This window comes from Paenimyroides ummariense, from assembly GCF_900115115.1.
In the GTDB taxonomy this organism is placed as follows: domain Bacteria; phylum Bacteroidota; class Bacteroidia; order Flavobacteriales; family Flavobacteriaceae; genus Flavobacterium; species Flavobacterium ummariense.
Genome location: NZ_FOVI01000001.1, coordinates 230,687 through 288,357, shown reverse-complemented (window position 1 = coordinate 288,357; position 57,671 = coordinate 230,687). Strand labels below are relative to the sequence as shown.

Annotated in this window: 57 protein-coding genes and 1 tRNA gene (2 of these 58 running past the window's edge); 18 read left to right on the top strand and 40 right to left on the bottom strand. The window is 34.1% G+C overall.

The genetic code is table 11. The annotated features are described in order from the left end of the window. Positions 1-203: the 3' end of a carboxypeptidase-like regulatory domain-containing protein gene (locus BM253_RS01495; RefSeq protein ID WP_091517902.1), read on the top strand. Its footprint begins 1,291 nt before the window's first position; 203 of the gene's 1,494 nt are visible here — the last part of the coding sequence; the start codon falls outside the window, past its left edge; it ends in the stop codon at positions 201-203. A gap of 45 nt (positions 204-248) precedes the next feature. Continuing rightward, positions 249-335, top strand: a tRNA-Ser gene (locus BM253_RS01490). 26 nt (positions 336-361) lie between these two features. On the opposite strand, the gene BM253_RS01485 is transcribed toward BM253_RS01490, so the two are convergent. Both BM253_RS01485 and aspS read right to left on the bottom strand, forming a co-directional pair. After that, positions 362-856 (bottom strand): hypothetical protein, encoded by a 495-nt coding sequence (locus tag BM253_RS01485; RefSeq protein WP_143095561.1) that lies wholly within the window; start codon positions 854-856, stop codon positions 362-364. Between the two features lie 396 nt (positions 857-1,252). Next, a complete protein-coding gene (gene aspS, locus BM253_RS01475) occupies positions 1,253-3,007 on the bottom strand; it encodes an aspartate--tRNA ligase (RefSeq protein ID WP_091517893.1) in 1,755 nt (584 codons plus the stop codon). A gap of 422 nt (positions 3,008-3,429) precedes the next feature. Between aspS and brnQ the strand changes: the two genes are divergently transcribed. Next, the gene (gene brnQ / locus BM253_RS01470) at positions 3,430-4,725 is read left to right on the top strand and encodes a branched-chain amino acid transport system II carrier protein (protein ID WP_091517890.1); all 1,296 of its coding nucleotides are present in this window, start codon (positions 3,430-3,432) and stop codon (positions 4,723-4,725) included. A gap of 10 nt (positions 4,726-4,735) precedes the next feature. Continuing rightward, positions 4,736-5,686 carry a hypothetical protein gene (locus BM253_RS01465; protein ID WP_245758423.1) on the top strand — a complete coding sequence of 317 codons (951 nt, stop codon included), beginning with the start codon at positions 4,736-4,738 and terminating at the stop codon, positions 5,684-5,686. Positions 5,687-5,719: 33 nt separating this feature from the next. Here BM253_RS01465 and BM253_RS01460 read toward each other — a convergent pair whose 3' ends face one another. The 5 genes from BM253_RS01460 to BM253_RS01440 form a co-directional block, all read right to left on the bottom strand. Continuing rightward, positions 5,720-7,681: a DUF3857 domain-containing protein gene (locus tag BM253_RS01460; RefSeq protein ID WP_091517887.1), complete on the bottom strand. Its 1,962-nt coding sequence runs from the start codon at positions 7,679-7,681 to the stop codon at positions 5,720-5,722. Continuing rightward, positions 7,668-9,632 (bottom strand): transglutaminase domain-containing protein, encoded by a 1,965-nt coding sequence (locus BM253_RS01455; protein WP_177205682.1) that lies wholly within the window; start codon positions 9,630-9,632, stop codon positions 7,668-7,670. The genes BM253_RS01460 and BM253_RS01455 overlap by 14 nt, the downstream gene beginning before the upstream one ends. After that, entirely contained in the window at positions 9,571-12,774 is a 3,204-nt protein-coding gene (locus BM253_RS01450; protein ID WP_091517881.1) for a toxin-antitoxin system YwqK family antitoxin, read from the bottom strand. The genes BM253_RS01455 and BM253_RS01450 overlap by 62 nt, the downstream gene beginning before the upstream one ends. Before the next feature lie 110 nt (positions 12,775-12,884). Further along, positions 12,885-13,259 (bottom strand): hypothetical protein, encoded by a 375-nt coding sequence (locus BM253_RS01445; RefSeq protein WP_091517879.1) that lies wholly within the window; start codon positions 13,257-13,259, stop codon positions 12,885-12,887. 131 nt (positions 13,260-13,390) lie between these two features. Next, positions 13,391-14,539 carry an MFS transporter gene (locus BM253_RS01440; protein WP_091517875.1) on the bottom strand — a complete coding sequence of 383 codons (1,149 nt, stop codon included), beginning with the start codon at positions 14,537-14,539 and terminating at the stop codon, positions 13,391-13,393. A 220-nt stretch (positions 14,540-14,759) separates the two neighbouring features. On the opposite strand from BM253_RS01440, the gene BM253_RS01435 reads away from it, so the two are divergent. Further along, on the top strand, positions 14,760-15,413 hold the full coding sequence (locus BM253_RS01435) for a DUF6891 domain-containing protein (protein ID WP_245758422.1): 654 nt from the start codon (positions 14,760-14,762) through the stop codon (positions 15,411-15,413). Between the two features lie 56 nt (positions 15,414-15,469). Here BM253_RS01435 and BM253_RS01430 read toward each other — a convergent pair whose 3' ends face one another. Further along, on the bottom strand, positions 15,470-17,362 hold the full coding sequence (locus BM253_RS01430; protein ID WP_143095559.1) for an outer membrane beta-barrel family protein: 1,893 nt from the start codon (positions 17,360-17,362) through the stop codon (positions 15,470-15,472). A gap of 36 nt (positions 17,363-17,398) precedes the next feature. Then, positions 17,399-17,827, bottom strand: a complete 429-nt coding sequence (locus BM253_RS01425; RefSeq protein ID WP_091517868.1) for a carboxypeptidase-like regulatory domain-containing protein — start codon at positions 17,825-17,827, stop codon at positions 17,399-17,401. Positions 17,828-17,938: 111 nt separating this feature from the next. Here BM253_RS01425 and BM253_RS01420 point away from each other — a divergent pair, with 111 nt between their 5' ends. From BM253_RS01420 to BM253_RS01385, 8 genes are all read left to right on the top strand, one after another. Further along, positions 17,939-19,303 carry a sensor histidine kinase gene (locus BM253_RS01420; RefSeq protein ID WP_091517865.1) on the top strand — a complete coding sequence of 455 codons (1,365 nt, stop codon included), beginning with the start codon at positions 17,939-17,941 and terminating at the stop codon, positions 19,301-19,303. Further along, the gene (locus BM253_RS01415; RefSeq protein WP_091517862.1) at positions 19,300-19,986 is read left to right on the top strand and encodes a response regulator transcription factor; all 687 of its coding nucleotides are present in this window, start codon (positions 19,300-19,302) and stop codon (positions 19,984-19,986) included. The genes BM253_RS01420 and BM253_RS01415 overlap by 4 nt, the downstream gene beginning before the upstream one ends. A gap of 73 nt (positions 19,987-20,059) precedes the next feature. After that, on the top strand, positions 20,060-20,941 hold the full coding sequence (locus BM253_RS01410; RefSeq protein WP_091517859.1) for a DUF72 domain-containing protein: 882 nt from the start codon (positions 20,060-20,062) through the stop codon (positions 20,939-20,941). An 11-nt stretch (positions 20,942-20,952) separates the two neighbouring features. After that, positions 20,953-21,528 (top strand): DUF1572 family protein, encoded by a 576-nt coding sequence (locus BM253_RS01405; RefSeq protein ID WP_091517857.1) that lies wholly within the window; start codon positions 20,953-20,955, stop codon positions 21,526-21,528. Between the two features lies 1 nt (position 21,529). Beyond that, positions 21,530-22,255, top strand: a complete 726-nt coding sequence (locus tag BM253_RS01400; RefSeq protein WP_091517853.1) for a YqjF family protein — start codon at positions 21,530-21,532, stop codon at positions 22,253-22,255. A gap of 5 nt (positions 22,256-22,260) precedes the next feature. Then, positions 22,261-23,472 carry a hypothetical protein gene (locus BM253_RS01395; RefSeq protein WP_143095558.1) on the top strand — a complete coding sequence of 404 codons (1,212 nt, stop codon included), beginning with the start codon at positions 22,261-22,263 and terminating at the stop codon, positions 23,470-23,472. A 12-nt stretch (positions 23,473-23,484) separates the two neighbouring features. Further along, a complete protein-coding gene (locus BM253_RS01390) occupies positions 23,485-24,045 on the top strand; it encodes a LemA family protein (protein WP_091517848.1) in 561 nt (186 codons plus the stop codon). Between the two features lie 4 nt (positions 24,046-24,049). Beyond that, positions 24,050-24,418 (top strand): hypothetical protein, encoded by a 369-nt coding sequence (locus BM253_RS01385; protein ID WP_091517845.1) that lies wholly within the window; start codon positions 24,050-24,052, stop codon positions 24,416-24,418. Between the two features lie 468 nt (positions 24,419-24,886). On the opposite strand, the gene BM253_RS01375 is transcribed toward BM253_RS01385, so the two are convergent. Further along, positions 24,887-25,921, bottom strand: coding sequence for an LLM class flavin-dependent oxidoreductase (locus BM253_RS01375; protein ID WP_091517841.1), 1,035 nt, complete (start codon positions 25,919-25,921; stop codon positions 24,887-24,889). A gap of 142 nt (positions 25,922-26,063) precedes the next feature. On the opposite strand from BM253_RS01375, the gene BM253_RS01370 reads away from it, so the two are divergent. The 3 genes from BM253_RS01370 to BM253_RS01360 are packed head-to-tail and all read left to right on the top strand — an operon-like array spanning position 26,064 to position 27,856. Then, complete coding sequence (locus BM253_RS01370; protein WP_091517839.1) at positions 26,064-26,696, top strand: outer membrane beta-barrel protein; 633 nt, start codon at positions 26,064-26,066, stop codon at positions 26,694-26,696. A gap of 6 nt (positions 26,697-26,702) precedes the next feature. Then, the gene (locus BM253_RS01365) at positions 26,703-27,281 is read left to right on the top strand and encodes an outer membrane beta-barrel protein (RefSeq protein WP_091517838.1); all 579 of its coding nucleotides are present in this window, start codon (positions 26,703-26,705) and stop codon (positions 27,279-27,281) included. Positions 27,282-27,319: 38 nt separating this feature from the next. Next, on the top strand, positions 27,320-27,856 hold the full coding sequence (locus BM253_RS01360; protein ID WP_091517837.1) for a hypothetical protein: 537 nt from the start codon (positions 27,320-27,322) through the stop codon (positions 27,854-27,856). A 2-nt stretch (positions 27,857-27,858) separates the two neighbouring features. On the opposite strand, the gene BM253_RS01355 is transcribed toward BM253_RS01360, so the two are convergent. The 16 genes from BM253_RS01355 to BM253_RS01280 form a co-directional block, all read right to left on the bottom strand. Beyond that, entirely contained in the window at positions 27,859-29,043 is a 1,185-nt protein-coding gene (locus tag BM253_RS01355; protein ID WP_091517836.1) for an oxygenase MpaB family protein, read from the bottom strand. A 188-nt stretch (positions 29,044-29,231) separates the two neighbouring features. Next, complete coding sequence (locus BM253_RS01350; RefSeq protein WP_091517834.1) at positions 29,232-30,605, bottom strand: NADH-quinone oxidoreductase subunit N; 1,374 nt, start codon at positions 30,603-30,605, stop codon at positions 29,232-29,234. Between the two features lie 19 nt (positions 30,606-30,624). Then, the gene (locus BM253_RS01345) at positions 30,625-32,028 is read right to left on the bottom strand and encodes a complex I subunit 4 family protein (RefSeq protein ID WP_091518082.1); all 1,404 of its coding nucleotides are present in this window, start codon (positions 32,026-32,028) and stop codon (positions 30,625-30,627) included. Positions 32,029-32,038: 10 nt separating this feature from the next. Further along, complete coding sequence (nuoL, locus tag BM253_RS01340) at positions 32,039-33,907, bottom strand: NADH-quinone oxidoreductase subunit L (protein WP_091517832.1); 1,869 nt, start codon at positions 33,905-33,907, stop codon at positions 32,039-32,041. Between the two features lies 1 nt (position 33,908). Beyond that, the gene (gene nuoK, locus BM253_RS01335) at positions 33,909-34,229 is read right to left on the bottom strand and encodes an NADH-quinone oxidoreductase subunit NuoK (RefSeq protein WP_091517830.1); all 321 of its coding nucleotides are present in this window, start codon (positions 34,227-34,229) and stop codon (positions 33,909-33,911) included. Position 34,230: 1 nt separating this feature from the next. Beyond that, positions 34,231-34,737: an NADH-quinone oxidoreductase subunit J family protein gene (locus tag BM253_RS01330; protein ID WP_091517827.1), complete on the bottom strand. Its 507-nt coding sequence runs from the start codon at positions 34,735-34,737 to the stop codon at positions 34,231-34,233. Positions 34,738-34,739: 2 nt separating this feature from the next. Then, positions 34,740-35,279: a NuoI/complex I 23 kDa subunit family protein gene (locus BM253_RS01325; protein WP_091517825.1), complete on the bottom strand. Its 540-nt coding sequence runs from the start codon at positions 35,277-35,279 to the stop codon at positions 34,740-34,742. Between the two features lie 13 nt (positions 35,280-35,292). After that, entirely contained in the window at positions 35,293-36,324 is a 1,032-nt protein-coding gene (gene nuoH / locus BM253_RS01320) for an NADH-quinone oxidoreductase subunit NuoH (RefSeq protein ID WP_091517822.1), read from the bottom strand. A 2-nt stretch (positions 36,325-36,326) separates the two neighbouring features. Then, a complete protein-coding gene (locus BM253_RS01315; RefSeq protein WP_091517819.1) occupies positions 36,327-37,349 on the bottom strand; it encodes an NADH-quinone oxidoreductase subunit G in 1,023 nt (340 codons plus the stop codon). A 10-nt stretch (positions 37,350-37,359) separates the two neighbouring features. Continuing rightward, positions 37,360-38,724, bottom strand: coding sequence for an NADH-quinone oxidoreductase subunit NuoF (gene nuoF / locus BM253_RS01310; RefSeq protein WP_091517817.1), 1,365 nt, complete (start codon positions 38,722-38,724; stop codon positions 37,360-37,362). Between the two features lie 18 nt (positions 38,725-38,742). Next, on the bottom strand, positions 38,743-39,090 hold the full coding sequence (locus BM253_RS01305) for a VOC family protein (protein WP_091517815.1): 348 nt from the start codon (positions 39,088-39,090) through the stop codon (positions 38,743-38,745). Between the two features lie 18 nt (positions 39,091-39,108). Next, positions 39,109-39,642, bottom strand: a complete 534-nt coding sequence (locus BM253_RS01300) for a complex I 24 kDa subunit family protein (RefSeq protein ID WP_091517813.1) — start codon at positions 39,640-39,642, stop codon at positions 39,109-39,111. Between the two features lie 3 nt (positions 39,643-39,645). Continuing rightward, entirely contained in the window at positions 39,646-40,884 is a 1,239-nt protein-coding gene (locus BM253_RS01295; protein WP_091517811.1) for an NADH-quinone oxidoreductase subunit D, read from the bottom strand. Positions 40,885-40,894: 10 nt separating this feature from the next. Further along, positions 40,895-41,416, bottom strand: a complete 522-nt coding sequence (locus BM253_RS01290) for an NADH-quinone oxidoreductase subunit C (RefSeq protein ID WP_091517808.1) — start codon at positions 41,414-41,416, stop codon at positions 40,895-40,897. Position 41,417: 1 nt separating this feature from the next. After that, positions 41,418-41,969, bottom strand: coding sequence for an NADH-quinone oxidoreductase subunit B (locus BM253_RS01285; RefSeq protein ID WP_091517806.1), 552 nt, complete (start codon positions 41,967-41,969; stop codon positions 41,418-41,420). A gap of 14 nt (positions 41,970-41,983) precedes the next feature. Further along, a complete protein-coding gene (locus BM253_RS01280) occupies positions 41,984-42,349 on the bottom strand; it encodes an NADH-quinone oxidoreductase subunit A (RefSeq protein WP_091517803.1) in 366 nt (121 codons plus the stop codon). Between the two features lie 239 nt (positions 42,350-42,588). Here BM253_RS01280 and BM253_RS01275 point away from each other — a divergent pair, with 239 nt between their 5' ends. After that, positions 42,589-45,534, top strand: a complete 2,946-nt coding sequence (locus BM253_RS01275) for a sensor histidine kinase (RefSeq protein WP_091517800.1) — start codon at positions 42,589-42,591, stop codon at positions 45,532-45,534. Beyond that, complete coding sequence (locus BM253_RS01270; protein ID WP_091517798.1) at positions 45,527-46,267, top strand: LytR/AlgR family response regulator transcription factor; 741 nt, start codon at positions 45,527-45,529, stop codon at positions 46,265-46,267. The genes BM253_RS01275 and BM253_RS01270 overlap by 8 nt, the downstream gene beginning before the upstream one ends. A 65-nt stretch (positions 46,268-46,332) precedes the next feature. Here the strand turns inward: BM253_RS01270 and BM253_RS01265 are convergent, their stop codons facing one another. The 14 genes from BM253_RS01265 to BM253_RS01200 all read right to left on the bottom strand — a co-directional run. Then, entirely contained in the window at positions 46,333-46,929 is a 597-nt protein-coding gene (locus BM253_RS01265; protein ID WP_091517796.1) for a collagen-like triple helix repeat-containing protein, read from the bottom strand. Between the two features lie 12 nt (positions 46,930-46,941). After that, positions 46,942-47,658 carry a hypothetical protein gene (locus tag BM253_RS01260; RefSeq protein WP_091517793.1) on the bottom strand — a complete coding sequence of 239 codons (717 nt, stop codon included), beginning with the start codon at positions 47,656-47,658 and terminating at the stop codon, positions 46,942-46,944. A 13-nt stretch (positions 47,659-47,671) separates the two neighbouring features. Beyond that, positions 47,672-48,307 (bottom strand): collagen-like triple helix repeat-containing protein, encoded by a 636-nt coding sequence (locus BM253_RS17250; RefSeq protein WP_091517791.1) that lies wholly within the window; start codon positions 48,305-48,307, stop codon positions 47,672-47,674. Between the two features lie 219 nt (positions 48,308-48,526). After that, positions 48,527-49,693 carry a glycoside hydrolase family 26 protein gene (locus tag BM253_RS01250; RefSeq protein WP_091517788.1) on the bottom strand — a complete coding sequence of 389 codons (1,167 nt, stop codon included), beginning with the start codon at positions 49,691-49,693 and terminating at the stop codon, positions 48,527-48,529. Positions 49,694-49,961: 268 nt separating this feature from the next. Then, entirely contained in the window at positions 49,962-50,156 is a 195-nt protein-coding gene (locus BM253_RS01245) for a cold-shock protein (RefSeq protein WP_091517786.1), read from the bottom strand. Between the two features lie 117 nt (positions 50,157-50,273). Then, positions 50,274-50,906, bottom strand: a complete 633-nt coding sequence (locus BM253_RS01240) for a hypothetical protein (RefSeq protein ID WP_091517783.1) — start codon at positions 50,904-50,906, stop codon at positions 50,274-50,276. Next, positions 50,896-51,399, bottom strand: coding sequence for an RNA polymerase sigma factor (locus tag BM253_RS01235; RefSeq protein ID WP_091517781.1), 504 nt, complete (start codon positions 51,397-51,399; stop codon positions 50,896-50,898). The genes BM253_RS01240 and BM253_RS01235 overlap by 11 nt, the downstream gene beginning before the upstream one ends. Positions 51,400-51,501: 102 nt before the next feature. Beyond that, the gene (locus BM253_RS01230; RefSeq protein WP_090677933.1) at positions 51,502-52,365 is read right to left on the bottom strand and encodes a sigma-70 family RNA polymerase sigma factor; all 864 of its coding nucleotides are present in this window, start codon (positions 52,363-52,365) and stop codon (positions 51,502-51,504) included. An 85-nt stretch (positions 52,366-52,450) separates the two neighbouring features. Continuing rightward, positions 52,451-53,302 (bottom strand): carboxypeptidase-like regulatory domain-containing protein, encoded by an 852-nt coding sequence (locus tag BM253_RS01225; protein WP_091517778.1) that lies wholly within the window; start codon positions 53,300-53,302, stop codon positions 52,451-52,453. Between the two features lie 15 nt (positions 53,303-53,317). Beyond that, positions 53,318-54,178, bottom strand: a complete 861-nt coding sequence (locus BM253_RS01220; RefSeq protein ID WP_091517775.1) for a carboxypeptidase-like regulatory domain-containing protein — start codon at positions 54,176-54,178, stop codon at positions 53,318-53,320. 78 nt (positions 54,179-54,256) lie between these two features. Continuing rightward, positions 54,257-56,491: a polyribonucleotide nucleotidyltransferase gene (locus tag BM253_RS01215; RefSeq protein WP_091517773.1), complete on the bottom strand. Its 2,235-nt coding sequence runs from the start codon at positions 56,489-56,491 to the stop codon at positions 54,257-54,259. A 135-nt stretch (positions 56,492-56,626) separates the two neighbouring features. Then, positions 56,627-56,896, bottom strand: a complete 270-nt coding sequence (rpsO, locus tag BM253_RS01210; protein WP_091517771.1) for a 30S ribosomal protein S15 — start codon at positions 56,894-56,896, stop codon at positions 56,627-56,629. 88 nt (positions 56,897-56,984) lie between these two features. Next, positions 56,985-57,572 carry a hypothetical protein gene (locus tag BM253_RS01205; protein ID WP_143095557.1) on the bottom strand — a complete coding sequence of 196 codons (588 nt, stop codon included), beginning with the start codon at positions 57,570-57,572 and terminating at the stop codon, positions 56,985-56,987. Positions 57,573-57,585: 13 nt separating this feature from the next. Continuing rightward, positions 57,586-57,671 carry the 3' portion of a GAF domain-containing protein gene (locus tag BM253_RS01200; RefSeq protein WP_091517766.1) on the bottom strand. Its footprint extends 373 nt past the window's final position, so only the last 86 of its 459 coding nucleotides appear in the window; its start codon lies off the right edge, out of view — the gene reads right to left on this strand; the stop codon is at positions 57,586-57,588.

The following is a 57,671-nucleotide window of genomic DNA, read 5'->3' as shown; positions in this document are numbered from 1 at the left end:
GTAGAACTAAATTTGAAACAGCAGAACAAGCCATAACAATGTTCAAAAAGAGAAATGAACTACACGATGCTATTAAAGAACGTGAAAATGATTTCCTAACAAAAGAACAGGCATTTGCTAAAAAGTATGGCAATCAGTTTAATGATATTTTCTATAAAAATGTAGTTGCAAAAATATTAAAACGAGGTTTTCATAAGCCTTAAAACTTTTTTTTAGAATCAATTTACTATAAATTTACAAACCAAAACAGAGAGATGTCCGAGTGGTTGAAGGAGCAAGCCTGGAAAGTTTGTATGCGGGTAACTGCATCGAGGGTTCGAATCCCTTTCTCTCTGCAAGAAAAAGTCCGTTATTGATGCGGTTATTTGCTGAATAAATTTTTATAAGAATCTTCAAAGGTATAATATTGATCCATAGATTTTAAGATATTTAATTCTGGATTTTTGGACTCGTTTAAATATTTCATCATCATATCATATTTAAAAGCTTTTAATTTAAGGTCAAATAATTGTATGTTTATAGGGAGATCATAAATTGACTTTGCTTTAATTGCTTTATATATTTCATCAAACATTTTCAAAAATAAACTAGTTATGTCCACAATATCTTTAACAAGCATATCAGTGTCATCCTTTCTTCTTTCAACATGTGAATAATGTTGGTCACGGATTGTTTTAATTTCAACTAGTTTCCTATATTCTATTTTTTGATGAATTTCTCTAATTTTAGTAATACTGAATTGTTTAGCATTTAGAACTTTCTCTTTACCATTTATTCGCGTCGCTAATTTTAAGACATCATAATCTGAAATTTCTCTTTCTTTTTTTGGGGTTATTATCAAATTGTTTTGAATCAATAACGCTTAAAATATTTGTACTTAATACTCAACTAAAATTTTATCTATAAATTTTGATTCTTGATAAGAAGAATGTATCGTGTTAGAATTCGATATAATGAAATCTTTGTCTTTTTGATTAGCTTCAATATGACGAATTATTGTAATAAAATCAATAGATAATGCAGTAAGCGTTTTCATTGCATCATCTACGTAAAGTTTTAACTGAATGTTATTCATAAACAAGAGAAATCTAAATCTACTTTTAAAGTGTGAAGATAATGATTTCTAAATGTTATTGTAAGTAAATACTTTAATCCATTTTTGACTAGACTGCCTCAAAAATTTTATTTGAAAATTAGAACAAAACAAAAATCCCAACCGTTCGGCTGGGATTTTATTTTTATATAATAAAAACTATGCCTTTACATTCAGCATAATAGATAATTCATTTAACTGAGCGTTATCAATCGTTGCAGGAGCATCAATCATTACATCTCTGCCCGAATTGTTTTTAGGGAACGCTATAAAATCGCGAATGGTTTCTTGTCCGCCTAAAATCGCTGTTAAACGATCTAATCCAAAAGCCAAACCGCCGTGTGGTGGCGCGCCAAACTGGAAAGCGTTCATTAAAAAGCCAAACTGTTCTTGTGCTTGTTCTGTTGTAAAGCCTAAATGTTTAAACATTAAAGCCTGCATGTCTTTGTCGTGAATACGGATAGATCCACCTCCAATTTCGTTACCATTCAATACCAAATCGTAAGCGTTTGCACGAACTTTACCTGGATCGGTATCTAACAAGTGCATATCTTCTGGTTTTGGCGATGTAAACGGGTGGTGCATTGCATGGAAACGTTCCGATTCTTCATCCCATTCCAACAACGGAAAATCAACAACCCATAAAGGCGCAAACTCGTTTGGTTTACGCAAGCCCATACGGTTTCCTAATTCCATACGCAATGCCGATAATTGTGCACGCGTTTTGTTTGCAGGGCCCGATAAAACCAAAATTAAATCGCCTTCTTTTGCTCCAGTTGCTGCTGCCCATTTCGCTAAATCTTCCTGATCGTAAAATTTATCCACCGATGATTTGTATTGATTGTTCGCTTCGCATTTTACGTACACCATGCCTGATGCACCAACCTGCGGACGCTTTACCCAGTCAATCAACGCATCAATTTCTTTACGAGTATATGTTGCAGCTCCCGGAACGGCAATTCCAACAACTAATTCTGCCGAGTTGAATACCGAAAATTCTTTGTGTTGAGCCACAGCGTTTAATTCGCCAAACTTCATTCCAAAACGAATATCCGGTTTGTCGTTTCCGTACGTTTTCATCGCTTCATCAAACGTCATACGTGGGAATTTCTCTATTTTTATGTTGTGGATTTTCTTTAGTAAATGGCGTGTTAATCCTTCAAAAACATTTAAAATATCTTCTTGCTCAATGAACGACATCTCGCAATCGATTTGCGTAAATTCAGGCTGACGGTCGGCACGTAAATCTTCATCACGGAAACATTTCACAATTTGGAAATATTTATCCATTCCGCCCACCATCAACAATTGTTTAAATGTTTGTGGCGATTGTGGCAAAGCGTAAAACTGACCAGGATTCATACGTGAAGGCACCACAAAATCGCGTGCACCTTCCGGTGTAGATTTTATTAAATAAGGTGTTTCAACCTCGCAGAAATCTAAATTCGATAAATAATTACGAACCTCTTGTGTTACTTTGTGGCGGAACAACAAGCTGTTTTTAACCGGATTACGACGGATATCCAAATAACGGTATTTCATACGGATGTCTTCGCCACCATCGGTTTCATCTTCAATAGTGAATGGAGGCAGTTGAGATTGGTTTAAAATCGTTAATTCCTTAACCAAAACTTCAATTTCACCCGTAGGAATATTTCCGTTTTTAGATTCACGCTCAATTACAGTTCCTTTAACCTGAATAACAAACTCACGGCCCAACGATTTTGCAAGTTGCATAACGCTTGCTTCGGTACGCGATTCATCAAAAATTAATTGGGTAATTCCGTAACGGTCGCGTAAATCAACCCAAATCATAAAACCTTTATCACGAGATTTTTGAACCCATCCCGCAAGCGTAATTTCTTTATTTACATCGGCTAAACGCAGTTCGCCGCAATTGTGACTTCTGTACATTTTTCTAAAAAAAATAGTTTGTGCAAATGTACTGTTTTTGTGTGTGGTTTGTTACACAAAATTCATACAAAGTGTATTAAATGTGTAATAATTTAATTATAATGTTAAAACCAATGACGCATTGATTAATGTGTAATGTGTTGATATTAAATGGTTTGTTTTTTTTGCCACAGGTACATAGATATCTTTTTATAAATAAAAGACTTAAATTTTATGGATTTTAAATGCATGCATCAATAAGTTTCATCTGTGCATCTGTGGTAATTCTATAATTTACTACATATTGATGAACAATCTTTGATTGATTAAAATAACAAAACGTTTTATTTCTATTAAAAATTATGTTTTATGATATAATACTTAAGGTTTTGTTAAAAAAAATGTTTATGTTTGATAAAAACTGAAAATTAATTTGAAAATTCATGGATATAAGAAAACGTAAAACCATTCTTTTTTTAGGAATGGCATTATTTGCTATGTTTTTTGGTGCAGGAAATCTACTGTTACCTGCTTATTTAGGCTTGCAAACCCGCACAGATTGGACGGCAACATTTGCAGGTTTTTCACTAACCGCAATTTTGGCTCCGGTTTTGGCAATTTTTGCAGTAGCCGTGTCGGGTAATTATTTTACCGATTTAGGTTCGCGTGCAAATGTTAAGTTGGCTTATATTTTATCATTAATAAACGTTTTATGTATTGGTCCGTTAATTGCGTTGCCACGTTCGGGCGCATCTGTTTACGAAGTTGCCATTAAACCTATCATTCCAGATGCACAGCCGGTTTGGGTATGTGTATTGTTTTTTGGAGCTGTAATGGGCGCTTCGTTTTCTTTAAATAGAATTACCGGAATTTTAGGAAAAATATTTGCTCCGATTTTACTTTTCTTCCTTGCCTTATTAATAGTTCCGGGCTTGTTCATGGGATCTACTGTAAACATTGATCCGACAATTATTGAAGACCGTTTTTATGTCGGTTTTCAGGAAGGGTATCAAACAATGGATGTTTTGGCAGGATTAATTTTTGCAGTTTTATTGATTGCAGGTGCTAATCGTAAAAGTTATACGCATGTAAAAGATAAGATTGAAGTTGTTGTGAAATCGGCAATATTGGCAGCAATCTGTATGTTATTGGTTTACGGAGGTTTGTTCTATTTGGGTGCACACGCTACTGTTGATACTGCAAACACAACAAGATCTTCTTTGTTGATCTATCTTGCCACACAGTATTTTGGATCAAACGGAGTTTATTTAATATCGATCTTAATGATTTTGGCGTGTATCACAACAGCAATTGCATTAACGGCAGGTTCAGCAAACTTTTTTGAGAGATTAACTAAAGGAAAATTAGGATATATCGAAGGCGTAATATCAATCACATTGATATCTACTCTTTTAGCAATTACCGGAGTTGATGGTATTATTGAATACGCTGCTGCCTTGCTAAACTTTATTTATCCGGTAACTTTGGTGCTTATACTTTCGGTTTTATTGTTCGGTAGAACCATTCAAAACCCAAAACCTTATTTTATAACGCTAATGGTAACCATGGTTATATCGTTGATTAGATTGTTAGCGAACTGGTTTCCTAAAGAAGATTTTTTTGACCAGCTTTTAAATATGTTACCTTTAGCACGATTTAATTTAGAATGGGTGCTGCCAGCCATATTAACATTTGTAATTACGTGTTTTGCATTAGGTAGAAATTTGAATAGAAAGTAGATTTTATGCAATGATGATAAAAACAGTTTCTCAATACCTTGGGTTTATATTGGGAATAATTTACGGACTCGTATTCAGACTGATTTCTGATGTAGAATATTTAGACGGATATTATAATGTTTACAGTATAACTTTTATTTGGATTATTCCTACTTTAATAGGATTGTTTCCTATTATGTTTTCGTCAAGTAAACTTTATTTATCACCACTTAAATTAGTTTTGTATCCAATCATAACAATCTGTTTATTCTTAATTACCACCTTGGTTACAGGTCTTGAAGATTTTTTTTGCTTATTGATTATAGGAATTCCTTTTTTTATTGCAGCTGGAGTAGTTGGTATTTTATTGGGAGCTTACATGAAGGATAAAATAAATAACAAAAGGATATATTCGATCTTTTTATTACCATTGATATTAAATCCTGCTGAAAACTTAATTCCGAATAAATCAGAAGAATTTAAGGTAGAACATTCTATCATTATCAACAAAAACAGAGCAGATATTTTTCCTAATTTACTTGAAGTTCAAACCATAAACGAGAAACAATACGGCAATGGTTTCTTTCAAATCATTGGTATCCCACAACCAATCAACTCAAAAATGTATAACGATGGCGAAAATTCATATAGGATAGGATATTTCACAGACAATTTTAAATTATATGAAAGTATTGACCAATCAATAGAAAATGAATTTGTAAGTTTTCAGATACATTTAGATAAATCGCACTTAAGAAATCAACCCACAGATATTCATTTGGTTAAGAGTGATTATTTCAAGTTTGGAAAAATAAGCTATAAGTTGATTGAAGTTGATACCAATAAAACAAAAGTTATTTTATCGTGCGATTATTTATTGAATTCTAAAATGAATTTTTATGCCAATTTTTGGGCTGAAAAAATTATTTCCGACTTTGAAAAGCGATTACTAAAATCAATCAAAATTAATATTGAATCATAAAAAAAACCAACCTTTTACTGGTTGGTTTTTATGTTATTTTTTTTCTAATATCACAGACAGTTTATTAAAATCTGCGGCTGCATTTATAATTTTTTGATATTGCGGATACACGCTTGCTGGCAGTTCTACAAATTCGTAATGTTCGGTATTTTTTACAATTAACTGGTTGCCTTTAATCTCGTACGATGATATGAAATCGGCAACAACTTTTCCTTGATAAGTTAATGATTGGTTCATATTAAAAACTTCTGGATTTTTAATCTTATAATCTGCCGGAAGCGTTAATGTTATGGTTCTGTCATACGAATGTGGATTGTCTATTTCTATAGGAAAAACACGTTCTTTTTCTTCGTACATTTCCATTTGTTTGCCAATTACTTCACCCACTTTAAAAATGTAATTGTTGCCGGCTTTGGTAATTAAATCTTTTGCATTGGCTTTAACATCTATCACAAAATGTTCTTTACCTACAAATTCTAATCCTTCATTTTTAGCTTCTACCGATGCAATTTCTGATTCAAATGTATAGTTTTTTGCTATGTATGTTAACATCTCTTGATATTCTGTTGGATCAGAAAAATCTTTTGCTGGTTGAAAATTTAATGATTCGTAACCATTAAATTTAATTTTTGAAACCAATGCTGGATCGGTAACACTGTTAGAAAAATCAACATGAATATCCATAACAGACATACTTTGATTTTTAGGGAAATCAATTGTTTTTACTTCTGAAACAGGCACTTTAATACCACCAAAGGTTTTTGTTTTTACAAACAAACCATGATTTCCTGCAAATTGGTCATCAAACATTGGTGTTCTGTAGGCTGGTGCTCCTGGTTCTACATAAACATCTGCTGTTGGAAAGTAGAAAAGTACTTCTTTAAAATTAAGATACGATTCAAAATTTGGATCAAAAATATTCTGAAAACGATCTGTAGTAAAAACAATTTCGTAAGGAACATTCATCTTTTTATACGCATTGGCGTATAGTTTTAGTAAATCAAACAGATTTCCTTGTTTGTTGTTAATAATGTCTACTAAATTTTCATTTGCAGAAAAATAACGGTTATACTGTATGTTTTCTTTGATGTTTTTTTCGATATTTTGAATTTGAGCAAGTGGATCCGATGTTTTTTGGAATTTCTTTACAAAATTTTCTAACGCTTTTTCTTCTGCTTTTGAAAGTTCACGGTGATAAGCTTCGTATAAGCTTTTAGCATAATCGGAATGATTGTGAATATTTTTAGTATTGGTTGAAATATTTTCGTCTAATTTATAACTAAAGCGTTGACTGTTTTTTAGGATATTACTTTGACGCTCGTTATCTGGAACCGACGGAATATTGAAAGCTTCTACAAAAAGTGAATTTTTTTCTTTGTAGCTTTTTAACTTGCTTTGGGCACTAGGAAATCCGTTGTACGATGCTGAGGTGAATAGTAAACGTTCTGGATAGATAAGTTCCACTGTGGTTCTTAGAACAGGTTCGCTACCTTGTAATTTTAAGCTGCTACCCGAAATTTCAGGCTCTTTTTTTATAATGTAAAATTTTTCAATAATTGCTCCTTTTTCTAGACCGTTTACTGCAAAATAATTATACTTTGTTTGCCTTTGTTCGTCAATTTCTTCTTTAATATCAGATTGTTTCAACTCAATGATTTTACCATTTTTAAGTATAACACGTAGTTTATTGGCAATAAGATTATCGTTCATACCTGCCGGAATGTAAACTTTGTTGTTACGTTCAATGGCATTATCAGAATTTATTAATTTTTTTTCGTGAACGAGTCGATATTCAGACGCCGCATTATCTTCAAATACAAATTCAGATTTAATGTGGCGTTCTAAAATAATTTCTTCTTCTTTTTGAAATTTTGGATCTATTTTATATTCTGCCGATGAAAATTCGTAGTTTTTAAACTCAAACTTTTGTGCTTGCACATTCCATACGCTTACGCTAATGAAAAGGGTTAAAAGTACTTTTTTAATTTTTGTCATTTTTTTTGATTATAATGGTTTCTAAATAATTTTCTTTTAGTCTTTTTAATGATTCGTTCCATAACGCAAATTGCTGAGGTGCAATTAACATTTGTTTTATTTGAATATTGTAATTTAGTTCTACCGTGTTATTTTTTTTAGAATAGCTAAAATTAAAGGCTATTAAATCATTTGAAAAAGAAGCGTTTTCTGGTAAATGTGTTACTTTGGTTCCTTCCGGAATGTTTAGTGTAACACGGTATGACTGATTGCTTAAAAAATCGTGGCTGAATGTTTGTGAACGGGTAGGCTCAAAAACATCGTTTTGAAAAGGTTTATCTAATGTAAGGTTTACATACATTTCGTCACCAGAACTCACTATGTAATTGTCTAATTCAAAATTATAAGTAATGGTATAAGGTTGCTCATTATTGTCGAAATCTTTTTCGGTAAAATCAGAAAGCTTAAACTTGTTATTTCCTTTTTCTAACAAAGAAAAAACGTACTCTTTTCTATGGCGCGTGTTATCGCCAATTACATTGCGATATTGTGTTGCAACTAAACCGTTTGCTGCGTACGTGCCTTTGCCAATAATTTTTTGCTCTGATAATGAAATATCAGTTACGTCTGTAATGTTGTTTAATTGTGCGTCAACTTCTGGAACTGTTGCTATAATGTACGAACTGCCTTGTGCAATAAGCGCTTCTTTACCTTGAATAAAACCGGAAGGCATACCAAATGGCACATTTGCATCTGTTGCATCAAGGTATATTTTTTTTCCGTCTTTAATATATGTAGCAATCATGTGATTATCTACCGCAGGAGTTGGAAGTTGCTGATAGGTGTAAGGTAATTCGCGCGTGCCAATCCAAGTAAAATTTACATTTGGTACATTCACATATTTAGCCATTTCGGTAATTATACTCGTCATATCCTTACAATCTCCAAATTTTCGTTCAAAAATCATTGTTGCTTCTCTGGGAATAAAGCCTTCATAACCACTTTCAAACGCTACATATTTAATGTTTTTTTGAACCCACTTAAAAATGGTTTTCATTTTTTCATCATCGGTAGTACAGTTTTTTGTAAGATCTAAAGTAAATGCTTTTAAATCATGACTTTCTTTTTGGTTTATTTTTGATATAAAGTTGTGATAATACGCATATAGTTTATCTACAGATCCTAAAACAGGTATCAGTTGATCTTTGGTTTTGTATTCTGAAATCCAAAAGTGAAGGTGAGGAGTTTCATACATATTTCCGGCAGCACCTCCGTCGCTTTTCATAGCAGGTATGTTTTCCTTTTTTAATGTTATGGTAGTAATGCCTTTTTTAGATTCGGTACTAATATCCAACGCATTTTTATCAATATTAAACAACCTATAATCTATTTTTACAGTTTCCGGGTGACTTATTTTTAAGGTTCTTTTTTCGTTTACATAACCTGTTGCAAACATGAATCTATGCAATAAAAACGGATCAGCAAATTCAATTTTATATTTTAAAACTTTCTTGCTGCCATTTGTTAGATTGGCATAATTAAAGGTTTTAAGCTTTACATCGCTATCAAAAACACTTTGGCGGTCTAGTTTTTTATCTGCAATATGCGCAACGTCGGTTTTTTTCTGTTTGCCGTTTATAGTGTTTATCGTGTAAGCTTCGTATGATTTTATTGGTGAAAGATCAGAAAAAACAATGCTTTCTACGGCACTAAATCCACCTTTGTCACTAATAATCATAGACTCTTCATGATTGTCTTGTGAGATAACCAACTGATTGTTTTTGTTGACATCTATATGATAATGTTCTACATAATCTGTTACAATTTCTGATTGTCCCGGATATTTTTGTTGCAAGTTGGAAACAGGCTGTGCATTACAAAAAAATCCTGATAACAGTAAAACAGTTAAGCTAAAGCGCCACCAAAATATCTGAATCAAGGGTATAGTTATGTTTAATTTTATTGTTTTCATAAATTTTATAGTTTCCGTGAAGTTCATCTTCAGAATAATTGGCTTCAATCAGTTTGTCTCCGTTTTTATCAAAGTAGATGGTATTTCCTTCTTGTCTACCATTTATAAACGATGTTTGCATATAACGCTGACCATTTTCGTAATTAATAAGTTGACTGCCATTTAATCTGCCGAAATTATATTGAACATGGTATGCTAAAGATCCGTCTTCAAAATTTAACTTGTAATCACCATTGTATAAAAAGTTTTTCAAATTAATTTCTAATGCCTTATTTCCGTTTTTATAATGTGATTCAATTTTATTAATTTCTTTTGTAAATGGTATTTTGTCTGATAATTTGCCCTTTTTATCTACCGTTTGATACCCTGTTGGTGTATCATAATAATAATGAATAACGGCAAGTGTTTCGCCATTTGTTCCAAAAATGGTATTTGTTCCGTGGCGTTGGTCGTTAATAAAATTTATTTCGTTAGATTTTTTATTTATTCCAGGAATAAAAACTGTTCTTACCGCGTTTTCTTTACCCCATTCAAACTGCGAGTTTATAATAGGATTGCCAAAATGATCGTATTGCTTAGATATACCGTGGCGTTTACCTGTAAAATAATCTGTTTCAATAATAGGTTTGCCGGTAGGGGCATTATAAATTTGTTTTCCGTGCAATACGTTATTTACATAGTTTTCTTTGTTTAACACTAAACTACCTGCTTGCTTTGTTGAAGGTCCGTGTAATTGTCCGTTCTTTAGTTCAAACGTTTTAGAAATTGCTGAAGTTTCTTTAATAGTAAACTTTCCGTTTTTATCGGCATATTCAAAAGTTATTGGGGTATCTAACAAATAAAATGTAGAAGCCATTGTTAAGTTAGTACTTAATATATCTTTACGATAAAGCTTTTGATTTTGAGTGTAAATATATTTTTCGTTTTCTAAATTATTGTTGACGTAAAATGAGTTTGTATAAACTTTACCATTATCGTAATACAAAATTTCCGGACCGTTTAAGCCATTTTCATCATAGTATTGTGTGTATTTTATTTTGTTGTTCCAAAAATCTTCAAACAAACCATTGTAAAGATTTTCTTTGTAAGAAATTTTATAATCTTTTTGACCGTTGTTTAAAAATGCTTCAACTTTAAGATAATTTCCATCGTTGTCAAAAGTTGTTTTACTTTTTAAATATCCTAACTCGTCATAATAGTTCCATTCGCCAACAGGTTTACTTTTTTCGAACGATCCTTCTGCAATAAGGTTTCCTAATGCATTGTAATTTTGATACTGCGTTTTATCTTTGTTTTTTAAGACAGGTGCGTTTGTAAATTGAAACTCTGAATTGCTGTATTTTCCATTCTTGAAAAAGTGTGTTTGATATTTATGTCCGCTTTCATCAAAGCTTTCTGCAGAAATTAAATTCTCTTTTGCATCATAATTTTCTTTTTCAAGTAATTTTCCATCAACAGAAAAAAGCTCGCTGGAAACAATTTTATGATCTTGATAAGTAATTTGGTTTTCTACTTTTTTGTTGGGATGATAGGTTGTATAAGTTAAAGGTTTGCCTTTAATATATTTAGATTCTACTTTTAAATTGCCGTTGTCGTAATATTCAAGAAAATCACCATCAATCTCATTCTCTGTGTAGTTTGTGTGTAATACTAAAGTTCCGGTTTCGTTAAAACGTTTGTACTCGCCGTTGAAATTACCATTTTTATAATTAGCAATAATTCTTTTAGTACCGTCTGGGAAAAAGCATTCTGACAGCCCATCATAAAAATCGTCTACATAAGTACCTTCACAGTTTTTGCCCGATGTTGGGTAATAAGTAGTGTATTTGCCGTTTGCTTTACCGTTTTTAGATTCTATATCTAAAATAAGCTTATTGTCTAAAATATAATCTTTTACTGCGCCTGTTATTTCTCCATCTAAATAATTTTCTGAAAGACTAAGGTTTCCGTTCGGATCGTAATAATTTTTTATACCGTTAAGGTTGTTGTTTTTGTAGGTAATATCTGCTTTTTTTGTTCCTAAAAGATTTTCTACAATACCAATTCCTTCTAATTCGTTTTTCTGATTAAGTGGTAGTATAACTTTTTCACTGTTTTCTCTAAAGATTTTATATTTCTTACCTTCCCGATAACTTATAAAGTATTGCTCTGAAATTTTAGTAGTTAGAAAATTATCAATATAATTTTTTAACTCTTTTTCATTTTTATTATACTCTTTTTCAAAATTAGCACTTACAGACGCCAATGAGAAATAAAGATAATTTTTAGTTTGACCGGCAGTTGCAATTTCTTTAAAATTTTTACCAAATTGATTCTCAAAGTAGCCGTCTTTTATTTCGTGTGTTTCAAAATAATCAACTATTGCCTGCATATTTCTTGTTGCAACATCATCAATTCCTATTTTCAAGGAAAAGTTTTGGTGATACTGCACTTGGGCATTTAACAATTCTTCTAGCTCTTTAAAATTATCTCCCGATTCGGAATATTTTAATTTTGGTTTGTTTGAATAGTTTTGGTGGTATTTTTTATTTAAGGCAACCAAGGCATTTGCAGATGTTCCGGTAAGGGGTTCAAACATAAGGTAGGTCATTAACGCCATACTTCCTTCTACAATTTTACCGTCTTCAAGAGCCATAATTCCTAAATTGTAAACAGCACTTGTATGTGTGGGATCAACAGAAATAATTTTTTTATAAATATCTAAGGCTTCCTGATTCTTGTTTTGTTTGCGAAGCACAACTGCCTTATTTGCTAATAAATGTGCTGATAGAGGCTGAAGTTCCAATCCAAAATCAAAAGTTTTTAAAGCTTCTTCCAATTTATTGTTTTCACTTAATACAATTCCATGTAATGCAAGTAATTCAGGAAGTTCAGTAAATTTTTTGTCATTATAAAGTTTGGAAGAAAGTACTAGCGCTTCCTCGAAATTTTTCTGTGCAACAAGTGAATTGATGATTTCATATTGCGCAGTTAAATATTTAGGATCACTTAAGTTTACTTTTTTAAAAGTTTCTATTGCTTTATCATAAGACTCCTCTTGATGTTGTTGGATTCCAGTAGAGATAAACTCTTCAGCCGAATAGTTCTGACCAAATGAAGGTAGAGAGATTATAGCCAAAAAAGCTAAATATCTGTTTTTCATAAATGTAGTGTTTAGTAGAAAATATGTTAAAAATAACTTAATAAATTGAGTAAATATAAAAAAAAGAGCCATATTAAAAAATATGACTCTTAAAAAAAATACTATTTATTTTATCTATTGGCATCTGCTGTCCAAGTTGCACCATCTTTTAAATACAGCATGGTTAATTTGCTTGCTGTAATTCTTATGTAATGTGTTTCGTTAGAACCGATCATTACAGCCGTGTTATCATTTTTCTCAATTTCAATTCCGGTAATATCTGGGATACTGTCCGAAAATAAAAAGTTGTATTTATCACCAACTTTTACAACCTGTACATGTCCGTTATGGTTCGATTTACTTTCGTCGCCGTTGGCAAATGTTACTTTACCGTTGTATCTGCCAACAAAAAAATCGTTGTTTGCTGGGTCGTCATCATCACTACATGCTGTAAAAACAAAGATTGATAAACATAAAATTCCGAAAATCTTTAAAATACTTTTCATAGCTCTTAAAATATTATTGTTACACTTAACTTAAAACAAGCATTGTGCCACTGCTGATATATCGCTAATTAAACCGTGTTTAAATTACAGAAAACGCAAAATATGTTTATTTTTTCTACAAAAAGTGTATTTTATCGTTCCAGATATTTCTTCAAATAAACAGTAGCAAGCATCGCACCAATACCAGCCATACCCACACCAACCAGCACCGGCGAATTATAGGCATAACCAAGTGTGATTGGGATTCCGCCTAAATAAGCTCCTAAAGTATTACCAATGTTAAAACTTGCCTGACCGGCTGCAGCTGCAATATTTTCGGATCCTTTTGCCGATGTAATCAGCATCATTTGCAACGGAGATCCAATGGTAAAAGCAACCATTCCCGTAACAAATGCCATTACATAAGCTAACGATGTAATGTGTGCCGTGAAGTAAACCGTAACCAGCGTAAGTGCCATCGTGGTAAAACAAGCAATCGCTGCTTTTGTCGGAGAAATGGTATCTGCCAGTTTTCCGCCTAAAATGTTCCCGAAGAACATTCCCAGTCCAACCAAAATCATAATAAACGGAACTCGATCTTCATTTAAACCGCCCACTTTTGTAACCATTGGCGAAATGTAGGTAATCCACGAAAACAAACCACCTGTTCCAATAGAAATAACAGCAACAATTAACCACGCTTTTGCCTGTTTAAAGTACGAAAGCTGCTGTTTTAAATCGCCATTTGTTTTGTTGTTCATATTTGGTAACCAAAAGTAGATGCTTGCAATGGTAATTAATCCTAAAGCGGCGATGATTCCGTAAGTAATTCGCCACGAATAATGATGCCCAATGTACGTGCCAAGCGGTACGCCGGCTAAATTCGCAATGGTCATACCAGTGAACATAAAGGCAATTGCCTGTGCTTCTTTTCCTTTTTGAACCAATTGTGCAGCAACTACCGATCCTACCCCAAAAAAAGCGCCGTGTGGCAAGCCCGACATAAATCTGCTAATTGCCAAAGTACTGTATTCTGGCGCAATGGCAAACAATCCGTTAAAAACTATAAAAAGCAACATTAATAATAACAACACTTTTTTCGGAGCGATCTTTCCTGTAAAAATGGTTAAAATAGGCGCGCCAACCACAACACCTAATGCATACAATGCAATAAAATGGGCTGCCTGGGTAATTTCAATCTGCTGGTCTTTGGCAATATCCTGCAAAATTCCCATCATGGTAAATTCGGTCATACCAATGGCTAATCCGCCAAATGCCAAAGCAATTAATCCTTTATTCATTATCTTAAAATATCAATTTGCAAAGGTAGTGCTTACTTTACAAAACCACCTTTCCTAAATAAACTTCTTTTAATGGCTGTGTTGTTTTAACGTTATCATTTGTATTAATTAGAAAAAAAATATAAAAAATTAATAGCCTATGTATAAAATTTAAATGGAATTAATATATTCGTACTATTAAAAATTTAAAATAGTTAAAAGGCTAAAAAGCACATTTAATATGAAACAGAGTATGTCTGAAGATCAGCAATTTATTTTTGATTCTATTTACACGCAGGTACGTTCGGGATTTTACAGTTTAGAGGATATTCAGAACAATATTATCGAAGAAATTGAAGATAATGGTTTTGAAGACGAAATTTCCGAAGATTGGGCATACGAGCAGATTGATCGTGTGAACGAAGAGCTTTTAAAAGAAAGTGAATCTTGGGGCGACAACACACAAACCAACCGTTTAATTGCGGCTTTTGATGAGTTGGCAGAATCTAAAATTATTGCACTTCATTATACAGGATTTACCAATGATGACGGCGAATATGAAGTTACTGAAGTTGAGCGTACTTTGATTGATAACGACGAAAAATCGGAAGGATACTGTTTTTACCATGGTCAGGATATGGAACGTGCAGTTCGTGGCGAAGGTTTGTACATTAGTTTTCAAAAGATAAACAACGTAAGCGATGTTGTTAGCAGAGAAGTTGCCAAAAAAATTGTGGAAGTTTTAGAAAAACACAATTTAAAAGTTGATTGGAATGGAAAAGCAGCAACACGCATTTTTCTGCCTGATTTTAAATGGGAACGAATTTATAACGAAGACGATCGCGATTTGTTGAATTACAACTACGTAATCGATGCGATTTTACTAAATAAATAAGAAAAAGCCACTCAATTGAGTGGCTTTTTCAATTAACTAATTCTAAAAAAATGTAATCATAAGCGGTTTTGTTCTTCTGTTTTTTCTATTTTTTGAGCTGTTTTCAACGATTGATTTCCGAATTGATAGCGCAGTGTGATCATAAAATTTCGGGTGTCAACAGCATCTAAAAAGTAATTATTCTGGTTGGCGTATTTTGTACTGATCTTTGTTTTTTCACTATAAAAAATATCATTAAAAGCAATCGATGCGTCTAACTTCTTACTAAAAAACTTACGAGTCATTTGTAACGATGTACTTGAAAAACTTGATATGTTAAACGTTCCCTGAATGGTTGGCGATGTATAAAAGAAACTCGTGTTTAAAACCCAGTCGGCTGCTTGGTCTAACTGAATCTGTACGTTGGTTCTTCCGTTAAATGTTAATCGCTTATTTTCGTACAATTGGTTTTTTAAATCCCAAAAATATTGTTGTCGGTATTCGGTATTGGTACTAAAATCGACAGATAACTTTTCAGAAATTTCAAAGTTTTTATAAAGTTGCAAACCTGCAGCATTTTCAGATTTTATGTTGGTGTATCGATACATTAAGTTTTTAGTTTCGGGAATTTGAAAGTTGATTTCCATTGCAGGGAATTTCTCGTAACGATAATACGGAGTAATGATTGCGTTTTTAAAACTGTAATTTAGTTCGATATTATGCGTAATGGTTGGTCGCAAACGTGGATCGCCTTGAAAATAAGAGAATTCGTTGTAATATGATTTTGCCGGATTCAACCACGAATAATAAGGTCGCGTAATTCTTTTTCCGTACGAGATTCCCAATTGGTGCGAATTTTGAAAATTATACTGCGCATACAATGTAGGAAACCATTGTAAATACGATTGTTTGTTAACATCGGCAGGTTGTTCTACAACGCCTTCTAACTGTGTGTATTCTGCACGCAACCCGGCTTTAAAAGACCATTTTTCCAAATCGTAACTAAAACTGCTGTAGGCCGCGTAATTTTTTTCGGTATAATTAAAATCGTTGCTTTTATCGGGATTCAACTGTAAATTTCCATTCTCATCATCAGAAAAAAGCATCGTGAAATCAGACGAAATGGTGCTGAATTTTAACCCGTTGTCCCACATAAATTTGTCTTTTTTGTAAGAATCATCAACCTGAACGGCAAAAACCTGCGTACTGCTTTCTTCATCATTCGTAAATTGATTTCTTGAAGTTGGATATTGAGTGATGATATCCTGAAACTTGTTTTTTGAATTGTTGGTAAATTGTGCGGTTGATGATAAAGTATGATCGTTTATTTTCTTCTGAAATTGTGCATACGCATTGATCTGATTGTTGTTTTCGTTATGATCGTTTATGGTATTAAAATACGAAATAACTTCGTTGCTATTGTTCGTAATTACTGTAGGAATGTTGTATAAACCGTGCGAATTTGGCTGATAAAATCCGTTGATTCCTAAATTAAAACTGGTTAACGAATCTTTTTCATAACCAATCATAGCATTCCAAGTGTTCTGCGATTTGCTGGTATCTTTACGGTTTGTAATGGTTTTCCATGTTGTAGCATCTTCTTCGTAAAAAACATAATCTTTGCTTTTGCGAACATAATTACCGCCACCATGATAATAGCTCGCAGCAAAATTCCATTTCCCAACATTGTAAAAATTACTTATTCCGGCTACACCTTTGGCATACATACTTTGCTCGTACTTGCCAAAAAGGGTTCCTTTGTAACCCAACAGTTTGTTCTGTTTTAGTTTGATGTTTACAATGGCAGCACCCGATGCTTCGTACTGTGCCGGCGGATTTGTAATAACTTCTATAGCCTGCAATTCGTTCCCCGGAGTGTTTTCTAGCAAAGTTTGCAGTTCTTGCGACGACATCATCCATCTTTTATCGTTAATAGTAACCAAAACACTGCTGTTATTGCGTACCTGCAAACTGCTGTTTTTAACGGTGATGTTAGGCGTTCGTTTTTAAATTTCCCACGTATTTAAGTTGCTTAACGAGCTGTTTTCAACATCAAATACCATACGGTCTATTTTCTGTTTTACTTTTGGGCGTTTAACGCTTATGGTTAATTCAGTCAGTTGTTCTTCTAAAGGAATCAGATACAATGTTAATTCGTTCTTTTGATCTTCTACAGAAATTTGCTGTTGTAATGGTTGATGAAAATCATCATTTATATCCAAAATAATTTCAGATTGATCTGTAATAATTTCAAAATTTCCTAATGAATCTGTCGCCACCGATTGCTGATAGTTTTGTGAAGTATCAAGAATTCTAATTTCTAAAAATGGAATAGGAATATTACCTTCTGTATAAACTGTGCCTTGAATATTTTGTTGCTGTGCCCAAATCTGCGTACAACATAAAAGCATTAAAAAGAGTATAGTATTTTTCATGTGATTATTTTTTACAAATGTGTGGCTATTTTTACAGTGTGTGGGTTAACGAACGGTTAATGGGCGGTTAACGTGCTTTTACAGATAATAGTTTTTCTATATTTGCTATTGATGAAAAACTTAAGAAAACATCCTATCCTTTACTTTTCGTTGCTGTTTGTGGTCTTGGCTGCAATACAGTCGTACTTTTTGTACAATACCGTTTTGCTGAAAAAGAGCGAGATTAAACGTAAAGCCAAAGAAATATTTGAAAAAACAACCGTTGATTATTCATTTTTAGAAGATACCCGTTGGGATGAAAGTTTATATCTATGGCAAGAATTTGATAGTAAAGCAGCTGCCCGACAACATTTTGAAACAGAAATGAAGTTGAAAAATGACAGTCTTGCCAAAGAGTTGCGCGCCTATGTGAAGCAACAATACAAAGAAAGTGGTTTAGAATTAGCGTTTAAAAAAGAATTATTGAGTGTGTACGATAACACCAATAACCAGCAAATAGTTTCAAAACCAATTGTTATTTATACGACCAATCCTAAACCGATTGAAAATTATTTATTGAGCGAGTCTAAATGGGAATCTACCCAATCCAATTCAACAACTGAAACACAAAGAGATACGCTGAATACAAAAAGTTTTGACGATAAAATTAATATCGCCCGCACTTACGAAAAATCTGTTTCTAAAATCGATGAACGAAGTTATGTGATTCAGCAGGCAATTTATTACGATATTTTAAATATGAATACAATTCTGTTTAAAGAGCTTTGGGGGTTGTTTGCAGTTTCTATTTTTATAATGATAATGGTGCTTGTGCTGTATTTTCAATCGTACAAAAAGTATAACGAACAACGCAAACAGGTTTTATTGCTGCACGATACCATTGACAATATTTCACACGAATTTAAAACGCCTTTGGCAACGTTGAAGATTGCTTCAAAACAAATTCAAAAAGCGTACAGTACAGAAACACTTACGTTAATGGATCGACAAATAAATCGATTGGAACATCTTTTAAAGCCTTTGAATACAGAAGATTTTCAAAATAATCGCGCAACAAAAAAGCAGATTGTAGAATTTATTGATGATTATAAAACGTTGTATCCAAATATTAACTGGGAAATTTCTATTGAAACTCTTACCGATGAATTACCGATAAATGTGTCTGATCTTGAAACCATTTTAGGAAATCTGATAGACAACAGCATTAAATACGGCGGTAAAAACATACAAATTTCTATTTTTCAAAACGAAAATGCTTTGAGAATTGATGTTATTGACGACGGAATAGGCATTGCAATGAACGAACAAAAATATATTTTCGATAAGTATTACCGCGTTCCCATTAACAACATTCACAGCGTTAAAGGCTTGGGTGTAGGTTTGTATTTGGTAAGTAAAATTGTAGAAAAATATCATGGAACCATACAGGTTAAAAGCAGTTTAGGCAAAGGATGTCATTTAAGTATTGAACTATGAAAAAAGTTACGGTTTTATTGGTTGAAGACGAATACGATTTTGGTTTTATATTGAAGCAATACCTTGAAATGTATGATTTTAATGTACATTGGTATCAAAATCCTATGAAGGCTTTAGATGATTTTTCCATAATAAATCAATGCGATATTGCTATTTTAGATGTAATGCTGCCCCAAATGGACGGATTTACCTTGGCAAAAAAACTACAAGAAAAGATTGACTTTCCGTTTTTGTTTCTCACAGCAAAAAATCAGCAGATAGACCGTATTTTAGGATTAAAACTAGGTGCCGATGATTATATCTCAAAGCCCTGCGATCCGGAAGAATTAATCCTTCGAATAAAAAATGTTCTAAACCGCAAAGGCTATAAATCAACAAGAGAAGAAATACTAATTGGCAGTTATATTTTCAAACCAAAACAGTTGATCTTGCAACATTCAAACACAGATTATCAGTTAACCGAACGCGAAGTTTCGCTGCTTTTACTGCTTACACAATACAACAATCAGGTAGTAACCCGCGAAGTTATTTTACAACACGTTTGGAAAAATACCGATTATTTTACAGGCAGAAGTATGGATGTTTTTATAAGCCGTTTACGTAAATACTTCCAAAACGACGATCGTATAAAAATTCAGTCAATTCGCGGTGTGGGTTTTCATGTTGTTTTTCCGGTAGATTAAATATAACTAGCTCTGTAATTATCAACAATTATTATCGACAGTTTTTAAGAAAAAAGCTATCTTTAAATAAAAAATGAAATTTGGAAAAGTTGCCGATCCGTCTTTGGTCGATTTTACCTTACCGCCAACTCCGCCCGAAACCTATGCCGTTTTAGATAAATATGCCAAAGGTAATTTTGAAGTTTTTGTTGGTTGCGCCAAATGGAACAAAACCGATTTAAAAAACTTCTATCCCAAAGGCACAAAAGACGAATTGACGTACTATTCGCAACAGTTCAACAGTATCGAGCTGAATGCTACCTATTACAGTTCGCCTTCTAAAGATCAGGTGCAGATTTGGAACGATAAAACACCAGAAACTTTTAAGTTTTTTCCTAAAATTCCGCAATCAATCAGTCATTACAGCAGGTTGTTGAATACCAATGAAAAAGTGTTGGCGTTTACCGATGCTTTGGCTTTTTTCGAAGATAAATTAGGAATGATTTTCCTACAAATGCACGAGAATTTCAAACCAAAAGATTTTGATCGATTACAAAAGTTTATCGAAGAATTCCCAAAAGGTTTTCCGTTGGCTGTTGAGGTTCGTAACGAAGAATGGTTTGCAGATACAACCGTTTTCAATCAATATTGTAATTTGTTGCAAAAGCACAATGTAGCAAATATTATTGTTGATACTGCCGGTCGCCGTGACATGTTGCACATGCGTTTAACAAGTAACACCGCTTTTGTGCGATACGTTGGTGCAAATACCGCTGCCGATTACGACAGGTTAAACGATTGGCTTACGGTTCTTAAAGACTGGCGCGAAAGTGGTTTGCAGAAACTATATTTCTTTATTCATCAAAATACCGAATTAGAATCGCCTTTGCTGGCAACACATTTCATAAAGCAATTGAATACCGAGTTTAAGTTAGATCTTCCGTATCCCGGAAAAAATGATTTGTCACTATTTTAAAATCGAAACAAATGGAATCAACATTTATAGAAAGTATAAAAAAGCAGTTTGCCTATTACAAGCATTTGGGCGATAAAACGTTTGAACAATTGCAAGAACCCGATTTCTTTTGGCAGTTTAATGCGGAAAGCAACAGCATTGCCGTTATTGTGAAACATTTGTGGGGAAACATGCTTTCGCGTTGGACCGATATTTTTACAACCGATGGCGAAAAAGAATGGCGAAACCGTGACAGTGAATTTGAAGCCGATTTAAATTCGGCTGCCGAAGTTCTGGAAAAATGGGAAGCCGGTTGGAATTGTTTGTTTAATACCCTGAACAGTTTGTCTGAAACCGATTTGAACAAAATAATCTATATTCGTAACGAAGGGCATACGGTACAAGAAGCTATTAACCGACAATTAGCTCATTATCCGTATCACGTGGGGCAGATTGTATTTATCGGCAAAATGATTCAAAACGAAAAATGGCAGTCGTTATCAATTCCCCGAAATAAATCAAACCAATATAATGCTGAAAAATTTTCAACAGAAAAGCAACGCAGACATTTTACCGATGATTTGTTGAACGATAAAAACCAGGAATGATATGGGATTATCAATCAAAAAAATACTAAAACAAACCGATCACCGAACTTGGGATTACCCAAAACAACCTTATAGTTTTTATCAGGAATGGAACCGTGCCTTGTTTTTTCATTGGAAGGTTGATGCAGCTATTTTGCAGGAGTTAATTCCCGATGGTTTAACAATTGATTTGTTTAATGAGGAAGCCTACGTATCATTAGTGGCATTTACTATGGAAAAAATCCGGCCGCGATTTTTGCCTCCGTTTGCGCCCATTTCTAATTTCGAAGAGATCAACTTGCGAACCTATGTTTTAAAAGACGATATTCCAGGCGTATATTTTTTAAACATCGAAGCAAGTAAAATCATTTCGGTTGCTGTTTCAAAATTATTGTCGGTTTTACCTTATGAACATGCCGATATGTATCGAAACAATAAAGATTATTTTCAATCGGTTTTTAAAAAGAAGAATTTTTCATTTGCAGCAAAATACGAAATTGGAACCGAGATAAAAGATAAAACCGATTTGGACTGTTTTTTAACCGAACGTTATTGCTTGTATGTTGATGACGACGAAAATTTGTATCGATACGATATTCATCACATTCCTTGGCCACTTTACCAACTAACGCTTTATGAATTGCAAACAGATTATGTTTTGGGTGATTTAAATTTGAACGAACTTCCTTTAAAAGTTCAGTATTCAAGCGGTGTGCAGGTTATCGCTTGGAATAAAATAGAAGTGTAGTTTTTATGGAAGATTTGTATAACAGCATCATGCAGCAAGATGTTACCATTGGTTTGTTAGTTGGTGCATTGGTGGTTTCGCTCATTGTCGCATTTTTTCATTATATGATATTTACCGGATTGTATAAAATAAATCTGGGTAAATATTTTTTTGCAGTGTATCCGATACTATTGGTGGTTCTGTATTTTATTCAACCGCAGTTTATGCTGATCGGGATTGGCAGTTTGTTCGTGTTGACATTTCCAATGGCATTGTTGGGAATCGTAATTATTGCGCCTGCTTTAGGTATTAGGGAACGCGTAAATTATCAAAACAAACAACAGGAATTAGCCAGAATTACCAATAAAAATGCACAATATCTTAAACCTGTAAAAAAGAAAAACTGGATTTGGGAATTATTAAAAAGTCTGTTTTTTATTGCATGCTTTTTTGGATCTTTTGCGGTTTTAGGATTTTTCGGACCCATATTATTAATCGTTCTAACGGCTTTAATCAGTAAAAAAAGATCTGGCAGCAATTTAATGAAGCTGCAAAAATCGTTACCCACATCAAAAATACGGTCGGTTGCAATGGGACTGGCAGAAATTCAGGGGAAAATTGTAATTGATGAAGCGTTAACAAGCCGAGTTAAAAGCAAGCGTTGCGCCGGATATTATTATTTGATACAAGAAATAAGTCACGACGATGACGGTAAAGAACAATTATCAACCATACATACCGATTTTTTGTACAATCCGTTTTTTTTGGAAGATGAAACCGGTAGAATTAAAGTAATTCCCGATAAATTGCAGTTGCTTCACTTTAACGAATATTCGTATCGGAGCAATGGTAAAAAATATACCGAATACGTTTTAGAGGAAGACGATAAACTGTATCTAATGATCGGAAAAGCTTCGATAGAAAACAACGAACCTGTTTTTATGTACGATGAAAACAAACGAATTTTATCGATTACTCCTACAACTGCCGTAGAAAAACACGATCAGGCAATATATTATTTATCGAAAGCACGTCCATACATCATTGCATTTTTGTTATGGGCGGCATTTATACTTTCGTCGGATATTCGGGTAACATCGTCTGGAGTTTCGGTTAATCCGCACAGGTATTTAAGCAGAAATTTTACTATTTTTAAAGATAATAAATCAGAAAAAGAAGCGCAGGCAACAAATGAAAATAGCGATGAAGCTATTTATGCGGAACCTGTTGAAAATTAAATAAAAAAAATTATGGAAAATTTATTGGCACTTTTAATTGTTGTAGTTCTAGTGGTTGCTTTAGTGGGCGGTGCAATTGCCATTTACAACCGCTTGGTTTTTTTAAACAATAATGCCGACAAGGCTTTTGCGAATATCGATGTGTTGTTGAAGCAGCGTGCCGATGAAATACCGAATCTTATCGAAGTTGTGAAACAGCACACCGGTTTTGAACAATCGGTTTTAGAAAAACTGACAAAACTGCGTACCGATTTTCTGAATGCAGCAAACAGCGATGATAAAGTTGCTATTGCTAACGAAACGGCAGGTGTATTGAAAACGGTTTTTGCGGTAAGTGAGAATTATCCCGAATTGCAGTCAAGTCAAGCGTTTAACAATTTACAAAACCGCGTTTCGGGAATAGAAGATGCGATTGCCGACCGGCGTGAACTTTTTAACGAAACGGTAGCTTTGTACAATACCGGAATTCAGGAATTTCCTAACGTAATTTTTGCAGGAATACTGCGTTACAACAAGCGTAATTTTTTACAGATTACCGAGCAGGAAAAAGTGTATAACGGCATTAAATTCTAACATAATGATTGTTGATTTTTTAAGATATTTAGAATCCGAACCGGGCATATTGGTCTTTATAGTCGCCTTTGGAATCATTCCGTTGGCAATTGTTATTTATCTGGTAGATACATTTCTAAAAGCAATTGGCCTGCGGGTTTTTGCTGAAAAAATGGGCACTTTGTTTGCTTTGCCCATTGGTATTACTTGGTTGGCAGGCTTTGTATTGTCTATGCTGTTTTTTGCATCGGGCGTAAGCAGTTTAAAAGTATTGTTTATTTTAATTGGCTTGTTTATTATCTGTTTGATTTATTCCGCATTAAATTTCAACGAAATGAGCGGTTTTATTGGTGATAAGAATAATTCGCTACAAAAGTTAAGGAAGAAGAGTTGATTTATGGGAGAAAAAAGAATATGGAATAGTTTAATAATGATTCCTACAATAGGGTTTGTTTTGATATACTTTTTTATATCTACAGCAATTTATAAATATGGAGCTAATGAGATTTATTATATAGATTCAACTCAAGCCATGAATGAATTTTTTTATAATATAACTTATTATTTTTTCTCATTTGGAATAATAGTTCTATTTAGCTTAGGAATAATTGGATTAATCTATTTAATAGTAATGAGAAAGTTATTGTTTTCTAAAAATTTCTTTATATATTTTATAGTATTACTACTAATATATATTTGTAGTATAAAAGTTGATGTAAATGGATATTTGAATTGGTTTTTCGATTAAAATAAATAAAATTCTCCGCTACCGTACGAATTCTTTGCTTTGGTAGTTAGTCTACAAAGTAAATAGCTGTATTAAAAAATCACTACTAATGAAACAACATTAGTAGCGATTTCTTTATTTCAAAGCCTTTCTAACTTCCGGAGCTACTTTAGTTCCAAACAATTCAATTGATTTCATAAGCATGTGGTGATCAGGATCGCCAACATCCATCTGTCCTACAAAACGGGTATGACCAAACCATTCGTGTTGTTGCAGAATTTTATCGATCACCGCATTTGGTTCGTCCATAAAATAAGCACCTTCTGGTCGGGTTGTGTTTAAAAATACGTCCTTGCTAAACGGCGCCCAACCGCGATCTTTCCCTATATGATCCATCTGTGCGGCATAAAACGGAAAATATTCGTCTTTAATATTGCTGTTAGCCCCAACAAAAGTGTGTGAATTAATACCCAATTGCATTTTTGCTGCATCGTGACCTGCCGCCAAATAATTCTCTTTATAATAATCAACCAAAGGTTTAAAGTTAATAGGCATTCCGCCAATAATAGCAAACATGATCGGTAATCCCAATCGGGCTGCACGAAGAACCGATGCTGGTGTACCACCAACCGCAATCCAAACAGGTAATTTGTCCTGAAATGGTTTTGGATACAGATCTACATTTTTCAGGTTTTGAGTCAAACGTCCGTTCCAGTTAATGTCTGTACCGTTTTTATTAATCAAATCTAATAAAAGCATCAGCTTGTCTTCAAACAACGCATCGTAATCATCTAAACTAAATCCAAAAAGCGGAAACGATTCTATAAAACTGCCGCGACCCGCCATAATGTGCGTTCTACCTTTAGATAGTTGATCCAGCATACTGAAATCTTCGAACAAACGCACGGGATCACTCGAACTTAAAACCGTTACTGCCGATCCTAATTTTATATTTTTTGTAACTGCCGCTGCTGCACTTAAAAACAACTGCGGATTCGTTACGCTGTAGTCTGCACGGTGGTGTTCGCCCATTTCAAAAACATCTAAACCAACTTCGTCTGCCAGTTTAACCTGTTCCAGCATTTCGGTAAACCGTTGATGAGGTGCTTTGCGTTGTTGCGTTTGCGGATTGAACCTTAAATCGCCAAACATCGATATTCCTAATTCCATATTTTCTAATTTTTAGTAAAGTTCGTAAAATAGTTATGGTTTCTGCTTAATGTAGTACAAGAAGTTTCTTTGTTGTTATATGAAAAGAAAATAGTATATTCGGCTCATAAACATTTATTAACATACATTTAAAATACTACTTATGAAAAAAGTTATAATGCTTTTGGCAGTTTGTGCTTTTGGATCGGCAAATGCGCAAGTTTCTTTTAAACCAGGAGTTAAAGCGGGCTATTCTGCCTCTACCGTTACAGGAATGGGTGGTGAGTATAGAAACAATTTTTATGTGGGGTTATACGGAAATTTAAAATTAACGCGTGTTTACAATATGCAGTTTGAGATGATGTATTTACGCCAAGGGGTTGATAATATTCAGTCTTACCGATATGATGATAATAGCTACCAATATGTTCAAGGAAGACAAGGCAGTGTGCCTTTAGATTATTTGTCTTTAAACCTTATCAACAAGTTTAATTTTGATAAATTCAGTATGCATGTGGGTCCCGGGCTTGATATTTTGGTGTCAGAACACACAGCAACCAATAGTTATAATACCACAGGAGGTAATTATTATGAGCCTTTGTATTCACATAATAACGGAGTTGATTTAACTTTTAACTTTGGATTAGGGTACAGCATTACCGAAAATTTTGGCATTGAAGCACGTATGCGTCAGGGAATTATTGAGCCTATTTATTCTAACGCAAGTTATTATTCAAATTATTCAGCTAATTTAAACCGTTCGTTTATGGTTGGCTTAACCTATACATTTAAGTAGAAGATCATGCGTAAAGTTGTTTTTTTAGGGTTGATGGTATTTGGTTTTACTGCTGCCCAAGCGCAAACAGAATTTAGAACGGGTTTAAGAGCCGGTTTGAATATTTCTACCATTGAAGATGTTGATGCTTCGGCTAAACCGGGTTTTTATGTTGGTGCATTTGGAAACATTAAGTTTACAAAGTTTTATTCTTTACAGCCCGAATTGAATTTTTCTATGCAGGGAGCAAATGATGTTTATTTAAGTTCGAAATATTTTCCTGAAACAAATGGAGGCAGAGCCGATATTCCTTTAAATTATTTAGGATTAACCGTTATGAATAAATTTAACTTGAAATCGTTCTTTTTGCAAGTGGGGCCATCGTTAGAATTGTTGTTAACAGAAAGTAAGTATAACAATAACAGAGGAGATTTATCACTTAACGTTGGTTTGGGATATGATATTACTGATAATTTGTCGGTTGAAGGAAGGTACAAAGCTGGTGTTGCTGATGTTGTTAATGATCAAGATTGGTTTCTTTTCTTTTCAGGACTTAACTACAACAGTGTTTTCCAAGTTGGTTTAACCTATAAGTTTAATAAATAAAAGATGCTGAAAAGCATCTTTTTTAACGATATATTTTAATGAAAACAGTTTATGATTTAAACTTAACAGAACAAGAACTATCAAATGATGATTATAAATTTCAGCCAGAATTAACATCGATTTTAGACAATATTAATGTTGATTTCGATCAAAGTATAATTAATCAGATTGTTCTCTGGAAAGTTAATCGTTACTCACAGTTAGACAAAAGTACATTATTGCTTTTAAATCAAGTTGATAAGCATGATTTGATTTTAAATGCTGACTTAACAGAAAAAATTTTAAGAAATCTGTTATCTACGAAAGGCGTACAATTAGCGATGGCTTCAACTATTTTAAGATTTAAAAACCCTAACATTTATCAGATCATTGATCAAAGAGTTTATCGTTTGATTTATGGAAAGATTATGCCAAAATATTTTTCTTCGATAGATATTCAAATAGAATTATACTTGGGATATTTAGAAAAGTTAAGAGAAGTTTGCAATCATAAGCAAATTGATTTTATTCTTGCAGATAGAATTTTATATGATCTTGATAAGAAATATAATAAAGACGAAAAGATAAAATATTAAACTTATCTCTTTTCCTTTCGATACAAATCCCAAACGTCTTCTTGTTGTTTTCTTCCTTTTAAAGCAACTTTTATATATGATTTGGAATTGCTTTTCGCTTTTTTATCGAAGTATTGGTTAATGTTATTCAACAATAAAATCCAATATTTACCTTTAGAGTAGGGAAGACCCAATGCAGATCTACTTTCGGCTCCCAATAAAACTTCGTTATATCCTACATTCGTCTTTTGTACAAACCATTTCATGAATGAATTGTTGGTAAACGAAACCATTTTGGGTTCTTCGTACAACGCATAAGCCAAATCTTTAGAATCCTGATCGATGCCTTTTTGGGTTTTGCTCCACAAATACAATTGTTTTGCAGCTTCATCGCCTGTATCAGGCAATAATTCCAACGGAATACCTAAAAGATAACCAACATATTTCCAAAGGTGTAAAACAGCGGTAAGTTCTTCATTTGTCGGTGGGAGTTTTAATTTCGATAATCCGTCCATAAAAGCGATCGAAAAACCTAAATTGGTAGCCAGCATATCCCACAGATTAATCGGTCTGCCCCAAAGTTCCGGTTTCCAATCGGTCGATTTTTCAATCTGTAAACGAGAGTATGAATGAATCAGTCGGGTGGTTAATATCGAATAAATCCCTTTTTGCTGTGGTTTTAATCCGTTTACCGTTGTAACATTCATCCAGAAATCAACCGTGTCCGCCAAACGTTTTACAGCACCTTTGTGCAAAGCCTGCGTAAAAATAAGCGGTTTGTTAATTGCCGATGATTCATAGCCGCCCATTAAACAATAGTTGCGCAAAACCGATAATGCCGATGTACCGCATCGGTTACAGTATGTCGCCGCCAGATTAATCAAATCGAAATTTACCCAAGCTGGAATATCGGTCAGTTGTTTAAAAAGTTCTTGCGCAGTTTCCGAAAGTTTTTCTTTGTTGGAAGGATACTTAGAAAAATCGCGATGCAACATTCCAATAGCTTCGCCAAACTGTTTGTTGCTGAAATATTCTTTTGCAACGGTATCGCCCAATTCATCAACCTGAAAATACAATGGAATCAGCTGTTCGCTTTCTTCCAAAGAAACCGTTGGAAGCAATTTTGGGAGTAAATTATCGTTGGTAGGTTTCCAATAACTTGAAAAAGATTGGTTGTTTTCAGGCTGATATCTTTCGGGAGCTTTCATAGTTTAAATAATTCAGAGCACAACACAAATTTAACTTTATATCTTTCGTCAAGACTCACAGGTTTTTAAAACCTGTGAGGTCTGAAAGTAAGCAAATTATTTTTTACCTTATTCTAACTTTAAAGATATGAAAAAAGGTTGATTTGAAGTTCAAATCAACCTTTAGTAAAGTAATCAATTAACTAAAATTAAAATAAATCTATTATTATTGATGGGCAAAATCCGATAACTAGATTAATAATGATGGCTGCAACTGCAACCGCAGAATACATAAAGTTTTTTTGATAAACCGTATTGGCATCGGCATTTTTATAAGTAAACATTACAATAATTACTTTAATGTAATAGTAAATACTAATGATTGATGTAATTACCGCTGTTATAACCGTGATGTAGAAACCTTGTTTTAAAGCCTCGGTAAACAAGAATAGTTTTCCAAAGAATCCTGCTAAAATAGGTATTCCCGCCATTGACAATAAAGCTAACGACAATGTAACAGCTAATACTGGTTTGTGTTTTGCAAATCCACGGAAATGAATAACCAATTCTTCTTTTTTATCCTGACATACATATAAAATAACGCTGAATGCCGCAATACCTGCAATAGCATAAGCTGTCATATAGTAGAATAAATAAGGCTCGGCAGTTTTCCCCAACAAAATTGCCATTAACATAAAACCGGCATGCGAAATACCCGAATATGCCATAAGGCGTTTAATGTTGTTTTGTTTTAATGCCATTATGTTACCAATAATCAAAGTGGCAACAATTAAAAAGGCAATTAAGTTGACAAAGTTTGTTGGCATTGCAGGGAAAAACACCACGCTTAATTTGTAAAACGCAGCTACCGCAGCAACTTTTGCCAAGGTACTCATGGTTGTTGTAGTAAGCAAAGGCGATCCTTGATAAACATCTGGAGCCCAGAAATGAAAAGGAAAGGCTGCTATTTTAAACAATAAACCAACCAACATTAACGTAAAACCAACCGTGAACCATTTAGGCATTGCCAACTGTGTGCTTGCCAAAACAATCTGATCTAGATCAAACGAAGCGGTTGCGCCGTAGATTAAGGCAATTCCGAACAAAATAAATCCTGAAGCGAAAGATCCCATTAAGAAATACTTCATTCCGGCTTCGTTACTTTTAATGTTTGTTCTGTCGCTTCCTGCTAAAATGTATAAGGTGATCGATAAAATTTCTAATCCTAAAAAGAACATTACCAGATTTCCGAACGAAATCATACAGTAAGCGCCAATCAACAAGAATATCTTTAAAGAGGTGTAGTCTGATATTTTATCATATTGTTCCTTGTAGAATGACTGCCCCAACGCCACAATGAAAAACGTTAAAACAATAAAAAGCGAATTGAATAAAACCGTTGATTTGTTTACCACAATCATGTTGTTGTAGAAAGAATCGATCGAATTAAAATCGCATATATTCAAGCCTAACGCAACCAATAAACCCACCAAAGTTAAAGGCACAATGGTTTTGCGCAGGTTAAAAATCTCTAATACTAATATAAGAACCGCTAAAGATGCTAAAGCTATTAATGTACTCATAGTTTAATTTTTCTATGTTCTATTGAATAAATAAATCGGTTAGTAATTTCGGATAGATTCCCAAACCAATTAAAACCACACAAATAACCGCTAAAACAAAATATTCTTTTGTAGTTACTTCGGCAAAAACCTTGTTTTGTGTGCTTCCTAAAACGGCATTCTGAAACATTTTAAGCATGTAATAGGCTCCAAGAATGATTGATGTTCCTGCAAAAACTGCATACAGCAATTCTTTTTCTGATAATGCGAACAATAAAGTAAATTCTCCGATGAATCCGAAAGTTCCAGGTAAACCGATTGATGCAAACAAAATGATTAAAAAGAAGGTAGTGAATTTAGGAGCTTGTGAACGAATACCGCCCATTTCCTTAATTTCGTAGGTATCGTATCTTTTGGAAATGATATCGGCAAGATAAAACAAACCAACCATTACAAAACCGTGCCCAACCATTTGAATAATCGCACCTTGATAACCCGTGCTGTTTCCTACATAAGCACCTGCAGCAACCAAACCAACGTGCGCCATTGACGAATATGCCAATAAACGTTTTAGGTTGTTAGATCTTAATGCGATTAATGATGCGTAGATGATACCAATGATACAAAAAATGATAACCGTTTTTAAGATGTTTTCTGATACATTTCCTGCAATCGGCATTTGCCAACGTAAAATTGAATAAACACCCATTTTAAGCATGATGCCCGAAAGTAACATCGTACCAATTGTAGGTGATTTCTCATAGGTGTTTGCCTGCCATGTATGGAATGGAAAAACCGGAATTTTAATTCCATAAGCTAAGAAAAATGCCAAGAAAATATAATTTGCTTCTTTGGTTGATAGCACTGCTTTAGAAAGATCGCTCCATGCAAAACTGCCGGTTAATGTGTATAAGTAAGCAAAAGCTGCCAACATAAACAACGATCCTGCAAAAGTGTACATAAAAAACGTAACCATTACACGTTTGCGTACTTTCCATTCGTCGCTTCCCCATAACAATCCTATAAAGAAAATTGGTAACAACGCTAATTCCCAGAAAATATAGTAAACCAAACCGTCTTGTGCTAAAAAGGTTCCCGCCATAGCAAATGCCATGAACAAAACCAATGAATACAACTGGTTTGCTTTAGAATACAAGGTGTTGAACGATGCCAAAATAATAATCGGCAATAACAATGTTGTAAGCAATAACATGGTTAAGCTTAATCCGTCAACTACAAAAGATAAAGAAATATTCGGGTTAGAAATCCATTGTTGTGTAAACGAAATATCGTTACCGTTTAAATATTCGCCTGTTAAAACTAAAGCAATTACGGCGTTAATTAAACTGGTTACTAAAGCTATTTTAGCTGCATTTTTAGAGTTTGATGCCAATGTAGCAACAGCTCCTAAAACATAAATAAGTAAAATAATAATACAATTCATTGCCATAATTTTAGTAACACATAAATAAATAATACAACAAGCCACAAACACCAATTACAAAGGCAAATAAGTACAAGCCAATGTTTCCGTTTTGTGCTTTTTTACCCTGATATGAAAGTTCAGACGGAACGCGTCCGAAACTTAAAACAACACCATTGATTAATCCGTCGATTTGTTTTTTAAAGAAAGATCCAAAGAAATTTAACGGATTAACAATAATCAACATATAAATCTCATCTAAATAATATTTGTTAGCAAACAATTTCTGTAAGCCCGACACATTGTTGTCGTTCACAGGTACTTGTTTGTTTTTAATGTACTTAAAGTAAGCAACCATTAAACCAATCAAAGCACCAACAACTGCTAAGCCCATTAATAGGTATTCGGTTGTACCTAATTCATGATGATGTAATGTTGCGCTATTTTTAATGACCGGTTTTAAAAATTCGTTCAACCAACTGCTGCCTGGAATACTTATTAAACCACCAACTGCTGCCAATACTGCTAAAATGATTAAAGGCATGGTCATTGCAGACGGACTTTCGTGTAAATGATGTTCTTGTTCTTCGGTTCCTCTGAATTTGTTAGAGAAGGTTAAGAACAATAAACGGAACATATAAAATGCTGTTAATATCGATGCTAAACTTGCTACAACCCATAAAACTGTGTTGTGATGGAATGCCGTTAATAAAATTTCGTCTTTAGAGAAGAAACCTGATAATGGTGGGAAACCTGATATTGCTAAGGTTGATATAAAAAATGTAGCATACGTAATTTTCATGTGTTTTTTCAATCCGCCCATGTGTCGCATATCTTGTTCGCCACCAACTGCGTGTATAACCGATCCCGATCCTAAGAACAAACATGCTTTAAAGAACGCGTGTGTAATTACGTGGAAAACCGCAACTTCGTAAGCACCTAAACCTAATGCCAAAAACATTAAACCTAATTGCGATACGGTAGAATATGCCAATACTTTTTTAATATCGTTTTGTACCAAGGCAATGGTTGCAGCAACTAAAGAGGTTACAGCTCCAATTATTGCAATGATGTGTTGCACATCCGGAGTTAAATCGAACAAAAAGTTTAAACGTGTAATCATAAAGATACCTGCTGTAACCATGGTAGCCGCGTGGATTAAAGCCGATACAGGCGTTGGTCCTGCCATTGCATCTGGTAACCACGTGTAAAGCGGTAATTGCGCACTTTTACCTGTTGCTGCGATAAAGAATGCCATTGTTGCAATGCCTAAAGTAGGTGCAAGGAAACTTTGTTCTTTTAATTCGATAAAATCTAAGGTGTGAAATAAATATCCTGTAACGAAAATTCCTACCAAAAAGCCTAAATCCCCAATACGGTTCATGATGAATGCTTTCTTAGCTGCGTTGTTGTAATCTTGGTTTTTATACCAGAAACCGATCAATAGGTACGAGCATAAACCAACACCTTCCCAACCAATGAACATCATTGCCAAGTTGCTTCCTGTTACTAAAATCAACATGAAGAAAACAAAGAAATTCAGGTAGGTAAAGAATTTAGAGAAATTCTCATCATGACTCATATAACTTGTTGAATACAGATGGATCAATGTTCCGATACCTGTAATGAACATTAGCCATAAAGCAGCTAATTGATCAAAATAAAATCCGAAATCAATAGAAAAATAATTGAATTTCATCCATTCAAATAAAACCACTTTTACAGGTTCACCATCTTGAATGTAAGCGAAAAATAAGCATGAAGTTACAAACGATGCGGCAATAGCCAATGTTGCAATAGTACCCGATACTTTTTTGCTTAAATGTTTGCCCCAAAATCCGTTGATTAATGTACCAACCAAAGGGAAAATCAATGTAAGTAGTAAAATAGTTGTACTCATGCTATCCTTTTAATTTTTTAAGTTTATCAATATCAATCGATCCTATATTTCTATAAATCGCCACCAAAATCGCCAATCCAATTGCTACTTCGGCAGCAGCAACAGCCATTGTAAAGAAAACAAATACTTGTCCGTTTGCATCTTCGTGATACGTAGAAAAAGCAACTAAAAGTAAGTTTGCAGCGTTCAGCATAATTTCGATCGACATGAACATAACAATTGCATTTCTACGGTATAAAATACCAAATGCACCAATACAAAACAGTAATATGGCTAAGTAAATGTATTGGTCTATACCAATTTGTTGTAAAACGTTTTCCATATTATGCTGTTTTTTTCTCTTTTTTAGATATTAATACGGCACCAATCATTGCCATTAACAATAAAATAGCAGCCATTTCAAACGGAAGCACAAATTCGTTCAATAGCACTTTTCCTAATACCTGAATGGTTTGAAAATCTACTCCTGTTTGTGTATAAGTTTCTAATGCCGGAGCTGTTTGTGCCAATGAACTCACTAAAAAGAATCCGATCAAACAAAAACAAACCGTTGCAATAATTTTGGTTACGATAGGTTTTGCAATTTCATCGCTTATGTTCAGGTTCATTAACATGATGGTAAAGAGCATTAAAATCATAATCGCTCCAGAATATACAATGATGTGAACCATTGCCAAAAACTGTGAGTTTAACAATGCATAATGACCTGCAATACTAAAGAAACAGATAACCAACCAAATAGCACTGTGTATAGGATTTTTAGAAAGAATGGTTAAAAACGCACTTCCTAAAGTAACAGCCGAAAGAATGTAAAATAAAATCTCTATCATTTTTATTCTGATTTTGCTGTGTTGTTAATAGCTTGTTCTAATGGCATAACCAATTGTTCTTTACCAAAAATAAAATGCTCACGATTAGTATCTGCCTTTACAATTTTTTTAGATGTAGTAAGATAGATTGCTTGTTTAGGGCAAGCTTCTTCGCACAAACCACAGTAAATACAACGCAACATATTAATCTCGTATATTTCTGCATATTTTTCTTCACGGTATAAGTGTAGTTCGTCTGCAGTACGTTCGGCAGCTTTCATGGTAATAGCTTCTGCAGGGCAAGATAATGCACACAAACCACAAGCTGTACAACGTTCTCTACCTTCTTCATCGCGCATTAACATGTGCTGACCGCGATAAACCGGACTGAACGGACGTGTTTCTTCCGGGTAACTAATGGTAACCTTCTTTTTAAACAAATGCTTAAAAGTAGTTGCCATACCGCCTGCAATTGCACCAATATACAAACGTTCGCCAAGTGTCATTTCTTTATTAGAAACTTGTTTTTTTCTTCCCGATAAGGATGTATTTTGAATTGACATAATTTCTGTTTTTTTAGCGATTTAATAATAATACAACCGCAGTAACCACAATGTTTAATATTGCTAACGGAATTAACGTTTTCCAACCTAAATTCATTAACTGGTCGTAACGGAAACGTGGAATGGTCCAACGTACCCACATGTACAAGAAAATAAAGAAACAGATTTTACCAAACAATACTGCAATACCAATAATGTTGGCTGTGTTTTCTCCCCAATTTTCCGCAGCCCACGTCATACCCGGATAATTGTAAGCTCCTAAATAAAGAACCGCCAATAGGGTAGAAGAGATAAACATTGCCGCATATTCTGCAAATAGGAAGAAACCCATTCTCATAGACGAATATTCTGTGTGGTATCCACCAATTAACTCTTGCTCACATTCTGCCAAATCAAAAGGAGTTCTGTTGGTTTCTGCAAACGAACAAATCAAGAATATGAAAAAGCCTAATGGTTGATAAAAGATGTTCCAGTGCATTTCGTGCTGACCTGCTGCAATTTCGCGCAAACTCATAGAGCTGTGCATCATTAAAATGGCAACGATAGACAGTCCCATGGCAATTTCGTATGAAATCATTTGAGATGCCACACGCATAGCACTAATCAATGAATATTTGTTGTTAGATGCCCAACCACCAATCATAATTCCGTACACACTTACCGATAATACTGCAAAAACATACAGCATTGCCACGTTGATATCAGCTGCCTGTAAAATTACTTTTCTACCGCCAATTTCTAAGGTATCGCCCCACGGAATTACCGCCGAGGTCATTAATGCCATAGTCATAGATATGAACGGACCAAATACGAATAAGAACGTATTTGGTGTGTTTGGCATGAATTCTTCTTTCGCAAAAAGTTTTAAACCATCTGCCAAAGGTTGTAACATTCCACCCGGCCCCGCACGGTTTGGACCTCTACGGTCTTGAATCCAAGCAGCAATTTTACGTTCTGCTAAAGTACAGTACATGGCAAAAAGCATGGTGATTGCAAAAACAGCGACAATAATTACGCTTTTTTCTATAATAATTGCTTCTTCCATAATTAACTGTTTTCTGTGTTTTTATATGGAACTTCTGTCATACTAATTTTTTTACGATCTTGATCGCGGCCTTCTAAAATATGCTTTTCAGTATCAATTTTAACCTTATCCATTTTACGGGTATAGTTGTTTTGATTGATAACCGAGAATTTTTCGAATTTTCTTGGGCCTTCAATAACCCAATCAGATACTTCTTTATGATCAAAACGACATTCGTTACAGATAAATTCTTCTACTTCATGATATTCATCTTTACGAGCCGTAACACGCTGAATTTCGTTTCCAAACATCCAAACAGTCGTTTTTCCACAACATTTATCGCAGTTTCTGTGTGCATTGAATGGTTTGTTAAACCAAACACGCGATTTAAAGCGGAAGGTTTTATCTGTTAACGCACCAACCGGACAAACATCAATCATGTTTCCAGACATTTCATGATCTATAGAAGCTGAAATATAGGTTGAAATCTGTGCGTGATCGCCACGATTTAAAACACCGTGATTTCTGCTGCCACAAACTTGTTCTGCCGTATGCACACAACGATAACACAAAATGCAACGGTTCATGTGCAATTGTATTTTATCGCCGATATTTTCAGGTTCAAAGGTTCTTTTTTCCTCTTTAAAACGAGTTTTGCCTAAACCGTGTTTAAATGATAAATTTTGTAGATCACACTCACCAGCCTGATCACAAACAGGGCAATCTAAAGGGTGGTTGATCAATAAAAACTCTGTAACTGCCTTACGGGCATCTAATGCTCTGTCTGAAGTCTTTACTTTAACCTCCATTCCGTCCATAACGCCCGTTTTACACGATGGCATCATTTTAGGCATAGGACGTGGATCTGCTTCGCTACCTTTTGATACTTCTACCAAACAGGCACGGCAGTTACCGCCGGTGTCTTTTAATTTTGAATAGTAGCACATTGCAGGCGGTACCACATCGCCGCCAATCATGCGCGCCGCCTGTAGTACGGTTGTACCTGGTTCTACTTCTAGTTCTATTCCGTCTATTGTAACTTTCATAATCTTTCTATTAAACGGTGGTATTTTGCATTAAATGTTTCACTTTTTCAAAAGGCTCACTTACAAAATGATCTCTGTTTTTAATTTTTTCAGGGAAACGAATGTGGTATTCAAATTCTTCTCTGAAATGACGAATAGCAGCAGCAACTGGCCAAGCAGCAGCGTCGCCTAACGGACAAATGGTGTTTCCTTCAATTTTTGCCTGAATGCTCCACAATACATCGATATCTTCTTCTGTACCCTGACCGTTTTCTATTCTCCACAAGATTTTTTCCATCCAACCGGTTCCTTCACGACAAGGTGAACATTGACCGCAGCTTTCATGGTGATAGAATCTTGAGAAATTCCAAGTGTTTCGAACGATACAAGCAGTATCATTATAAACGATGAATCCGCCTGAACCTAATGATGATCCTGTTGCAAAACCACCATCTGCCAACGATTCATATGTCATTAAACGATCTTCGCCGTTAGCTGTTTTGAAAATTAAATGTTGCGGAAGAATTGGCACCGACGATCCACCAGGAATTAATCCTTTTAACGGACGATCATCGATCATTCCACCACAATATTCATCAGAATTCATGAATTCATCAACGGTCATACCCATTTCGATTTCATAAACTCCCGGTTTTTTAACGTGACCAGAAACAGAGAATAATTTTGTTCCGGTAGATCTGCCTAAACCAATTTTAGCATAATCTTCGCCCGAATTCAATAAAATCCAAGGCACCGAGGCGATAGATTCTACGTTATTTACAACCGTAGGGTTTTGCCATAAACCTTTAACAGCAGGGAAAGGCGGTTTAATACGCGGATTTCCACGCTTACCTTCTAAAGATTCAATTAAAGCGGTTTCTTCTCCGCAGATATACGCTCCGCCTCCACAATGAACGTGAAGATCTAAATCGTAACCCGATCCTTTTATATTTTTACCCAACCAACCGGCTGCGTAAGCTTCTTTTATTGCGCGTTCCAAGGTTTTAAAAACCCACATGTATTCACCACGAATGTAGATATACGAAAGGTTTGCGCCTAACGCAAACGACGAGGTAATCATTCCTTCGATCAATAAATGCGGAATGTATTCCATTAAATATCGATCTTTAAACGTACCTGGTTCAGATTCATCGGCATTACAAACCAAATGACGTGGATTTCCTGATTTTTTATCGATAAAGCTCCACTTTAAACCAACAGGGAAACCTGCACCACCACGACCACGCAGACCAGAAGTTTTTACTTCTTCGGTAATATCGTCGGGGTTCATTTTCAATGCTTTTTCTACAGAAGCATATCCACCATTTTCACGATAAACATCGTACGTTTTAATACCCGGAATATGGATTTTTTCAAATAATATCTTTTGTCCCATAGTTTTTCAGTATGTCAGTTATTCCGTCCAAACGGCAATTTCATAGCCGTCTAAATCTGTAAATTGAAAACGTTTACCGCCCGGAAAACTGAAAATATCTTTTACGATAGTACCGCCGGCACTTATCACTTTATTTTTACTTGCTTCAATATCTTTTGAATAAAGAACGATTAAGATAGTTCCTTTAATTGGGGTGCCTGTGGTAAATCCACCATCGACATAATCTCCTTCAAAGGCTGTATAATGTTCTCCGTAATCTGAGAATTTCCAGCCAAAACATTCGGTGTAAAAATTCTTGGCTTTAACAATATCCTTTGAAAGAAATTCAATGTATTGTATTTGCTCGTGTTTTAGCTTTGTATTCATTACTTTACTTTTAAAATGTTATTTATCGTGTAAAGTCACTTTATCAGCCTTGCAATCTTCAATCAATTGATCCACTTTTTCTTTGGTTAAATGTTCGTGGTAAAAATCGCCCAACTGTAACATTGGCGCATAACCACAAGCACCTAAACATTGTACACCAACAACAGAAAACAATCCGTCTGCTGTTACCTGTCCTGGTTTTACGCCTAATTTTTCGCAGGCATAATCCATAACATCTTCGGCTTTATTAATGGCACAGCAAGATGTTACACAAAATTCCAACATATATTTTCCTACCGGTTTTTGGTTGAACATGGTGTAAAAAGTAACCACTTCGTAAACTTCGATAGGGGTAATGTTTAAAAATTCGGCAGCTTTGTTTTGCAATTCAACACTTAACCAATTGTCGTGTGCATCTTGCAATTCGTGCAATACGGGAAGTAATGCCGATTTTTGTCTTCCTTCGGGATAATGACTAATTAACTCGTTGATACGTTCTGTTAACGCCGGAGTTATGTTAATATCTTGATGGTATCGTTGTAATGTTTCCATAGGTTAACAATCTAATTCGCCTGCAATAACGTTCATACTTGAAAGGGTAATAATAGCATCAGACAAGCTGCGCCCTTTAACAATTTCGTTATATGCCTGGTAATAAATAAAACAAGGTCTGCGGAAGTGTAAACGGTAAGGCACGCGGCTACCGTTGGTAATCAGGTAAAAACCTAATTCGCCGTTTCCGCCTTCAACTGCATGATACACTTCGGTATTAGGTACAGGAATTTCACCCATAACAATTTTGAAATGGTAAATTAAGGCTTCCATGTTGTTGTAAACATCTTCTTTTGGTGGAAGGTAATAATCGGGAACATCTGCATGAAATCCTCCTTCTGCCGGCATTTTTTCTAATGCCTGACGAATGATTTTCATACTTTCCCAAACTTCTGCATTACGCACACAAAAACGATCGTAACAATCGCCATTTTGTCCTACAGGAATATCAAATTCAAAATCTTCGTACGAACAATAAGGCTGTGCTACACGAAGATCGTAATCAACACCGGCAGCACGTAAGTTTGGTCCTGTGAAACCATAACCCATTGCCATATCGGCATCTATAGCACCTGCGCCAATAGTACGATCCATAAAGATACGGTTACGCGACAGCATGTTTTCAAACTCTGTCCAAACAGCTGGGAATTCCGCTAAAAATTCATCGATTTTTCTCCAAGCCGTTTCGCTCCAATCACGTTCAAAACCACCGATTCTTCCCATGTTTGTTGTTAAACGTGCACCACAGATTTCTTCGTAGATTTCGTAGATTTTTTCGCGGTACTGCATTACGTATAAAAATCCTGTAAGCGCGCCAGTATCAACACCCATTACAGAACTACAAATAATATGATCGGCAATACGCGCTAATTCCATAATAATAACACGCATGTATTGTACGCGTTTTGGAATTTCGATACCCAACATTTTTTCAACCGTCATCCACCAACCGGTATTATTGATAGGTGATGAACAGTAGTTTAAACGATCGGTTAAAACGTTGATTTGATAAAACGGACGGTTTTCTGCAATTTTTTCAAAGGCACGGTGAATATATCCAACGGTTCCTTCGCCATCGATGATTTTTTCACCATCCATTAAAAGAATGTTTTGAAAAATTCCGTGGGTTGCCGGGTGTGTAGGACCTAAATTTAAAATAGATAATTCTACACCATCTTTTTCTTTTGTTTCCTTGATTTGTTTTTCAAATCGTTTTTCCGGAACTAATAATAAATCAGACATAGTTTTCGTATTAACAATTAGGACCAGTTCTACCAAAGAAACGGTCGTCTTTATCGGTTCTACCTTGATCTTCTAAAGGAAATTCTTTTCTAAGTGGGAAAGATTCCATTTCATCCATATTTAAAATACGTTTTAACTGCGGATGATTTTTAAATACAATTCCGTAGAAATCATAAGTTTCACGTTCTTGCCAGTTAGCGGCAGGATACAATGAAACAATACTTTCTGCTTCGGGATTGTTTGCCGGTAAAAATACTTTTACGCGAACACGTATATTATCAAACCAATTGTGTAAGTGATACACCACACAAAACTGGCGGTCTTCTTCGTAATCTGGGTAATGAACTCCGCAAACATCGGTTAAAAAGTTGAAGTTCATAGAAGGATCTTCTTTTAAGAATTTAATCACTTCGAACGATGCATCTTTTTTAACTTCAAACGCCAACATATCGTGCAGAATATGAAAGTTTTCTACTTTTGGAGTAAACTGCTGGCTTAAGGTTTGCTGAATTATTTCGTTTGTTAAGCTCATGTTATTTAATGTTATATGAGTTTAATAAATCTTTATATTCATCGCTGCTTCTACGGCGAACCGATTCGTTTTTAACGATGTTCTGCAGTTCTAAAATTCCGTCTAAAATTTGTTCGGGACGTGGAGGGCAACCTGGTACATAAACATCAACAGGAATTACCTTATCGATACCCTGTAAAACCGAATACGTGTCAAAAACACCACCTGTACTTGCGCAAGCACCAACGGCGATAACCCATTTAGGTTCTGCCATTTGTTCGTACACCTGGCGTAAGATCGGAGCCATTTTTTTAGCGATGGTTCCCATAACCAAAAGCATATCTGCCTGGCGAGGAGAGAAACTCATACGTTCTGATCCGAACCTGCCTATATCGTAAGTAGCAGCCATTGTTGCCATGTATTCAATACCGCAGCATGATGTTGCAAATGGTAATGGCCACATAGAATTGGCACGAGCCAAACCTACAACTTCACTTAATTTTGTTGCAAAAAAACCTTCGCCAGAAAAACCATCGGGCGGAGCAACTTGTTTTATGTTTGATGGATTACTCATAATTAATTCTGCATTTATTCAAACTCTAATCCTTTTTTCTTAAACTCGTATAGTAAGCCTACAATTAAAAGGAACATAAAAATGCCCATTTTGTATAAGCCTTCCCAACCTAGTTCCATGAAATTTACTGCCCAAGGGTACATAAAAATAACCTCTACATCGAACAAAACAAAGAGAATTGCCACTAAAAAGTAGCGAACATTGAAGGGAACACGGGCATTACCGAACGATTCTATACCACATTCAAAGTTTACGTCTTTATTTTTTGATGCTTTTTTTGGACCTAAAAAACCTGAAACTATAATGGTTACAAAAACAAAACCCGCCGCCAGCCCAAGCTGCATAAGGATTGGAATTAAATCTAACTGATTTGATTGCATGTTGTTTGGTACATTAATTTTTGAAACCTCAAATATAATTTTTTCGGCTCGTATAAAAAACCCAATTGTTTTTAATTGTTCGGCATTTTAACGGTTTAAGCTTAATTTATAATGGTTTTAAATAATTATAGATTAATATTAATTGTAGCTTGTTAGGTAAAAGATGCATTTGCTATATCCAATTACCAATTTTGTGAATTTGCGTGTTTTTATATGGTGACTTTTACTTATTTTTAATTATGAGAAAGTTAATTGCGGTCGTATTCTTGTTGATACTTGTTTTTACTAGTAACGCACAAACTATAAATAGCAAGCTGTATAATTATTTCGATGGAATGCCGTCGGACGATTTAACCTATGTCTGTTATTCCGAACAAGCGGGAATCGAATTGTGTTCCAGAAAAGGAATTATTCAGTTTGATGGAAACAGGTTTTACTTGAAAGATCCAACTCAGCAAAATATATTAAATGCGTATTTTTTTAAAAATGCACTGTATTATGAAGATGGTAAGGCGTTACACAAAAAAAATTACAGCTATGATGGTAAGATAGAAATTATTCAATCTAAAAATTATATGGATGAAGATCCTAATAATGATCATTTTGAAAATTTATTTATCGATAGTGAAGAACGAATTTGGTGTTCTGATTTTAATCATATCAAATATCTGCACAATAAAAAAATAGTTTCTTTTCCCGTTTTTCCAGATAATAAAGATCTAAATATCGATATACAATTTGTTGAAAAAAGTACCGGAGAAATCTGGGTTTTTACGCCTAATGGTTTGTACGAATGGAATGAAACTACAAATTTACTTTTAGCCTCATCAAACAAAAATCTGAATAAGTTACAAGTTTCGGCTGTTGAAAAAAATGACAATCAGCTTATCATCGCAACCAAACAAGGAGATTTACATTTTTATGATCTTATAGAAAATAAAATTGTAAAGATCGTTAAAACTCCAGCTTCGGTAGTTTTTCAGCAGTTGGTTTTAAGTAATGATAATTTGTATGGAATCAGTGCCAATGAAATATACAACATTCAAAACAATCAGTTTACATCCGTTTTTGCTTCGCAGAATTTTACTATAAAGCATTTTATCGTTAACGAAAAAACCAATAATTTTTGGGTGGCTACATCAAAAGGATTGCTACAATTACATTTGCCAAAGAAAGGATTAACCTTTTTAAATTTTCCTGCTGAATATTCTAAAAGCGGGAATTTTATTTTAGATGTTATTGAACTTGTACCAAATGAATTCTGGGTTTTAACAAGCCATAATCAGGTTTTGCAATATAAAAATCAGCATTGGCGTTTAATGGAACAATTTCCAGAGAATCTTAAAATTAAAAGTTTTACACTTCATAAAGATATTTACCTTACCACAACGCACGGTATTTTTCTATGGAAAGGAAATTTGTTTCAAAAATTGAATTTAAATGGATTCGTTGCTGATGAAGACATTGTAAAATCTATAATTATTGATAAAGAGTTATGGGTTTTATCAGCCAGTAATGAAATAGTTAGATACAATTTACAAACCAATAAAAAGATAAGGTCAAATTTTAAAAATACGGTCGATTTTTGGAAACAAAACAAATGGAACGATCTTACAGTAGATCATGCACAAAATATTTGGTTGGTAGGTTGGATGCCTAAAGGCTTTGGCATTTGTAAATACGATGAAAATCAACATATGTTTATTGATATATCACATAAATCATTTAACAATCATCGTGATTTGTTTGTGGGCGATTATTACAACCGAATTTATACAGACAATAAAAACAATGTACTGTTATCTGCATACGGCGGTTTTTCTATGGGAAAAAATACGGGGAAACTTAAAAAGAAAATAGATGTTCATTCATACCCAATAGACGATACTTATATAACGGGCTTAATGCAAGATACAAACGAAAATGTGTTTTTTGCAACGAATGCCGGTTTGCATGTGTATTTAAAAAGTAAAAACAAAGTTGTAAAAATAAATACTACAGATGGTTTAACAACGAATACCTTACAATACGCTTTTAAAGAAGCAAGTAATAATCGTTTGTTGTTAGGTGGCGAAAACCAATTGATTATTGTAAATTATACCGATGTATTACAAAGTCCGTTACAAAACACAATCAAAGTAACAAAACTATTAATTAATGGTAAGCATTATAAAAATACCGAAGAGCTAATACTGAATTACAAGCAAAACAATATTACTTTACAGTTTTCAACCTTTTCGTATTTGGAACCCAACAAGGTTTTTTATGAATACAGCGTTAACAACGATGAATGGATTTCTTTAGGAAACCAAGCAGAACTGTCGTTTAATCATTTATCGCCAGGTTCGTATGATATCAAGATTAGAGTAACAGATCATTTGCAGAATCAATTGAAGGATCAGCTACACTATTCCATAAAAATTAAACCACCATTTACGCAATCGCCTTTGTTTTATGTGCTGTTGGGTATTGCTGTTATCATTTTGGTTTACGGTTGGTTTCGCTATTCGCTGTATCGAAAAATGAAAGAAAAGCGATACGAACTTCAGGTAAAAGATGCCGAAATGCGAATGTTGCGTGCACAAATGAATCCGCATTTTATGTTCAATACGCTTAATTCTATCAATAGTTATATTATTCAGCATAAAACAGCCGATGCCAGTAAATACCTTACATCGTTTTCTAAACTAATGCGCAATATTTTAGAAAGTTCTAAACAGCAATGGATTACGTTAGCGCAAGAAGTAAAAACAACCGAACTTTATTTGCAGTTAGAAGCCGTGCGATTAGAAAATAGTTTTACTTATGAAATTGTAATTGACAACGATATAGAAGAAAACGAAGTTTTTGTTCCGCCGCTTATTGTACAACCTTTTGCAGAAAACGCTATTTGGCACGGCTTAAGGCATAAAGCCAATGGCAACGGAAAGTTATATGTGCGATTTATTTTAGAAAACAAAGACAAACTTCGAATCGAAATTGAAGATAATGGAATTGGTAGAGAAGGAAGTGTGCTATTAAAAACAGCTAAAAAACATACATCGTACGGTATAAAAATTACCGAAGAACGTATAGTTAAACTAAATACTGCAAATTATTTGGAAATTTTAGATTTATACAACAACAATAACAAACCCGTAGGAACAAAAGTGATTCTACACTTAAACCTGGAAGAAAATGATTAAAGTATTATTAATAGACGACGAAAAACACGCTTTGGTTACCTTGGCACATTACTTACAAGATTTTAAAGAAATTGAAATTTTAGAAAGTATTCAAGATAGTCGATTAGCGAAAGAAAGAATTACCGCATTGAAGCCCGATATTGTATTTTTAGATATTGAAATGCCTTATTTAAACGGGTTTGAAGTATTACAGCAGTTTGAAACATTGCCTTTCAAGGTAGTTTTTACAACAGCTTATGATCAATATGCTATAAAAGCATTAAAATTAAATGCGTTAGATTATATTTTAAAACCCATAGAAATGGACGAATTAAAGCAGGCTATAGATAAATACCATCAGCAGGAATTACTTACCACAACAGAACAGGTTTCCAATCTGGCAAAATTTACCATGACACAAATGTCTGATACATTGGCGTTATCAACCTTGAAAGGATTGATTTTTATTAAGATTGAAGACATTATGTATTTTTCTGCAAGCAATGCCTATACTTTCGTAGTAATGAATAACGGCGACAAGCATTTGGTAAGTAAGTCTTTAGCGGTTTTTGAAGAGGTTTTATTAGATAATCCTATTTTCTTTAGGGTTCACAAATCGTATTTAATCAATTTAAAATTCATAAGTCAGTATATTCGTGGTGAAGGTGGTGAAATTATTATGCAAGACAAAACATCAGTTGTATTAAGCCGTAATAAGAAACAAGATTTTTTAAATCTGTTTAAAAAGATATAATAAAAGCAGCTTTTTTTGAAAAGCTGCTTAAAAATTTAAATGGAGTTATTGATAAACTAATGAAATTAATTGGTTGAAATATTTAATACATTGCAAAATTCTTTATATGACATTTGCCTTAATTGTGCTTCCGTATAAAAATTTCCATCATCCGTTTTAACAATTTTTACACTTTCGTCGTTGTTAGCATTCTTAGCATTTACAGTACTACTTGATTTTATTACAAAGATGCGCATACCAGCAAAGCTTTGTAAACCTGTACCAGTTAGTCTGGTCATAAAACATTCTGTAGTGTTTGCATTGTTTCTGAAATATATTCTGTACGAATGAACTGGTCCTGCATATCCTGGCAAAGGATACCAAAAGTTGTTTGCGGAAACAAAAATATAAATCATACTTGTTTCAGATTCAGCAACTGTCAGCGGAATTTCTTTAGCTATTTCTGCTCCACTATGGTCAAAAGCACCAAAATTGTATTGCTTAACATTTGCATTTCCTTGTTGTCCGGTTTCTCCTTGTGGACCTTGTGGACCCTGAGCTCCAATTTCTCCCTGCGGACCTTGTAATCCTTCTGGTCCGGTATCTCCATCGCAATTGCTTAAAAGTAAGCTTGCACAACACAAAATAATAAATTTTGTGTATAGTTTTAATTTAGTTTTCATATTAATCGTTTTTTAATTATAATATTTGTAAATTGCAACAGTTGAGATATTTTTGTTAGCCAACAACATTTTAACATTCGCATCGCCTTTCCACGATGGTACAAAAATTCCCATTAATATATCATTGTTGCTTTTAAAACCTATGCTGTTACCAAGTTCGTAGCAGCCTTGATCAGGTTCGGTGCTGGCAACTGTACTGTTTGCAAAAAGCGATCTATTACCAGAAAAACTGTAATACTTAAAAAAATTCGATACACCGGCAGTTCGCTCAAAAGTAAAACCGCCCCAGCTTGGTGTTTGTGAAGAGGAAAACATTTCGTAGTGAATTATTTCAGTATTAGAACTACCTGTTCTTGTTAAGCTTGTTAATGATATTTTTCCCGTATTGTCGGAAGAAAAGCTAAAATTTAATAAGGTAGATCCGTCTGAATTTAAATCGAAAATGAATTTGTTGTCAGTAACTTTTAATGAAGCTACTCTTCGTATACCTTGTCCATCAAAGTATGCTTTCATTGTTCCCTCTTCTTTTACAAAATAAATTACTCGGTATCTTTGATTACCATCTTCGGTTTCATCTTGGTAAGGTACATAATATCCGTTTAAGCTTTCTGCTGTAACTTTTGTTGGAGTAGGAGTTGAAGCACCATCGTCATTAGAGTCGCAAGCGTAACAGAAAATAAAAACACTTAGTACCATAAGTATTTTTATAAAGTTGTCAATTTTTTTCATGATTTTTCAATTTTTAATTATTAATTAATGAACTTATTTCCTCATAAGACATAGTTTTTAATTGATCTAAAGTATAGGATTGATTGCCTATTCTGTATAATTGTTGTAAAGTACTGTTTGCCTCACTTCTTTTAGCAGGTGCGTTTCCAGGAATAATGACATATCTGTACCATATAGAAATAGCTGGGAAAGAACGATTGTATCTAGAAAGCTCAGTTCTTAAGCCCAAGTTTCGATTCAATTCAAATAAAATAGAAAAATCTGAATTAGGAATATGTGGAAGTGCATACACATTACAATTTTCGCAAAATTTTGCATAAACAAAAACTGCTGCATAATTTATAACATCTTCAGTAATTCTTATACTGTCTAAAGTGCGGTAGTTAAATATACCTGCTCCAGGTGTAAGGTTTTCTGCATCATAATCGAACTTCATCCATGTGGAGCTGTAAATATCCACAGATCCTGGTTGTCCTTCTGGTCCTTCTGGTCCTGGTTGTCCCTCTGGTCCTTCTGGTCCTTGCGGTCCAACATCGCCTTTTAATTCTTCGCGCATAATAATATCATCGTCTGCATCGCAACTGATTAGTGATGCGGTTGAAATACTTATTAATATAAGTCCGATAAAAAAATTTCCTTTTGCTTTCATGATTATTATTTTTTAATTAATAATCAAATGTATCATGAGAATTTATTGTTTTTATGTAACAATTTAGTAATGGCTGGATTGAGTTTGTAAAGTGCGATTTTTAAATAATCTGACTATCATTAAAACAAAACAGCTTACCGGAATAAGGTAAGCTGCCAAAAAAGTATGAAATCAAAAAGTATTCTAATTCAAATTTTTCATTTAAAATTCCATTCTATATTACTTGTAGATTGCTTCTTGCGAATTTTGAAAAATATAGTTAGGTTGATTGGTGAAATTGATAAAATCATTTTTTAAAGCATTATTATTCATAACTGAATATGGAACGTAGTAGCCTAATCCTCCTCCGCTGTCAATTGTAGTAGTGGCGTTTGACCAAAACATTAGGTATGCAAGTTTAATGTTATTGCTTTTTAGTAACTGTGTTAATTGTGTAAAATAGGTGTTTGATGTTAAATTTTGCTGCCCGGTTTCAGTCCACGCAATCGGTTTGTTTTTCTGATTTCCTACCTGCTGTAACATCTGCAGTTTACCTTTGATAAAATCCCAATTTGCGCCATTGTTACTGTTTGGTGCCGTGCTTAAATGGTAAAGATCTATCCCTAATACGTCAACATACGCATCGCCAGGATATCTTCTTAAATATTCGGTAGCATCAAGCGGAGTTGCGGGTGCATAACAAACTACCATGTTGGGTAAGTTTTTACTTCTTAGGTAATCAATAGTAAATCTAAACAAGGCAATATATTCTTCGTTTGTACAACTGGTTGAACCCCACCAAAACCATTCCCGATCCATTTCATGAAAAGGTCTAAAAATAAAAGGTGCAGGTTTTCCATCTGGTAACTTAAGTTGTGCAAAATAGGCTGCCATATCGTCTAAATATTTTTTATATACTTCGTGCTTTGCTTCGTTGGGTAGAATAGACTTTACCGAACCTGGACCAGAACTCCATGAACCACCAGCTCTGTCAAATCTGTCCGGATGTAGTGCAAAGGTGTTAATTCCGTTATTGGCAGTGTTTTTATTGCAAAGCTGTATAATTTTATCGTAAGGAATTCCTTCGTAATTATTAATGAACTGCAAACCGTTCGGAGCAAATTCCCATCCCATAATTGCGGGAATTTTGTTTGAAACATCTTTAAAATCACTTTTTTCTCCGTTAGGAAAATCGTTATATCGCCAACCTATACCCGAGACATTGGTAGATTGATGCCCGATAATGATTTTTCCTTCGTTAGCTATACGCGTTAGATTGTTTACAAACTTAATTTTTTCTTCGCTTGGTTGCGGAATAGGAGGGTCATTGTCTATACTATCTGCTGTGTTATCATCACCACATGAAATACACAATGATAAAAACAATAGAAAATAAATCGCTTTCATAACATTTTGAATTTTAATTATCTAGTGAAATTCGACATAAAAAAGCAAACTATCTATTTATTTTTGACGAATGACGGTTTTGAGTTTACCAACTGACTAAAATATGCATGAAATAAAAATTTATGTATTAAGTGTAAGTTTTGCTTTTTCTTTAATTAAGGTGAATGCTTTTCAAATAATTTAAAAGAAATAGTTGCCATAAAAAAAACACCTGCGGTTTGCAGGTGTTTTACTTGGAACTAAATATATGTTTTTTAACTAACGTATATTATAAAACAACAACGTCAGTTGCGATTTTTCCTTTTTTTCCGTCAGATTCAACGTAGTTCACTACATCTCCATCTTTTAATTCTCTTGATTTAAGTCCAGAGATGTGAACGAAAATGTCTTGACCTGTTGTTTCGTCTGTAATAAAACCAAATCCTTTTGATTCATTGAAGAACTTTACTGTACCTGTTCTCATTTGTAATTGATAAAATAAATTAATAATGTGTAAAGATAGACTTTTTATTCTGTTTTCAAAGTTTTTCCACTTTTATTTTATAAAAAATTACATTTAATTCATATTTTATAATTTTCTTTAATCTTCAAATTCGTCCATTAGTTCTTTTAGCTGTTTTAAATATCTGCCGTAGAACTTTTTAATAATCCATTCCGAGAGTAATATCAAACCAATAATTGTTATAACGCCTATGATTAAAACGGTATAGATAAACGCGGGATCGGCTTGAAAAGTTTCTTTAAAATGATAGAATTTATCAACCAAATCGTACGTTTTATCTTTACCTGCCGTAATTACAAACAAAGCTATGGCAGTAGGTAACAAAATGTAGATAGATGAGCGGTATGTTTCAATAGCAAAATGAAACTCGTAATACAGTCTTATAATACTTTCGCGACTATTAAACGTATTTGGTTGCTTAATCATTTTACTAATGGTGTAAAATCTACGATAATAATACAAACCAAAAACAATAAACTGGCATACTAAAAAGTAATATATAAGGCTTAAAACACCATGTATTTGCGACGATTCCATTAAAGGAACTATTAAAATAAACACAATGCTTACTAACCAGAAAATGGCTTCGCGTTTAAAACTTTTAATTATTTTTTCGGCAAGCGATTTACTTTTAGTTAAGTATTCTGGTTTTATGTTAATATCCTTTTCGGGTTGATTGTCCCATTTTTTTTGTAACTCATCAAAATTCATATCCGTTCTTTTTTATGATGGTTTGTAATTTTTCTTTTGTTCTGTTTAACTTTACTCGTGCATTCACTTCGCTGATACCCAAATTTTCGGCAATATCCTTATGATTCATTCCTTCTAAAAACAAAAAAATAAGGGCTTTTTCTACTTTATTGAGTTCTTGCACGGCATCGTAAAAATATTTCAGCTGTTCTTCTTTAAAAGCGCTGTCGTCTGTATCAATTCTATCATAATTTTCATGAAGTTCGTATTTGTCCTGTTTTTTATCATCTTTTTTAAAGAAGGTTAAAGCGGTATTCAAACAAACACGATACATCCAGGTAGAAAACTGACTGTCGCCTTTAAAGTTTTGGTACGATTTCCACAATTGAAAAGTCATTTCCTGAATCAAGTCTTCCTGATCTTCCGTATGGTCAAAATACATCCTAGAAATTTTATATAAAATTCCTTTGTGTTTTTGCATCAAGTCCAAGAATTCTTTTTCGGTGGCTTTCAAAGCAGAATAATTTTTACAAAATGTTAGTATCGTTTATTTTGATTTGTTACAAAGCGGATACAAAAAAACTCGTTACCTAAATAACGAGTTTTTAAAATTATATTATCCTAAATAAGTTTTTAAGATTTTACTGCGAGATGTATGTTTTAATCTGCGGATTGCTTTTTCTTTGATTTGACGAACACGTTCGCGTGTTAAATCAAAGGTTTCGCCGATTTCTTCTAACGTCATTGGGTGCTGATCGCCCAAACCAAAATACAAACGAACAACATCTGCCTCACGCGGAGTTAATGTTTCCAACGCACGCTCGATTTCTGTTCTTAACGATTCATGAATCAATTCACGATCCGGATTTGGTGATTCACCCGAACGCAATACATCGTACAAGTTAGAATCTTCTCCTTCTACTAAAGGCGCATCCATTGATAAGTGACGACCAGAGTTTTTCATTGACTCTTTCACGTCGTTTACCGTCATGTCTAACTCTTTAGCGATTTCTTCTGCAGATGGCGGACGTTCGTTCGATTGTTCTAACAACGCATACATTTTGTTGATTTTGTTGATAGAACCAATTTTATTTAATGGCAAACGTACGATACGTGATTGTTCTGCTAAAGCTGATAAGATTGATTGACGGATCCACCAAACGGCGTACGAAATAAATTTAAAACCACGTGTTTCGTCGAAACGTTGTGCGGCTTTAATTAATCCTAAGTTTCCTTCGTTAATTAAATCGGGTAATGTTAAACCTTGATTTTGGTATTGTTTTGCTACCGATACTACGAAACGTAAATTAGCTTTTGTTAATTTCTCTAATGCGCGCTGATCGCCTGCTTTAATGCGTTGTGCTAATTCTACTTCTTCGTCGGCTGTAATTAAGTCTACTTTACCAATTTCTTGTAAATATTTGTCTAACGATGCCGTTTCACGATTGGTTACCTGTTTGGTAATTTTAAGTTGTCTCATGTTTTAAATAACCCCTTCCTTTGTTGTTAACTTGTAGTTATACGCACCATGTTGCAAAATGTTACAAAAAGTTGTAAAAGTTTTTTTATTCGTAAGAATCTACGGTGATGTATAAAGGAATACTTGCTGGTATTGTAAGCCATTCGTCATCAGGAGAAGATCGTGTGACAAAAGAACTTCCGGTGGTTAAACCTATGTTTTGAAAGAAAGAACCTACGCTTTTATTTTCTTGAAGTTCTATTTTCTGTTGTTTGATTATGACAGCAATTTTTTTATGACCGCTTATGTATAGGTCCATATTTTCAATATTGATGATATTCCAGCCTCTGCTTTTATGGGATAAAATGAAGTTAATATTTTGATGAGGTATTCTTTTAGATGGTTTGCCATTTTTTACTTCATAGAAGTAAACAGAAAAATAACCACGATTAAAAGTAAAGCCTTCTAAATGCCAATGAATTTTTTTTACTTTTAAGAATTTCTCTTTGATATTCATTACCATACCGAACTCATAGCTTGTGTTAGAGTTATAGGCTGAATCTTCACCTGTTCCTATTCCTGATCCTTCACTTGTTCTGCCATAAGTTCGTTCTTTAATTTTGGCGTTTGCTGGTGGAATAATCAGTTCTTGTAATAGTTCTGACGATGGTTCAATAAATGTAATTTGTAAAGAATTATTATTTTGTAGTATGATTTCCTTTTTGTCGTAACCAAAATGATCAATTTTTACTTTTAAAGGGAATTTATATTTGTTTGTATCAATTACAAAAATTCCTTTTTCGTTTGAAGTCAAACTTTTTTTATAATCGGGTAATAGAATTGTAGCGAACTCAATGGGATCTTTAGTTTGGTTATCGTTTAATTGAAACTTTACATTTTGTGCTGTGATAATTTGTGTAGAAAATGTAAAGAAAAGTAATAAAAGTGAATTTTTCATAAGCTTTATTTGGTTTTATTCGTACGAATCTACTGTGATATAAAAGGGATAATTCATAGGGATTTTCATCCATTCTTCAAATTGCGAATCTCGTGCCGTCAATACGTTTCCTGCTGCAAAACCAACGTTTACCCCCAAATAGTTGTCATCTGCTTTTTTATTTAAATCTACTTTTAAAGTTTTTAAAATTGCAGCTACTTTTTTAGATCCGTCAATATAAATATTTAAATCTTCAACATTTACAATGTTCCATCCTAAATCGGTGTTTTTAATTGTAAAGTGAATATCTGTATGTGGAATTCTTTTTGTTGGTTTACCATTTTCAACTTCGTAAAACTGCAGACTGTAAACTGCTTTTATAAAACCAACGCTTCCAATATGCCAATGAATTTTCTTTACTTTTTTTAACTTATTGTTTGTATTTAGTATCATCCCGAATTCTAACCCCGAATCTTTATTTTCAGAATTATAACTTCTAAAAAAACCTGCTATTTTTCCCGATCCTTCACTTGTTCTGCCATAAGTTCGTTCTTTAATTTTGGCGTTTGCTGGTGGAATAATGATTTCTTGAAGTACTTCTGTAGCCGGATCTAAAAAAATATTATAAGCGCTGGTATTGTTTTGTAGTGTGATTTCTTTTTGATCAAACCCAAATTGTTCCACAATTACTTTTAACGGTAATTTGTATTTGTTTGTATCAATCATAAAAATTCCTTTTTCGTTTGATACAAAACTTTTTTTGTAATCGGGTAGAAGCACGGTTGCAAATTCAATAGATTCTTTTGTTTCAGAATCTGAAATTTGAAGGTTGATGTTTTGCGCAGTGATAATTTGTGTAACAAGTGTGCATACAAAAAGTAGTAAAGTGTTTTTCATAAAGTAAGTTTGTTTTGGTTGTAAAAATAAAAAAACCGATGAGGTTTGCTCATCGGTTTAGAATAGATTTAACAAAAACTAGTTGTTTTCTTCTTTCTTCTCGTTAGAAGGTTTGTTATCGTTATTTCTGTGTGCTGGCCTGCCTTCTCTGTTTTCAGACTTGCCTTCTCCTTTGTTTTCAGGTTTCCCTTCTGGTTTAGGAGGGCGAGGTAATAATGCCTTGCGCGATACTTTTTCTTTTCTTGTTTTAGGATCTAAACCTAAATACTTAACTTGGAATACATCTCCCATGTTTACTACATCGGTAACGTTTTCTGTGCGTTCCCAAGCTAATTCAGATACGTGTAATAAAACTTCGTTTCCTGGTGCAGCAGTATATTCTACTACAGCGCCAAATTCTAACATTTTAATTACTTTAACTTCGTAAGCTTCGCCAACTTGTGGTTTAAAAGTGATCGATTGGATTTTTGCCAATACTGCATCGATACCTGCTTGATCTGTACCTAAAATTTCAACAATACCTTCTTCGTCAACTTCGGTGATCACAATGGTTGTTCCTGTAGCTTTTTGTAATTCTTGAATTACTTTACCACCCGGACCAATCAACGCACCAATGTAAGCTCCCGGAATTGTTCTTGTGATAATTTTCGGAGCGTGAGCTTTAACTTCTTCGTTAGGTTTAGCTAAAGTTTCTGTCAGTTTCCCTAAAATGTGTAAACGTCCTTCACGAGCCTGCTCTAAAGCTTGTTCCATGATGTCGTATTTCAATCCGTCAATTTTAATATCCATTTGGCAAGCGGTGATACCTTCTGAAGTTCCAGTTACCTTGAAATCCATATCTCCTAAATGATCTTCATCACCTAAAATATCAGATAAAACGGCAAAACGATCTCCGTCTGTAATCAATCCCATCGCGATTCCAGAAACCGGACGAATCATTTGAATACCTGCATCCATCAACGATAAAGTACCTGCACAAACAGTAGCCATTGATGACGATCCGTTTGATTCTAATACTTCAGAAACCACACGGATTGTATAAGGACAATCTGCAGGAATCATGTTTTTTAATGCACGTTGCGCCAAGTTTCCGTGACCAACTTCTCTTCTTGAAGTTCCTCTTAACGGACGAGCTTCTCCTGTTGAAAATGGTGGGAAATTATAGTGTAAGTAGAATTTTTCTTCTCCTTGTTCAGATGGCGAATCAATTACGTTTGCTTCTCTAGAAGTTCCTAAAGTTGCAGTTGCCAATGCTTGTGTTTCACCACGTGTAAACAATGCAGAACCGTGAACAGATGGTAAATAATCTACTTCGCACCAAATGTTTCTGATTTCTGTAGTTTTTCTTCCATCTAAACGAGTTCCTAAATCTAATGTTACGTTACGAACAGCATCTTTGTTTACTTTTTTGAAATATTTAGAAACCAAATCTCCGTTTTCTAATAATTCTTCTTCTGTAAACAACGCAATTACTTCTTCTTTTACAGCGTCAAAAGCCGCAGAACGTTCGTGTTTTGCAGAACCTTTGCTTGCAATAGCGTAAATTTTATCGTAAGCTGCTTCTTTAACTTTTGCTAAAATAGCTTCGTCTTCTCTTTCGCCTTCGTATTCACGAACCGGTTTTTTTCCAAATGCTGCTGCTAATCTTTCTTGCGCATCAATTTGTACTTTAATGTGTTCGTGTGCAAATTTAATGGCTTCAACCATTTCTTTTTCTGAAATTTCTTTCATTTCACCTTCTACCATTGCGATAGAATCTCTTGAAGCACCAATCATCATATCGATATCAGACAATTCTAACTGTGCGCGAGAAGGGTTAATGATGAATTTTCCATCGATACGTCCAACTCTTGCTTCAGAAATCAATGTTTCAAAAGGAATGTCAGACAAAGCAAGTGCTGCCGAAGCTGCCAAACCTGCCAATGCATCAGGCATTACGTCTTCGTCATGAGACATTAACTGAATCATAACCTGAACTTCTGCATGATAATCACTTGGGAAAAGCGGACGCAAAACGCGGTCAACCAATCTCATTGTTAATACTTCGCTATCGCTTGGGCGCGCTTCTCTTTTAAAGAAACCACCTGGAAAACGACCAGCTGCTGCAAATTTCTCGCGATAATCTACCGTTAATGGTAAAAAATCTACGCCCGGACTTGCTTTTTTTGCGGCTACAACGGTACCTAAAATAACCGTTTTGCCAATTCTTACTACTACAGAACCATCGGCTTGTTTTGCTAAACGTCCTGTCTCGATTGTGATGTTTCTGCCATCACCTAAATCGATGCTTTCTACAAATAATTGTGGAATCATAAATTAATTCTCTAATTGATTAAACAATGGGTTGTGTTGTTGTGTTGTTGTTGTGTTCCCAATGAAAAACCAAGCTTTTATGCTTAAATATAATAAAAAAAAGAGGTGCACATGCGCACACCTCTTTGTAATGGATTATTTTCTAATACCCAATTCTTTAATGATTTCACGATATCTGTTGATATCTTTTTTCTTTAAGTAATCTAAAAGACTTCTTCTTTTACCTACTAAAAGAACTAATGAACGCTCTGTATTATAATCGTGACGATTCTTTTTTAAGTGCTCTGTTAAATGCGAAATTCTGAATGTGAATAATGCAATTTGTCCTTCTGCTGAACCTGTGTTCGCTGCAGCACCTCCGTGTTTAGCGAAGATTTCTTCTTTAACTTCTTTAGTTAAATACATGCTAATATTATTTAAATGATTGTTATGTATGTTTGAATTAAAAAATTCGATGCAAATGTACATCTTTTTTTTAATTTGACAATTTTAATTAATCTATTTTGGTTAGGATGATTTCTTTAGTTGAACGTTCTAAACCTTTCCAGATTAAAGTTTTACCATCTTCGCTGGAAGTGATATCATAATTGTCATTAAAAAAATAGTCAGCTAATAATTGATATTCTTCTGGTAAATCATCAAAATTCATTGAAGGTTCTGGAAAATATTTCGGATCGACTTGAATTAAAGAATAAATTGATTTATCATGGAGATTTGGATGTACTAATGATGATCTAAAAGGTATTACTTCTTCATTAAAATAAAAGTTTCCATTAAAGTAAAATCGAACTCTATCATCTTCCATCTCTTTTTCCTCCACATTTACATCAATTCTACCAAGATTGTATAGAATAGTATCATTTTTAATAATTTCGGATCCATTATTGGGTACTACTACCATTTTTTCAATTTTCCAACTACCAGATATTTTAGGTGTATGCTCCTTTAAAAATTCATTATCTCTTTTCTTGAATTCATTTGAATAGTTTATGTCTGATCCATTGTCTGATTCGCAAGAAGTAAAAACAGTTGTTGCAGTTAATAATGATAAAGTAAAAATTTTAATAAGGTGTTTTCTCATGATTTGTTGTTTTTTAACTTTTATACATTTCTGCAATTTCATCGGTAAGCCATTCCAGTAATTCCTGATCTTCATTGGTGAATACGCTTGCGGTGTTTG

Excerpts from the sequence above, each read along its gene's own strand:
- aspS (WP_091517893.1), bottom strand. The coding sequence starts at position 3,007 with ATGTACAGAAGTCACAATTGCGGCGAACTGCGTTTAGCCGATGTAAAT.
- brnQ (WP_091517890.1), top strand. The coding sequence starts at position 3,430 with ATGGATATAAGAAAACGTAAAACCATTCTTTTTTTAGGAATGGCATTA.
- BM253_RS01465 (WP_245758423.1), top strand. The coding sequence starts at position 4,736 with ATGATGATAAAAACAGTTTCTCAATACCTTGGGTTTATATTGGGAATA.
- BM253_RS01460 (WP_091517887.1), bottom strand. The coding sequence starts at position 7,681 with ATGACAAAAATTAAAAAAGTACTTTTAACCCTTTTCATTAGCGTAAGC.
- BM253_RS01455 (WP_177205682.1), bottom strand. The coding sequence starts at position 9,632 with ATGAAAACAATAAAATTAAACATAACTATACCCTTGATTCAGATATTT.
- BM253_RS01450 (WP_091517881.1), bottom strand. The coding sequence starts at position 12,774 with ATGAAAAACAGATATTTAGCTTTTTTGGCTATAATCTCTCTACCTTCA.
- BM253_RS01445 (WP_091517879.1), bottom strand. The coding sequence starts at position 13,259 with ATGAAAAGTATTTTAAAGATTTTCGGAATTTTATGTTTATCAATCTTT.
- BM253_RS01440 (WP_091517875.1), bottom strand. The coding sequence starts at position 14,539 with ATGAATAAAGGATTAATTGCTTTGGCATTTGGCGGATTAGCCATTGGT.
- BM253_RS01435 (WP_245758422.1), top strand. The coding sequence starts at position 14,760 with ATGAAACAGAGTATGTCTGAAGATCAGCAATTTATTTTTGATTCTATT.
- BM253_RS01425 (WP_091517868.1), bottom strand. The coding sequence starts at position 17,827 with ATGAAAAATACTATACTCTTTTTAATGCTTTTATGTTGTACGCAGATT.
- BM253_RS01420 (WP_091517865.1), top strand. The coding sequence starts at position 17,939 with ATGAAAAACTTAAGAAAACATCCTATCCTTTACTTTTCGTTGCTGTTT.
- BM253_RS01415 (WP_091517862.1), top strand. The coding sequence starts at position 19,300 with ATGAAAAAAGTTACGGTTTTATTGGTTGAAGACGAATACGATTTTGGT.
- BM253_RS01410 (WP_091517859.1), top strand. The coding sequence starts at position 20,060 with ATGAAATTTGGAAAAGTTGCCGATCCGTCTTTGGTCGATTTTACCTTA.
- BM253_RS01405 (WP_091517857.1), top strand. The coding sequence starts at position 20,953 with ATGGAATCAACATTTATAGAAAGTATAAAAAAGCAGTTTGCCTATTAC.
- BM253_RS01400 (WP_091517853.1), top strand. The coding sequence starts at position 21,530 with ATGGGATTATCAATCAAAAAAATACTAAAACAAACCGATCACCGAACT.
- BM253_RS01395 (WP_143095558.1), top strand. The coding sequence starts at position 22,261 with ATGGAAGATTTGTATAACAGCATCATGCAGCAAGATGTTACCATTGGT.
- BM253_RS01390 (WP_091517848.1), top strand. The coding sequence starts at position 23,485 with ATGGAAAATTTATTGGCACTTTTAATTGTTGTAGTTCTAGTGGTTGCT.
- BM253_RS01385 (WP_091517845.1), top strand. The coding sequence starts at position 24,050 with ATGATTGTTGATTTTTTAAGATATTTAGAATCCGAACCGGGCATATTG.
- BM253_RS01375 (WP_091517841.1), bottom strand. The coding sequence starts at position 25,921 with ATGGAATTAGGAATATCGATGTTTGGCGATTTAAGGTTCAATCCGCAA.
- BM253_RS01370 (WP_091517839.1), top strand. The coding sequence starts at position 26,064 with ATGAAAAAAGTTATAATGCTTTTGGCAGTTTGTGCTTTTGGATCGGCA.
- BM253_RS01365 (WP_091517838.1), top strand. The coding sequence starts at position 26,703 with ATGCGTAAAGTTGTTTTTTTAGGGTTGATGGTATTTGGTTTTACTGCT.
- BM253_RS01360 (WP_091517837.1), top strand. The coding sequence starts at position 27,320 with ATGAAAACAGTTTATGATTTAAACTTAACAGAACAAGAACTATCAAAT.
- BM253_RS01355 (WP_091517836.1), bottom strand. The coding sequence starts at position 29,043 with ATGAAAGCTCCCGAAAGATATCAGCCTGAAAACAACCAATCTTTTTCA.
- BM253_RS01350 (WP_091517834.1), bottom strand. The coding sequence starts at position 30,605 with ATGAGTACATTAATAGCTTTAGCATCTTTAGCGGTTCTTATATTAGTA.
- BM253_RS01345 (WP_091518082.1), bottom strand. The coding sequence starts at position 32,028 with ATGAATTGTATTATTATTTTACTTATTTATGTTTTAGGAGCTGTTGCT.
- nuoL (WP_091517832.1), bottom strand. The coding sequence starts at position 33,907 with ATGAGTACAACTATTTTACTACTTACATTGATTTTCCCTTTGGTTGGT.
- nuoK (WP_091517830.1), bottom strand. The coding sequence starts at position 34,229 with ATGGAAAACGTTTTACAACAAATTGGTATAGACCAATACATTTACTTA.
- BM253_RS01330 (WP_091517827.1), bottom strand. The coding sequence starts at position 34,737 with ATGATAGAGATTTTATTTTACATTCTTTCGGCTGTTACTTTAGGAAGT.
- BM253_RS01325 (WP_091517825.1), bottom strand. The coding sequence starts at position 35,279 with ATGTCAATTCAAAATACATCCTTATCGGGAAGAAAAAAACAAGTTTCT.
- nuoH (WP_091517822.1), bottom strand. The coding sequence starts at position 36,324 with ATGGAAGAAGCAATTATTATAGAAAAAAGCGTAATTATTGTCGCTGTT.
- BM253_RS01315 (WP_091517819.1), bottom strand. The coding sequence starts at position 37,349 with ATGAAAGTTACAATAGACGGAATAGAACTAGAAGTAGAACCAGGTACA.
- nuoF (WP_091517817.1), bottom strand. The coding sequence starts at position 38,724 with ATGGGACAAAAGATATTATTTGAAAAAATCCATATTCCGGGTATTAAA.
- BM253_RS01305 (WP_091517815.1), bottom strand. The coding sequence starts at position 39,090 with ATGAATACAAAGCTAAAACACGAGCAAATACAATACATTGAATTTCTT.
- BM253_RS01300 (WP_091517813.1), bottom strand. The coding sequence starts at position 39,642 with ATGGAAACATTACAACGATACCATCAAGATATTAACATAACTCCGGCG.
- BM253_RS01295 (WP_091517811.1), bottom strand. The coding sequence starts at position 40,884 with ATGTCTGATTTATTATTAGTTCCGGAAAAACGATTTGAAAAACAAATC.
- BM253_RS01290 (WP_091517808.1), bottom strand. The coding sequence starts at position 41,416 with ATGAGCTTAACAAACGAAATAATTCAGCAAACCTTAAGCCAGCAGTTT.
- BM253_RS01285 (WP_091517806.1), bottom strand. The coding sequence starts at position 41,969 with ATGAGTAATCCATCAAACATAAAACAAGTTGCTCCGCCCGATGGTTTT.
- BM253_RS01280 (WP_091517803.1), bottom strand. The coding sequence starts at position 42,349 with ATGCAATCAAATCAGTTAGATTTAATTCCAATCCTTATGCAGCTTGGG.
- BM253_RS01275 (WP_091517800.1), top strand. The coding sequence starts at position 42,589 with ATGAGAAAGTTAATTGCGGTCGTATTCTTGTTGATACTTGTTTTTACT.
- BM253_RS01270 (WP_091517798.1), top strand. The coding sequence starts at position 45,527 with ATGATTAAAGTATTATTAATAGACGACGAAAAACACGCTTTGGTTACC.
- BM253_RS01265 (WP_091517796.1), bottom strand. The coding sequence starts at position 46,929 with ATGAAAACTAAATTAAAACTATACACAAAATTTATTATTTTGTGTTGT.
- BM253_RS01260 (WP_091517793.1), bottom strand. The coding sequence starts at position 47,658 with ATGAAAAAAATTGACAACTTTATAAAAATACTTATGGTACTAAGTGTT.
- BM253_RS17250 (WP_091517791.1), bottom strand. The coding sequence starts at position 48,307 with ATGAAAGCAAAAGGAAATTTTTTTATCGGACTTATATTAATAAGTATT.
- BM253_RS01250 (WP_091517788.1), bottom strand. The coding sequence starts at position 49,693 with ATGAAAGCGATTTATTTTCTATTGTTTTTATCATTGTGTATTTCATGT.
- BM253_RS01245 (WP_091517786.1), bottom strand. The coding sequence starts at position 50,156 with ATGAGAACAGGTACAGTAAAGTTCTTCAATGAATCAAAAGGATTTGGT.
- BM253_RS01240 (WP_091517783.1), bottom strand. The coding sequence starts at position 50,906 with ATGAATTTTGATGAGTTACAAAAAAAATGGGACAATCAACCCGAAAAG.
- BM253_RS01230 (WP_090677933.1), bottom strand. The coding sequence starts at position 52,365 with ATGAGACAACTTAAAATTACCAAACAGGTAACCAATCGTGAAACGGCA.
- BM253_RS01225 (WP_091517778.1), bottom strand. The coding sequence starts at position 53,302 with ATGAAAAATTCACTTTTATTACTTTTCTTTACATTTTCTACACAAATT.
- BM253_RS01220 (WP_091517775.1), bottom strand. The coding sequence starts at position 54,178 with ATGAAAAACACTTTACTACTTTTTGTATGCACACTTGTTACACAAATT.
- BM253_RS01215 (WP_091517773.1), bottom strand. The coding sequence starts at position 56,491 with ATGATTCCACAATTATTTGTAGAAAGCATCGATTTAGGTGATGGCAGA.
- rpsO (WP_091517771.1), bottom strand. The coding sequence starts at position 56,896 with ATGTATTTAACTAAAGAAGTTAAAGAAGAAATCTTCGCTAAACACGGA.
- BM253_RS01205 (WP_143095557.1), bottom strand. The coding sequence starts at position 57,572 with ATGAGAAAACACCTTATTAAAATTTTTACTTTATCATTATTAACTGCA.